Raw genomic sequence first — 42,050 nt, forward strand, 5'->3', positions numbered from 1 at the left:
CCCCACCCCCCCCCCCGCCCCCCCGCGCTTTTTTTCTCCCGGCGGGGGGCCGGGGCGGCCCCCCCGCCCCCCCCCGGGGGGGGGCCGGGGGGGCGGCGAAACCCGGGGGGGGGGGGGGGGGGGGGGGGCCCCCCCCCCCCCCCTCCGGGCGGTTCCGCTACTGCTTGTGGGCCGCCCAGGCGTGCTGGATGACCAGGTCCGCCTTCAGCTCGGTCAGCTGGACCGCGACCGCCGAAGGAGCGGTGCCGCCGCGGCCGTTGCGGGAGGCCAGGGCGCCGGGCACGTTGAGGACGGTGCGGACCTCGGGGGTCAGGTGCTCCGAGATCTTCGCGAACTGCTCGTCCGTGAGCTCGTCCAGCTCGATGCCGAGGCCCTCGCACTCCTTGACGCACTCGCCGGCCACTTCGTGCGCCACCCGGAAGGGCACGCCCTGCTTGACCAGCCACTCCGCGATGTCGGTGGCCAGCGAGAAGCCCGCCGGAGCCAGCTCTTCCATCCGCTCCCGGTTCACCGTGAGGGTGGCCATCATGCCGGTGAAGGCCGGCAGCAGGACCTCGAGGGTGTCGCAGGAGTCGAAGACCGGCTCCTTGTCCTCCTGGAGGTCGCGGTTGTAGGCGAGGGGCAGGGCCTTGAGCGTGGCCATGAGACCCGTCAGGTTGCCGATGAGGCGGCCCGACTTGCCGCGCGCCAGCTCCGCGATGTCCGGGTTCTTCTTCTGCGGCATGATCGACGACCCGGTCGAGAAGGCGTCGTGCAGGGTCACGAAGGAGAACTCCTTCGTGTTCCAGATGATGATCTCCTCCGAGATCCGGGACAGGTTGATCCCGATCATCGCGGTGATGAAGGCGAACTCGGCGACGAAGTCGCGCGAGGCAGTGCCGTCGATCGAGTTGCCGACCGAGCCGCGCTCGAAGCCCAGGTCCGCGGCGACCGCCTCCGGGTCCAGGCCCAGCGAGGAGCCGGCGAGGGCGCCCGAGCCGTACGGGGAGACCGCGGTCCGGGTGTCCCACTGCCGCAGCCGCTCGGCGTCCCGGGACAGGGACTGCACGTGGGCCAGTACGTGGTGGGCGAAGAGCACCGGCTGCGCGTGCTGGAGGTGGGTCCGGCCCGGCATCGCCACGTCCGCGTGGCTCTCGGCGAGGCCGACCAGCGCGTCCTGGAGGTCGGCGATCAGCCCGCCGATGATCCGGGCGTGGTCGCGCAGGTACATCCGGAAGAGGGTGGCGACCTGGTCGTTGCGGGACCGGCCGGCGCGCAGCTTGCCGCCGAGCTCGGCGCCGAGCCGCTCCAGCAGGCCCCGCTCCAGGGCGGTGTGGACGTCCTCGTCGGCGATGGTGCCGGTGAAGGAACCGTCGGCGACATCGGCTTCGAGCCGGTCGAGGCCGGCGATCATGCGCTCCAGCTCGTCGGCCGTGAGCAGACCCGCCTTGTTCAGCACGCGGGCGTGGGCGCGCGAGCCGGCGATGTCGTACGGCGCGAGGCGCCAGTCGAAGTGGACCGACGCGGAGAGCTTCGCGAGGGCCTCGGCGGGGCCGTCGGCGAAGCGGCCGCCCCAGAGCCGGACGTCACCGTTGTTGCTGCTCACAGCTGCTGCTCCTCAAGACTGCATGGCTTCGGGTGTGCAACGGCCTCCCCGCCGCGGAGGTAACGGGGAGGCCGTTTCGGTCCTGCGCGTGACGACTCAGGCGGCACATTCAACGACAGGCATAACTATGCACTGCTCTGTATGTTTCGTCAATCGGCGCCCGGTGGAGTACCCCCGACCAGGCCGCATATTGGGGAGCACCACCCCATGGCCAAAGCCTACGATCGGCGCTCTGCACCGAATGGGGAGGGAACATGGGAGCCGCGCTACGGCAGCAGATCGAGGAGGGCCGGGCCGCGGCGGCGGGGCTGCTGCGCGGAGAGCGCCTGGGCATCGGCGGCGTCCGCCGCCCCGTCCTGCCCCTGTCCTGGCTCGCCTTGGACTCGGAGATCCGGCGCGGACACGCCCCCTGGCAGCCGGGGCCCCGGGCCGCCGACCGCATCGAGGTCCGCCTCTGCCACCCCGACGGCCGGATACGCGAGGCCGCGCTCCACGCCCCGCGCCCGCCGCTCCCGCTCGTCGCGATCCGGTGCGCCGACTGGGTCCCGGCGGTGCGCGAGCGCGCCCGGCAGGTGCTCGCCGAGGCCCTGGCGGCCGACCCCGCGCGCACGCTCGTCGAACTCACCCCGCTGGTCCTGCGGCTGGCCCGGCGCGAACGTGGTGCCTGGGCGCGCGACCTGTTCGCGGCCGCCCTCCACGCCGAGGACCCGGTCGTCGCCCCCTGGTGGCGCCCCGCGCGTCCGAAGTCCTGGTGGCGCCCGGCCCGGCCCGCGATCACGATGACCGGCGAGGAGCCCGACACCGTCCTGGCCTGGCTGCGGGGCAGCGGTGACCTGCCGACCCGGCGGTTCGCCGCCCGCGTCACGCTCGACGCCGGGCTGTTCGGCGTACGGGAACTGGCCCGGCGGGCCGGTGCGGAGCGGGACCCGGCGACGGCCGACCTCTGGACGAAGGCGGCGATGGCGGCGCTGGCCGCCGACGGACCGGACGACGAGGCCGTGGACACCCTGGTACGCGGGCACCTCCCCCTGGTGCGGGCCGCCGGGGTCACCGCCCTGCGCCGGGCCGGACGCGCCGCCGAGGCCGCGGATCATCTGGCCGACCGCTCGGGCCCGGTGCGCGCCTGCGCCCGCTGGCTGGTCCGGCAGGACGGCGGGGACCCGTACGCCGCGTACCGGACGCTGATCGCGGACCCGGACCGCGTCACCCCGTACGCCGTCGCCGGCTTCGCCGAGTGCGCCCGTCGGGAGGACGCCCCGCTGCTGCGCGCGCTCCTGGCGCATCCCGCGGGCGCGGTCCGGGCCGCCGCCGTGGCCGGGTTGCGAGTGCTGGACGCCACCGACGTGGACGTGCTGCGGCCGCTGCTAGAGGACCCGTCGCCCGCGGTCGCCCGGGAGGCCTCGCTGAGCCTGGCCCCGTACGCGGAGCGGCTGCCCGCCGACCGACTGCGGGACCTCATGGCGCCCGGGCGCCCCCCGCACACCCGCCGGGCCGCGTACCGGGTGCTGCACGCGCGTGGTGGCGTCGCCGGACTGCGGGCTTCCGTAGAGCTGCTGACGGACAGTGACCCGGCACTGCGGCGGGTCGCGGCGCAGCGCGTGCAGAGCCTGTGGTCCCCCGCCCGCCCGCCTGCTCTGCCCTTGCGTGACCCTGAGGTCGGCGCCCTCCTGGACCGCTGCACCGGGCTGTTCAGCGACTACGTCATGGCACGGTTGCGTTCGCGGCTCGGAATTCCTCCCTCGAAATCCGGCCAGACCTGATAATGATCCCCATGGGAAAGCTTCACGAACGCATAGACGGCCGGCTGCGCAAGTTCATCGAGGACCAGCCGGTCTTCTTCACGGCCACCGCCCCGCTCACCGGTGACGGCCACATCAACCTGTCCCCCAAGGGCCGCGCCGGCACCCTCGTCGTCATCGACGAGCAGACCCTCGCCTACCTCGACTTCGGCGGCAGCGGCGCCGAGACCATCGCGCACGTCCGTGAGAACGGCCGGATCACCCTGATGTGGTGCGCCTTCAGCGGCCCGCCGAACATCGTGCGCATCCACGGCGAGGGCGAGGCGGTCTTCCGTGACGACCCGCGCTGGGCCGAGCTGGTCGGGCTGTTCGGCGACGCCGACGGGCCCGCCGCCCGGGCCATCATCCTCGTCCACGCCCGGCGGATCGCCGATGTGTGCGGGTACGCCGTCCCCTTCATGGAGTACCAGGGCGAACGCACCCTCCACGCGGAGTACTTCGGCCGCAAGACGGACGAGGAGTTCGGGGAGTACTGCGAGAAGAAGGTCGCGACGAGCCTCGACGGCCTGCCTGCGCTGCCCATGCCCCTTCCGCCCCGTACCGTCTGACATGTGCTGCGTACCGCTCTTGTCACGGGCTCACTGATCGTCACCACCCTGCTCCCGCCGGGTCCCTGGAGCCACCACCCGCTGCCCGCCCGCCTGGCCGATACCGGCGGCGGCAGCCAGCTCATCATCGCCGTCGCCCCCGCGCCGGGCTCCACCACCGGACGCCTGACCTGGTGGGACCGGTGGGCGGGGCTCTGGTTCGAGGCCGGGAGCGCGGAGGCCCGCTTCGGGGCGAACGGCCTCACCGAGGGCGCGACCCGTACGCAGGGCACGAACACGACGCCGACGGGCCTGTACGACCTCCCGTACGCCTTCGGGATCCGGCGCGCGCCGGCCGGGACGGAGTACCCCTACCGGCGGGTGACCGGCGGCTCGTGGTGGTGCCAGGACAACGCGTCCGCCGCCTACAACCGCTGGGTGGAGCCGCTGCCGGCGGACTGCAGGCCGGGCGAGGCGGAGCACCTGGTGGCCTACGAGTCCCAGTACGCGCACGCGCTGGTCATCGGCTTCAACTACGCCGAGCCCGTACGGGGCCGGGGCGCGGGCATCTTCCTGCACGTCAACGGCAGGGGGGCGACGGCCGGTTGCGTGTCCGTCCCGGCGCGGACGATGCGGGAGATCCTGCGCTGGGCGAACCCGCGCCGCCACCCCCACATCGCGATCGGCACCGCCTCCGGGGCCCTGGACGTCACCCGGTACTAGACCGGGCTAGCCCTCCTTCTGGGCCAGCCGCAGCAGGTGGTCGGCCAGGGCCTGGCCGCCCGCCGGATCGCGGCTGATCAGCATCAGCGTGTCGTCGCCCGCGATCGTGCCGAGGATCTCCCGGAGTTCGGCCTGGTCGATCGCCGAGGCGAGGAACTGCGCCGCGCCGGGCGGGGTGCGCAGGACCACGAGGTTCGCGGAGGCCTCCGCCGAGATGAGCAGTTCCCCGGAGAGGCGCCGCATGCGCTCCTCCTTCGCCGACTCCCCGAGCGGGGCCTGCGGGGTGCGGAAGCCGCCCTCGCTGGGCACCGCGTAGATCAGCTCGCCGCCGGTGTTGCGGATCTTCACCGCGCCCAGCTCGTCGAGGTCGCGCGAGAGCGTCGCCTGGGTGACGCTCAGCCCGTCGTCGGCGAGCAGCTTGGCCAGCTGGCTCTGGGAGCGGACCGGCTGCCGGTTGAGGATGTCCACGATCCGGCGGTGGCGGGCGGTGCGGGTCTGCGGTACGGCCGGGCCGCCGTGCTCGTTGTCCTGCGCCTGACTCATCGTCGTCTCATTCTCCGGATCGGTCCCCGTTGGCTGCGTCGAGGACGCCGGGCAGGGCCCGGAGGAACGCGTCCACCTCGGCCTCGGACAGTACGTAGGGTGGCATGAGCCGTACGACGTCGGGGGCGGGCGCGTTGACCAGGAAGCCGGCGGCCTGAGCCGCTTGCTGCACCTGGGGTGCGAGCGGCTCGGTCAGCACGATACCCAGCAGCAGACCGGCCCCCCGAACGTGGGAGACCAGCCCATGCCCGGAAGCCTCGATTCCGGCGCGCAGCCGCTCGCCCCGCGCCTTGACCTGGTCGAGCAGGCCTTCGGCGGCGATGGTCTCGATGACGGCGAGGCCGGCGGCGCAGGCGACCGGGTTCCCGCCGAAGGTGGTGCCGTGCTGGCCCGGCTGGAGCAGGTCGGCGGCCGGTCCGAAGGCGGCCACGGCGCCGATCGGCAGACCGCCGCCGAGCCCCTTGGCGAGGGTGACGAGGTCGGGCTCCACGCCCTCGTGGGCCTGGTGCTCGAACCACTGGCCGCACCGCCCGATGCCGGTCTGCACCTCGTCGAGGACGAGCAGCGCACCCTTGGCCCGGGTGATCTCGCGGGCGGCCGTCAGGTACCCGGCGGGCGGCACGACGACGCCGTTCTCGCCCTGGATCGGCTCGATGATCACGAACGCCGTCTCCTCCGTGACGGCGGCCCGCAGGGCCTCCACGTCGCCGTAGGGGACGTGCGTGACGTCGCCGGGCAGGGGCAGGAAGGGGTCCTGCTTCTTCGGCTGGCCGGTGAGCGCGAGGGCTCCCATGGTCCGGCCGTGGAAACCGCCGCCGGTGGACACCATGTGGCTCCGCCCGGTCAGCCGGCCGATCTTGAAGGCGGCTTCGACGGCCTCGGCGCCGGAGTTGCAGAAGAAGACCTTGCCGGGGCGGCCGAAGAGCTGGAGCAGCCGCTCGCCGAGCGCGACGACCGGCTCGGAGGCGTAGAGGTTGGAGACGTGGCCGAGCGTGGAGATCTGGCCGGTCACGGCCTCGACGATCGCCGGGTGGGCGTGGCCGAGCGCGTTGACCGCGATGCCGCCGACGAAGTCGGTGTACTGCCTGCCGTCCGCGTCCCAGACCTGGGCGCCTTCGCCGCGTACCAGGGCCAGCGCCGGGGTGCCGTAGTTGTTGGTCAGCGCGCCCTGCCAGCGGGCGCGGTACTCCTCGTTGCCGGTCACTGCGCTCCCCCTTGCTGCTCGTCCGGCACGACCATCGTGCCGATTCCCTCGTCCGTGAAGATCTCCAGCAGGATCGAGTGCTGGACCCGCCCGTCGATCACGCGGGCGGTGCTGACGCCGCCGCGCACGGCGTGCAGGCAGCCCTGCATCTTGGGCACCATGCCGCTGGACAGCTCCGGCAGCAGCTTCTCCAGCTCGCTGACGGTGAGCCGGCTGATGACCTCGTCGCTGTTGGGCCAGTCCGCGTAGAGGCCCTCGACGTCGGTGAGGACCATCAGCGTCTCGGCGCCGAGGGCGGCGGCGAGGGCCGCGGCCGCCGTGTCGGCGTTGACGTTGTACACGTGGTGGTCGTCGGCGCTGCGCGCGATGGAGGAGATGACCGGGATGCGGCCGTCCGCCAGCAGCGCCTCGATCGCGCCGGTGTCGATGGCGGTGATCTCGCCGACCCGCCCGATGTCGACCAGCTCGCCCTCGATCTCGGGGGTGTGCCGGGTGGCGGTGATGGTGTGCGCGTCCTCGCCGGTCATGCCGACGGCGAGCGGCCCGTGCTGGTTGAGCAGCCCGACCAGCTCGCGCTGGACCTGGCCCGCCAGGACCATCCGTACGACGTCCATGGCCTCGGGGGTCGTGACGCGCAGGCCCGCCTTGAACTCGCTGACCAGGCCCTCTTTGTCGAGCTGGGCGTTGATCTGGGGGCCGCCGCCGTGCACCACCACGGGCTTGAGGCCGGCCTGGCGCAGGAAGGCCACGTCCTGGGCGAAGGCGGCCTTGAGGTCCTCGTCGATCATGGCGTTGCCGCCGAACTTGATGACGATGATCTTGCCGTTGTGGCGGGTGAGCCAGGGCAGCGCCTCGATCAAGATCTCCGCTTTCGGCAGTGCCGTGTGCTTCCGTGCAGTGCTCATGAGGAGTAGGCCGAGTTCTCGTGGACGTAGTCGGCGGTCAGGTCGTTGGCCCAGATGACAGCCGACTCGCTGCCGGTGGACAGGTCCGCGGTGATGCGGACCTCGCGGTCCTTCATGCTGACCAGGTCGCGGTCCTCGCCGACCGAGCCGTTCTTGCAGACCCAGACGCCGTTGATGGCGACGTTGAGCCGGTCCGGGTCGAAGGCGGCCTTGGTGGTGCCGATCGCGGAGAGCACCCGGCCCCAGTTCGGGTCCTCGCCGTGGATGGCGCACTTGAGCAGGTTGTTGCGGGCGATGGACCGGCCGACCTCGACGGCGTCGTCCTCGCTGGCCGCGCCGATGACCTCGATGCGGATGTCCTTGCTGGCGCCCTCGGCGTCGCCGATCAGCTGGCGGGCCAGGTCGTCGCAGACCGTCCGTACGGCCTCGGCGAACTCCTCGTACGCGGGCACCTGGCCGGAGGCCCCGGAGGCGAGCAGCAGCACCGTGTCGTTGGTGGACATGCAGCCGTCGGAGTCGACCCGGTCGAAGGTGGTGCGGGTGGCCGCGCGCAGCGCCTTGTCGAGGGTGGAGCTGTCCAGGTCGGCGTCGGTGGTGAGGACGACGAGCATGGTGGCCAGGCCCGGTGCGAGCATGCCCGCGCCCTTGGCCATGCCGCCGACGGTCCAGCCGCCCTGCGAGACGGTGGCCGTCTTGTGCACGGTGTCGGTGGTCTTGATGGCGATGGCGGCGGCCTCGCCGCCGTCCGCGGTGAGGGCGGCGGCGGCGGCCTCGATGCCGGGCAGCAGCTTGTCCATGGGGAGCAGGACGCCGATCAGGCCGGTGGAGGCGACCGCGATCTCGCCGGCGTTGAACTCGCCGCCGAGGGTGGCCGCGACCTTCTCGGCGGTGGCGTGGGTGTCCTGGAAGCCCTTGGGGCCGGTGCAGGCGTTGGCGCCGCCGGAGTTCAGGACGACCGCGCTGACGGTGCCGCCGCGCAGGACCTGCTCGGACCAGTGCACGGGCGCGGCCTTGACGCGGTTGGAGGTGAAGACGCCCGCGGCGGCCAGACGCGGCCCGTTGTTGACCACGAGGGCCAGGTCGGGGTTGCCGTTTGCCTTGATTCCGGCGGCGATGCCCGCCGCCGTGAATCCCTGTGCTGCCGTGACGCTCACGGTGCCACTCCGATCGTGGAAAGGCCGAGGCTCTCGTGGAGCCCGAGGGCGATGTTCATGCTCTGTACGGCGCCGCCGGCCGTGCCCTTGGTCAGGTTGTCGATGGCGCTGATGGCGATGATCCGCCGGGCGGACTCGTCGTAGGCGACCTGGACCTGTACGGCGTTGGAACCCTGGACGGACTTGGTGGTCGGCCACCGGCCCTCGGGGAGGAGCTGGACGAAGGGCTCCTCGGCGTAGGCCTTCTCGTAGGCGGCGCGGAGGGATTCCGCGGTGGTGCCGGGGAGGGCCTTGGCGGAGCAGGTGGCGAGGATGCCGCGTGCCATGGGCACGAGGGTGGGGGTGAAGGAGACGGAGACCCGCTCCCCGGCCAGCGGGGTCAGGTTCTGCACCATCTCGGGGGTGTGCCGGTGCCCGCCGCCGACCCCGTACGGGGTGACCGTGCCCATGACCTCGGAGCCGAGCAGGTTGGTCTTGAGCGCCTTGCCCGCGCCGGAGGTGCCGGTGGCGGCGACGATCACGGCCTCGGGCTCGGCGAGCCGCGCCTGGTAGGCGGGGAAGAGCGCGAGCGAGACGGCGGTGGGGAAGCAGCCGGGCACGGCGACGCGCTTGGACCCGGCCAGGGCGGCGCGGGCGCCGGGGAGCTCGGGGAGGCCGTAGGGCCAGGTCCCGGCGTGGGTGCCGCCGTAGAAGGCGTCCCAGTCGGACGGGTCCTTGAGCCGGTGGTCGGCGCCCATGTCGATGACGAGGACGTCCTCGCCGAGCTGGGCGGCGACGGCGGCGGACTGGCCGTGCGGAAGCGCGAGGAACACCACGTCGTGACCGGCGAGGACCTCGGGCGTGGTCGCCTCCAGGGTCCGCCCGGCGAGCGGCCCGAGGTGCGGCTGCAGGTTGCCGAAGAGCTCTCCGGCGTTGGAGTGGCCGGTCAGCGCGCCGATCTCGACCTCGGGGTGGGACAGCAGCAGGCGCAGCACTTCACCGCCCGCGTACCCACTCGCTCCGGCCACCGCTACACGTACCACCATCGGACCCTCCTCCTCGATGGCATGACTATACGTATCGCCGCAGTTTTATGCAAAGCCCTTCCGCGACTCCACGGCCCCCGACCCGACTGCTCCCATCCTCCCTCCCCGGCCCGGAATTGTGCCGAGGCGAGGGGGCGGGCGATGCTGACCGGCATGCGTCACGCGCTCGCCCACCAGGACAGTCCGTTCGTCAACTTCAAGCACTTCGGCTTCCCGGGCGGGCGGGGGCACGGGTACCGGTGGGTGCACGTCAAGCGCTTCCGCCTGCCGGCCGGGCCGGTGGCCGACCGCGACGTGCTGGCGGCCCTGATCGCGCACCCGGAGTTCCGGGACACCTACGACGGGGCCGGCGTCTGGCTCGAACCGCGCCACGGTCAGTGGTGGTCGGACCGGATCACGCCCGACACCTACACCGCCGTCGACGAGGCGACCGCGACCCGGACGATCCGCACATGGGCCACCGACGGTGTCCCGCTGCCCGCGGACCTCGTGGCCCGGCTGGACGAGGAGGCCTACGCCCCCATCCGCCGGGCGACGAGCCGGTACGCGCTCGGCGAGCTGCCCGAGGACGCGCGCCACGACTACGGCCCCATCCACATCGAGTTCCACGAACTCGTCCTCATCGACCGCCGCGCCGGCACGCTCGCCCTCCTCGTCGCCGCCGACGACTGAGGCCGGGCGGGCCCCGGCGGGGCGCTACGTCAGCGGGTGGCGGACCCAGACGTTCGGTTCCACGTAGACCGCGTAGCCCTGGTCCGGGTCGCAGTGGACCGGGGTCAGGGCGCCCGGGACGTGGACCGGGCCCGAGGTGGTGAAGGGGAGGCCGGTCCACTCGCGCCATTCGGCGAGCGAGGCGGTGATCGTCATCGAGAGCGGGGCCACCGAGTCGATCACCGCGCCCGCGCGGACGTGGACGCGCAGCCACGGGTCGTGCGGGAGGCCGTCCTCGCGGGTGCGGTACGCGTACTCGTGGATGGAGGCGTCCGGCTCGGCCGGCTTTCCGCTGGGGCGGACCGGGGCCACGACCTCGGCGAAGCCGCGCGCCCGGGCGTTGTCGCGCATGGCGGCGAGCATCCGCCCGGACAGGCCCTCGCCCTGCCGGCCGGCGGCGACGCTGATCTCGATGGCGCTCACCGTGTCGGGCCGCACCCCGCGCCGCAGGTCGGAGAAGGCCCACATCAGGACCCGGTCCCAGCCCTGCGCGGGCAGCACCCCGTCACGGCCGGCCGCGTGCTGTGCGAAGGGCACGCTGAAGCCCCGGGCGACCACCGTGTCCCCGTCCGTGGCGACGAGGACGTACTCCGGCAGCTCGGCCACCATCCGCGGGTACAGCAGCCAGGCCAGCGCGTCGTGCGCGGCGAAGGCGGGCCAGGAGTCCTCCATGTCCCAAAGCCGGCCGGCCAGTTCGGGCCGCTGTGCGAGTGTGGTGATCAAGATCCCGGTCATGGCCGCAGGCTAGGCGCGGCTCGCGGCGGCCTCAACCGCTTTACACGGGGGCCTGCAGGGAGAGGTGCCAGCGCCCGGACCAGCCCGTCAGGGTCATCGTCGACAGCGGCCGGACGTCCACGTTCCAGTAGGTCAGCGGCGGCGCCTTCAGGGCGTAGACCAGGGCCGCCCGGACCACCGAGGGCTCCGCCACGGCGACGATGGCGCCCCCGTCGTCCGCCGGCCGGGTGTCGAGCCAGCCACCGATGCGGGAGATGAAGGCGAGCAGGGACTCGCCGCCGTGCGGGGCCGCGCGCGGGTCGGTGAGCCAGAGGTCCACCGCCCCCGGCTCGTACGCGGTCACCTCGGCCAGGGTCCGGCCCCGCCAGCGGCCCATGTCGCAGTCGCGCAGCGCGGGCTGGGCGAGGGGCGCGTACCCGAGGGCCTCGCCCGTGGCCCGGCTGCGCGGGGTGGGCGAGCAGTAGCGCAGCTCGGCCGCGCCGAGCGGGACGAGGCCGCGCGCGGCGGACTCCACCGCCCGCCAGCCCGCGCCGTCCAGCGGCCGGTCGTCGTCGAAGCGCTCGGCGAGCAGCGAGGAACCACGGGCTGCGGCGACGAGCGAAACCCGAACATGCATGCGGCGATGGTGAGCCGCCCGCCGCACGGGGTCAAGCGTCTGGACCGACCCCGCCCGCCAGGGCTCCCCGCAGCCGCTGGACCGCCTCCACCAGCTCACCGGGGCCCGACACCCCGGCGAAGCTCATCCGGACGTACGGTCCCGGCGGCTCCGCGCAGAAGTACGGTCGGCCGGGCGCGACCGCGACCCCGGCGCGCAGGGCCGTGGCCGCGAAGGCGGCGTCGTCGCCCGCGCCGTCCGGCCGTACCCACAACTGGTATCCGCCGGACGGCAGATGGGGCAGTTCCAGGGCGGGCAGCTCGCGCCGCAGGGCTCCCGCGAGCACGTCCCGCCGGTGCCTCAGCTCGGCGGCCACGGTCCGCAGGTGGCGCGGCCAGGCGGGCGCGCCGACCAGTTCCAGGGCGGCTTCCTGGAGCGGCCGGGACACGAAGAAGGTGTCGACGACCTGGATGGCCCGCAGCCGGTCCACCACCGGGCCCCGGGCGGCCAGGGCGCCCACCCGCAGGCTGGGCGAGGTGGCCTTGGTCAGCGAGCGGACGTGCACGACCACCCCGTCGGGGTCCTCGGCGGCCAGCGTCGCCGACAGCGGCCCGGCGTCCTCGTGGGCCAGGGACCGGGCGTAGTCGTCCTCGACGACGAAGGCCCCGGCGGCCCGCGCGATCCGCAGCACCTCGGCCCGCCGCCCGGGAGCCAGCACCGCCCCGGTCGGGTTCTGGAACAGCGGCTGGCATACGAAGACCCGCGCCCCGGTCGCTTCGAAGGCGGCGGCCAGCAGCTCCGGCCGGACCCCCTCGGCGTCCACCGGGACCGGCACGGGCCGGCATCCGGAGGCGCGGGCGATGGCCAGCAGCCCGGGGTAGGTCGGCGACTCCACCAGGATCGGCGCCCCGGGCGGGGCGAGGGCCCGCAGGGCGGTGGCCAGCGCGCTCTGCCCGCCCGCGGTGACCAGGACGTCGGCGGCGACCACGGCCCCGCCGATCTCCCGGGCGAACCAGTCGCGCAGCTCCGGCAGCCCCTCGACGGGCGGCCGCCCCCAGGCCCCGGGCCGCCGCCCGGCCCGGGCCAGCGCGGCCGCCATGGCGCGCTCGGGCTGGAGGGAGGGGTGCAGGTAGCCGCCGTTGAGCTCGATCACCCCGGAGGGCGGCACGGTCAGCGAGCCCATGACCCCGGTGGCGTCCACCGAGCGCGGGACCACCTCCCCGACGGTCTCGGCGCTCAGGGCGACCTCCTGCCAGGAGGTGTCCCCGGAGGCGGGCGCCGAGGCACGCGGGCTGGCCCGGAAGACCCCGGCTCCGGGCCGGGTGACGACGAGGCCTTCGGCGGCGAGCTGCGCGAGGGCCCGGGAGACGGTGACGGGACTGACGCGGTAGTGCTCGACCAGGGCCCGACTCGACGGGAGCTTTCCACCTACCGAGTAGCGGTTGAGCTGGGCCCTCAGGGATTCTGCCAGCTCCGCCACACTGCTACGCTCGTACATGACAGCACAGAATAGCGCTACTCTCCGGAACACGATAGCGGTTGGCGGCACTGCGACCTCCGGCACCGCGACCCGCACCCGGGGCACCCTGCTCGCCTCCCTCGGCGTCGTCGCCTTCTCCCTGACCTTCCCCTCCACCGCGTGGGGCCTGGAGAGCTTCGGCCCCTGGTCGCTCGTCGCGCTGCGCAGCGTCCTCGCCGCCCTCATCGCCGGCGGCTTCCTGCTGGCCGTGCGGGTCCCGCTGCCCGGCCGTGAGCACTGGGCGGGCCTGGCTGTCGTCGCCGCCGGCGTGGTCGTCGGCTTCCCGATGCTCACCACCCTCGCGCTGACGACCTCCACCACCTCGCACGCCGCCGTCGTGGTCGGCCTGCTCCCGCTGACCACCGCCGCGCTCTCCGCGCTGCGCACCGGGGCCCGGCCCTCGCGCCGGTTCTGGGCCGCGGCCCTCTCCGGGGCCGCCGTGGTCATCACCTTCACCGTGGCGCAGAGCGGCGGCTCCCTCTCGGCCGGCGACGCCTACCTCTTCGCCGCCCTGCTGGTGTGCGCCGCCGGATACACCGAGGGCGGGCGGCTGGCCCGGATCCTGCCCGGCTGGCAGGTGATCGGCTGGGCACTGGTGCTGTGCCTGCCGATCAGCCTCACGGGATCCGCGCTCGGGCTGGCGTACGAGCCGGTGCACCTGACGGGCCACGGGGTGGCGGGCCTGGTGTGGGCGGCGGCCGGCTCCACCTTCCTCGGCCTGTACGTCTGGTACCGCGGCATGGCCGAGATCGGCGCCCCGCGGGCCAGCCAGCTCCAGCTCGCCCAGCCGCTGCTGACCCTGGTGTGGTCCGTGTTCCTGCTCGGGGAGCACCTGTCCCCCGCCGTGCCGCTCGCCGCCTGCGCGGTCCTCGTCTGCATCGCCGTGACCCAACGGGCCAAATAGCGCAAAAACGACCTAAACTGCAAGCACCGGATCGGACCGCCACCGAGGAGGTCGGACATGCGCGCAACCGAGGGCGACCAGCTGGTGCAGCACGGCAGAGTCGTGGGCCAGCACGACAGGGTGGGCGAGATCGTCGAGGTGCTGGGCGAGAACGGCGCGCCCCCGTACCGGGTGCACTTCCCGGACGGGCACGATGCCGTGATGTCACCCGGCCCCGACTGCGTCGTACGTCATCCGGCCGAACCCGAGGCCAAGCCCCAGACCTGGCGCTGATCAGCGCGGGGGCACCGCCGTCGGGTAGTGGTCGGCGACGACCCTGGCCATCGCACCGTTGGGGTCCGCGGCCACCTGCTTCGCGGAGAAGTAGGAATGGCCGCGGACCTCCGGGTACCGGCGGGCCAGGCTCACGTGCCGCGACAGCTCCGCCGGGTCGCGCCAGGCCGCGGTCGGGCTGTCCGCGTCGCAGCGGTACAGCGCCTCCCCCACGTACAGCTCCACGCCCGTGCCCGCGACCGTCCGCGCCCACCACGGGACGATGTCGGCGTAGTCGGCGGTCGGGTGCCCGATCTGCCAGTAGGCCTGCGGCACGACGTAGTCGATCCAGCCCTGGGTGACCCACTTGCGGGTGTCCGCGTACAGGTCGTCGTAGGTTCCCAGGCCCGCCCGCGTGGGCGAACCGGTCGGGTCCTTGTCGGAGTTGCGCCAGACCGCGAACGGGCTCACCCCGAAGCGGGCCGCGGGCCGGGCCTTGCACAGCCGCTCCGACATCTCGCGGACCAGGGTGTCGGTGTTGTGGCGGCGCCAGTCCCCGCGGCTGTCGAAATCGGCCCCGTACTCCTCGTAGGCCCCGTCGTCGTCGAAGTACTCGCCCTCCACCGGGTACGGGTAGAAGTAGTCGTCCCAGTGCACCCCGTCCACCGCGTAGCGGGTGATGGCGTCGAACATGGCGTCCTGGACGAAGAGCCGGACCTCGGGCAGACCGGGGTTGTAGAAGAGCTTCCCGCCGTACTCGACGGTCCACTCGGGGTTGCGCCGGGCCGGGTGCCCGGGCGCCAGCAGGTCGAGGTCGGTGTGGTTGGCCACCCGGTACGGGTTGAACCAGGCGTGCAGCTCCAGCCCGCGGGCGTGCGCTTCGGTGACGGCCGTGCCCAGCGGGTCCCAGCCGGGATCCACCCCCTGCTCCCCGGTCAGCCACTGCGACCAGGGCTCCAGCTTCGAGGGCCACAGCGCGTCGGCCGCGGGCCTGACCTGGAGGATCACGACGTTGAGCCGGCGCCGTACCGCGCTGTCGAGGAGGCCGAGCAGCTCCGCGCGCTGCTCCTGCGCCGACAGCCCGCTCTCGGACGGCCAGTCGACATTCGACACGGTGGCGATCCACATCCCCCGGAATTCGGCGGCCGCCGCCTTCCGGGAGGGGCCCGGCCGCTGCGTCGCCCTCGCCGTTCCCGCGCCCCCCGCCGTGACCGCGGCCAGCGCTCCCGCGGCCCCCGCCAGCAGCCCACGCCGTCCGATGTACGCCATGTGATCACTCCCTCTCTCTCCGTGACACATCTCCGCAAGTTGACAGCATGCCCGCCCCGGCCGGCCGCGGGGGTCAAGCTCGGGGGTAACGTCGGGGGGCGTGGCGGGCGCCGGAATCGCACGGGGGACCCGCCGACGGATGAGCAGCGAAAGGCACGAAGTGACTGACCTCCCTTCCGACATCACCCGAGTCGGCGTAGTGGGCTGTGGCCAGATGGGTGCGGGCATCGCCGAGGTGTGCGCTCGCAGCGGCCTTGAGGTGAAGGTCGCCGAGACCACGGGCGAGGCCCTGGAGATCGGACGCACCCGGCTGCACAACTCCCTGACGAAGGCCGCCGAACGCGGCAAGATCACGGAGGAGGAGCGGGACGCCACCCTGGCCCGCCTCAGCTTCACCACCGACCTCGGCGAGTTCGCCGACCGCGACCTCGTCATCGAGGCCGTCGTCGAGAACGAGCAGGTCAAGACGGAGATCTTCCAGGTCCTGGACCAGGTGATCACCCGCCCGGACGCGATCCTCGCCTCCAACACCTCCTCGATCCCGCTGGTCAAGCTGGCCGTCGCGACCTCGCGGCCCGACCAGGTCATCGGCATCCACTTCTTCAACCCGGCCCCGGTGCAGAAGCTCGTCGAGCTGATCCCCGCGCTGACGACCGGCGACGAGACGGTCAAGCGCGCGGAGGCCCTGGTGCGGGACGTGCTGGGCAAGCACGCGGTCCGCGCCCAGGACCGTTCCGGCTTCGTCGTCAACGCGCTCCTCGTCCCGTACCTGCTCTCCGCGATCCGGATGTTCGAGTCGGGCATCGCGAGCCGCGAGGACATCGACAACGGCATGGAGCTGGGCTGCGCCCACCCCATGGGCCCGCTGAAGCTGTCGGACCTGATCGGCCTGGACACGATCGTCTCGATCGCCGATTCGATGTACGCCGAGTACAAGGAGCCCCTGTACGCCGCTCCCCCGCTGCTCCAGCGGATGGTCGACGCGGGCCGCCTCGGCCGCAAGACGGGCTCTGGCTTCTACCCGTACGGCTGACCCCTACCCGAGCCGCAGGTGATGCAGCAGGAGCAGCCCGGCCGCCATGTTCGCGGCCGGGATCTCCCCGCGCGCGATCATGTCCGGCACGAGTTTCAGCGGGACCCATTCCCGGCGTGAGGACTCGAAATCGTCCTCCGGGTGACCGATCCAGGTGGCCCCGTCCGCCCAGTAGAGGTGGTGGCGGGCGTCGGTCAGCCCGTTGGAGGGCTCGACGGTCATCAGGTGGTGGAGCGGGCCGGGCCGCCAGCCCGACTCCTCCTCCATCTCCCGCGCGGCGGCCGTCTCGACGGACTCCCCGTCCTCGACGACCCCGGCGGGCAGTTCCCAGCCCCAGCTGCCGGTGATGAAGCGGTGCCGCCACAGCAGCAGCACCTCGTTGGCCTCGTTGACGGCCGTGGCGACGGCGACCGGGCGCAGCCGGATCACGAAGTGGTCCAGGTGCCGGCCGTCGGGGAGTTCCACGTCGGCGAGATTCACATCGAACCAGCGGTTCTTGTACACAGTCTGCTCACTCAGGTTCATCCACTGCACGGCTGTGCCACCTTCCGATCGGGTTGGTGGCAACATGGCAGCAGTTCGAGCCGTCACAGGGGAACGCGCAATGCCCCGTCGATGAGCCGGGCGGTCTCCTCCGCACCCGAACAACCGCTGGTCAGCAGCTGTTCGCGGACCGCCCGCAACCGGTCGCGCAGGCGCAGCGACTCCATCCCCTTGGCCCGCTCGGCCATTTCGGCCGCTGCCGCCACCGCCCGGTCCGCCTCGCCCTGGCGCAGCTGGATCTCGCACAGCATCGCCAGGCGGTGCACCCGGCCGCGGTCGTGCGCGGGCGTGCCGACGGCGGCCGTCGCCTGCTCGTGGGCCGCCGCGAGGTCCCCCAGGCTGAGCAGCGCCTCGGCGACCTGGACGTTGACCAGCCCGGGCTGTACGTAGCCGGTCTCGTCCGGCTCGGTGCCGGGGTGGATCCGCGCGGCCGCCTCCTCCGCATGCCGGATGCAGGTCAACGCGGCCCGGGTGTCTCCGAGTTGGGCGTACGCCTTGGCCTGCATGGCGTAGAGGTCGGCGGCCAGGGCCGGAGTGGTGTGCCGGCCGGCGGCCCGCAGCGCGGCCTCGGCGAAGGCGACGGCCTGGCGGTACTCGCGCAGGTGCAGGGACTGGTTGACGATGAGCGCGATGACGTACGCCCCGAGCCCGCGGTCGCCGCTCGCCTTGGCCAGCCGCAGGGCCTGGTGGAAGTAGCGCTGGGCGAGCCCGTGGGCGTCCGAGTCGTACGCGCAGATCCCCGCCACCGCCACGAGGGACCCGGTGGCCCGGTGCAGCCGGCGGCCGAGTTCGTCGGGGTAGCTCCCGCGCAGCATGGGGGCCGTCTCGCTGCCGAGGAAGCGCACGATCCGGTCCCGGGTGGCCACCCCGCCGGCCCGCCGGTACATCAGCTCGTAGTGGGCGCGGGCGGCCCGCAGGATCTCGATGTGCTCGGGCCCGATCCGGTCCGGGCCGTCCCGGGACACGTCGACGTCCTCGGGCGGGTTCTCCCACTCCCAGACCGGGATGACGGCGGGCGTCCCGGTGACCGCCTGCGCGGTGAGCAGCCGGTGCCGGGCCTGCCCGTCCGAGCGCCACAGGGCGGCGGCCCGGTCCACGAAACCGCTGAGCGGGGAGGCCTGCGGGGACGCCGGCAGGCCGGGCACGCCGAGCCCGATGTCGTCCAGGCCCAGGGGCCGCCGCAACCGGCCGCCGAGCACCTCGCAGATCAGGTCGGGGACCTGGCCACGCGGGCGCTGGCCCTTCAACCACCGGGCGACGGCGGTGTGTTCGTAGCGCAGGGCGAGTCCGCGGGTGCGGCCCGCCTGGTTCACGTACGCGGCGAGTCCGGCGTGTGACATGCCCGCCTCGGCGAGGAGGGCGTCGAGCAGGACATTGGGCTGCATGGGCCGCTCCAAGGGCTCGTCGGTCTCAGGCTAATGGGTGCGCGGTTCACACGGGGTGTGAACCAAGTACGCGCATAAATGCGATACGCACTCTGCCGCCGGGGACCCCGCGAGCGCTTCACTTAAGGGCCTCGCCAAGAGGCAGCTCGGGTCGTCGGCTCCCCCTCGTACAGTGCGACGACCCGTCACCGCGCCGCCCGTTCTGCTGTCTGCCCGACACTCCACGGCAGGCGGGCGGCGTGTTCCGGCTCCGCCGGGGCCCGGTTGGTCGCCGGGCCCCGCGGGGCCGGCCTGTCGGTCAGGACCGGTCGTCGCGCAGCACCAGCAGGGCGACGTCGTCGGCGAGCCGCCCTCCGGTGTGCCGGAGCAGCGCGGCGTGCACGCCCGCCACCAGCCGCGCGGGCGTTCGCGGGGCCTCTGCGAGGACGCTCCGCAGGGGGAAGAACGCACCGGCGGCGTCGCGGGCCTCCTCGGCGCCGTCGGTGTGCAGGAACAGGGTCTCCCCGGGGCGCAGTTCCCCGACGCGGTCGGGCCCGGCGTCCGCCGGTACGGGCAGCACCCCGAGCGGGGGCAGTGTCTCGCCGTCCAGCGCCTGCACGTGCGTGGGCCGCTGCGCGGGGTCGCTTCCCCCACCCCGCCCCTTCCCGAAACCGTGGGCTCCGCCCCCGGACCCCCGCGCCTCAAACGCCGGCGAGGCTGTTCCGTGCGGCGCCGTTGCGGGGGCTCCGCCCCCGAGCCCCCGCGCCTCAAACGCCGGCGAGGCTGAATTTGCCTCCAGCGGGGCTGACACGGCCGCTGCACGGCAATCACGCCCGCCCGGCGGAACTGTTGAGCGCAGCTCAGCCAAATCCAGCCCCGCCGGCGTTTGAGGCGCCGCCGGAGGCAAAACCAGCCCCTCCGGCGTTTGAGGAGCGAGGTCTGGGGCGGGGCCCCAGCTGCGCGGAGCGCAGTCCTCGGCGGGCGCCGAGGGACGCAACAGGTACGGCCAGGGGTGGCCGCAGTTCAGGGCCAGCAGGGTGCCGTCCGGGGCGATCTCAAGGAGGAGGACCGTGACGAACTCCTCCGCCGCGGGCGACTCCGGTTCGGCCGGACAAGCCGACGGGTGCTCGGACCGGGCTCGGTCGCGGACGTGGCGGCCCAGCGCCCGTTCCATCCGCCGCAGCACCTCGCCGAGGCCCGCCTCGTCGTACGCCGCTTCGCGGAACGCCCCGAGGACCGCCGCCGCCGCGCCCAGCGCCGGCAGCCCGTGGCCCCGTACGTCCCCGATGACCACCCGCACCCCGTACACCGTAGGCACGGCCTCGTACAGGTCCCCGCCCACCACCGCACCCCGGCTCGCGGACAGCTGCGCCGCCGCCAGCGTCAGGCCGTCGATACGCCCCGGCAGCGGCCGCAGCAGCGCCCGCTGCGCCGCGCCCGCGATCTCCTGCGAGCGGCGCAGCTCCGCCACGAGCCCCCGCCGGATGTGCAGCGCGCAGCCCGTCGCCAACAGCAGGAACGCCGCGCACGTGGCCAGACTCGGCACCAGCTGCCCGGGGGTGGCCAGCTCCCAGGACACCGCGGCGCCGCCCCACGCGAAGACGCACACCCGGCGCACCTGGGGCATCTCCCCGATCATCGCGGTCTCCCCTCGGCCGCAACGATTGTGCCGACGACCCGGCGCCCCGGACACGGGTCGCCGGCCTTCTCACCCGAATGAGTGAGGGGCGCACCCGGTAGTCCGGACGCGCCCCTCAACTGGCCTTACTCAGGTGCGGCTACGCGCCCCGGAGCACCGCCCCGGTCCGCTCGGCGGCCAGGGCCACCGCCGCGTCGCGCGCGGCCGTGGACTCCTCGGCGGTCAGCGTGCGGTCCGCCGCGCGGAAGCGCAGCGCGTACGCCAGGGACTTCTTGCCCTCGCCGACCTGCTCGCCGGTGAACACGTCGAACAGCCGCAGCGATTCGAGGAGTTCGCCCGCGCCCTTGCGCAGCGCCGCCTCGACGGAAGCCGCCGGGACCGACGCGTCCACGATCAGCGCGACGTCCTGGGTCGCCACCGGGAAGGAGGAGATCCGGGGCGCCTGGAGGGCCTCGCCGCCGGCCGCCGCGAGGCGGTCCAGGTCGAGCTCCATCGCGCTGGTGCGGGCCGGCAGGCCCAGCGCCTTGACCACGCGGGGGTGCAGCTCACCGGCGTGGCCGATGACCTGCTCGACACCGTCGATGGTGACGACCAGCTCGGCACAGCGGCCCGGGTGCCAGGGGCCGTACTGGCCCTGGCGCACCACGAGCTCCGTACCGGCCTCGACGGCCAGCGAGCGGGCCGCCTCGACGGCGTCCGCCCAGTCGGCCGGGCGGCCCTTGCCCCACCAGCCGGCCTGCTCGCGCGCACCGGCCAGCACGACCGCGGCGTACCGCGGCTGCGCGGGCAGGGCCGCGTTCAGGGTGGCGATCTCCTCGTCCGTCGGACGCCGGTCGACGGGCAGCCGTACGGCGACGCCCGGCTGCGCGGCGGCCCGGAAGACCGACCCGGTCTCGAAGAGCGCGAGGTCGTGGCTGCCCCGGCTGTCGTTGCGGCGCAGCGCGCCGAGCAGACCCGGCAGCAGCGTGGTGCGCAGCGCCGGCTCCTCGTCGGAGAGCGGGTTGACGAGCTTGACGACCTGGCGGCTCGCGTCGTGCGCGGGCAGTTGGAGCTGGTCGAAGACGCCCTCGCCGATGAACGGGTAGCTGAGCGCCTCGACGTAGCCGGCGCCGGCCAGGGCGCGGCCGACGCGGCGGTGCAGCTGCTGGCGCGGGGTCAGGCCGCGGCCGGAGGGCACCTGCGGGAGGGTCGACGGGAGGTTCCCGTAGCCCTCCAGCCGGATGACCTCTTCGGCGAGGTCGTTGGGCGCGGCGAGGTCGGGCCGCCACGAGGGGACGGTGACGACGAGCTCGTCCTGCCCGTAGACGTCGCAGCCGATCTCCTGGAGGCGGCGGACGACGGTCTCGCGGCCGTACTCCATGCCCGCGACCCGGTCGGGGTGGTCCGCGGCCATCGCGATGGTGCGCGGGGCGCCCGGGGCGACGACCTCGGTGACGCCGGCCTCGGCGGTGCCGCCCGCGAGGAGCACGAGCAGGTCGACGGTCCGCTGCGCGGCCGCGGCGGCGGCCTGCGGGTCGACGCCCCGCTCGAAGCGCTTGGAGGCCTCGGAGGAGAGCTTCAGGCGGCGGGCGGTGCGCGAGATCGACACGGAGTCGAAGTGCGCGGCCTCGATGACCACGTCGGTGGTCCCGGTGACGACGCCCGTCTCGGGGTCGGTGACGGGGTCGGCGATCTCGGTGTTGGCGCCGCCCATGACACCGGCGAGCCCGATCGGGCCGCTGTCGTCGATGATCACCAGGTCCTCGGCGTCGAGCGTGCGCTTGACCCCGTCGAGGGTGGTGAACTTCTCGCCCTGCTCGGCACGGCGGACACCGATGGCGCCGTCGATGCTGGAGCGGTCGTAGGCGTGCAGCGGCTGGCCCAGTTCGAGCATCACGTAGTTGGTGATGTCGACGGCGAGCGAGATCGGGCGCATGCCGGCCTTCTGGAGGCGGCGGGTGAGCCAGATCGGGGAGCGCGCGTCGGGGTCGAGCCCGGTCACCGTGCGGGCGGTGAAGCGGTCGCAGCCGGCCGGGTCGTCGATCTTGACCGGGTAGCCGTACGAGTTGGGCGCGGGCACGTCGAGCAGCGCCGGGTCGCGCAGCGGCAGGCCGTAGGCGGTCGCGGCCTCGCGGGCGACACCGCGCATGGACATGCAGTAGCCGCGGTCCGGGGTGATGTCGATGTCGAGGACCTCGTCGACGAGCTGGAGCAGCTCGATCGCGTCGGTGCCGACCTCGTGCTCCGGCGGCAGCACGATGATGCCGTGCGTGCCGTCGTCGCCCATGCCCAGCTCTTCGCCGGAGCAGATCATGCCGTGCGAGGTCCTGCCGTACGTCTTGCGCGAGGCGATCGCGAAGTCGCCGGGCAGGACGGCGCCGGGCAGGACCACGACGACCTTGTCGCCGACGGAGAAGTTCCGGGCGCCGCAGACGATCTCCTGCGGCTCGCCGGTGCCGTTGGCCTGGCCGACGTCGACCGTGCAGAAACGGATCGGCTTGCGGAAGCCCTCGAGCTCCTCGATGGTCAGCACCTGGCCGACGACGAGCGGGCCCTTCAGCCCGCCGCCGAGCTGCTCGACGGTCTCGACCTCGAGGCCGGCGTCGACGAGCTTGGCCGCCACGTCGCGACCGGTTTCACCCGCGGGGAGGTCGACGTACTCCCGCAGCCAAGAAAGCGGGACCCGCATCAGATCTCCATCCCGAACGGCCGGGTGAAACGGACGTCACCCTCGACCATGTCTCGCATGTCTTCAACGTTGTGGCGGAACATCAGCATCCGCTCGATGCCGAAACCGAAGGCGAACCCGCTGTACTTCTCGGGGTCCACGCCGCAGGCGACGAGCACCTTGGGGTTGACCATGCCGCAGCCGCCCAGCTCGATCCAGCCCTCGCTGGAACAGGTACGGCACGGGCGGTCGGGGTTGCCCACCGACTCGCCGCGGCACACGTAGCACTGCATGTCCATCTCGGCGGACGGCTCGGTGAAGGGGAAGAAGTGCGGGCGCAGGCGCGTGGTGGTGCCCTCGCCGAACAGCTCCTGGACCATGTGGTCCATGGTGCCCTTGAGGTCCGCCATGGTCAGGCCCTCGTCCACGGCGAGCAGCTCGACCTGGTGGAAGACCGGGGTGTGCGTCGCGTCGAGCTCGTCGGTGCGGTACACGCGGCCGGGGCAGACGATGTAGACGGGCGGCTTGCGCTCCAGCAGCGAGCGCGCCTGCACCGGGGAGGTGTGGGTGCGCAGCACGACGCCGGACTCGTCGCCCTCGGTGCCTTCCGGCCCCCGGACGAAGAAGGTGTCCTGCATCTGGCGCGCCGGGTGGTCGGGCGTGAAGTTGAGGGCGTCGAAGTTGAACCACTCCGCCTCGACCTCGGGGCCCTCCGCGACCTCGTAGCCCATGGCCACGAAGATGTCCGCGATGCGGTCCATCAGCGTGGTCAGCGGGTGCCGGGCGCCGGCGGGGGTGCGGTCGTGGGGCAGCGTGACGTCCACGGCCTCCTCGACCAGCACCCGCTCGTCGCGCTCCGCCTCGAGCTCGACCGTGCGGGCCCCGAAGGCCTTGTTCACGGCGCCGCGGGCCTGGCCCACGCGCTTGCCCGCCTCGGCCTTGGCCTGCGGGGGCAGCGCGCCGATCTCGCGGTTGGCGAGCGCCAGGGGCGAGCGGTCGCCCATGTGCGCGGTCTTCGCCTCACGCAGCGCGTCGAGGTCGCCGGCGGACGCGAAGGCGGCGAGCGCCTCGTCCCGCATGCGCTCGATCTCTTCCGGTTTCAGTGCCTCGACCTCGACAGGGTCGTACGACTTGTTCGGTGCCGACATCTCTTCCCGTACTTCCGATGGCTGGCTGGTGGGTCCCCGTACGACTCGATCGGCACAAGGACACAAAGGTGCCAAAGGACGAGTCTAAAGGTCGCCGGGGGTGAAGGAGCCCGTGGGCCGCCTGGCGAGACGCTCCGCAGTGCTACTGCGTGAGGTAGGCCGGGGCGCTCACGGGCAGGATAAATCGGAACTCGGCGCCGCCGCCGGGGCCGCGGCCGACCGTGATGGTGCCGCCGTGGGCCTCCACGACGCCCTTGACGATGTAAAGGCCCAGGCCGGTGCCGCCGCGCTTGCTCCCCCGCCAGAAGCGGGTGAAGACGCGTGCCATCGACTCCTCGGGGATCCCGGGGCCTTCGTCGGTCACGGTGACGGCGGTTCCCTTCTCATGCGGCGATACGTCGATGGTGACCGTTCCGTCTCCGTGGCGCACCGCATTTTCGAGGAGGTTGCCGAGAATCTGGTCGATCTTGTCCGGATCGGCCCACAGGTCGGGAAGCGGGCGGCTCACTCGTACGAGGAACCGCTCGGGGGCCTGACCGTTCGCGGTGAGCGCCTGGACGTGGCGGCCGACGGCGGTGGCGATGTCGACGGGCTGGCGGCGCACCTCCAGCCGGCCGGAGTCGATGCGGGAGATGTCGAGGAGCTCGGCGATGAGGCGGGTGACGCGGTTGGCGTCGGCGTCGACCGTCTCCAGCATCAGCCGCTTCTGGTCATCGGTGAACCGCTCCCACTTGGCGAGCAGGGTCGCGGTGAAGCCCTTGACGGAGGTGAGCGGTGAGCGGAGCTCGTGCGCGACGGTGGCGATCAGCTCGGCGTGGCTGCGCTCGGTGCGGCGGCGGGCCTCGGTGCCGCGCAGGGTGATGACGAGGCGGCTCAGCGGGCCGGTGGGGTGGGTTCGGACGTAGCGGGCGGAGACCAGCACCTCGCGGCCACCGGGGAGCAGCAGGTTCCGCTCGGGCTGCCCGCGGCGGGTGGCGAGGCCGCCGTAGGGGTCGGTCAGCGTCCACCAGCGACGGCCGTCGAGGTCTTCGAGCGGCAGCGCGCGGTCGATCCGGGTGCCGAGCGCCTGTGCGGGGTCGGTGGCGGTCATCCGGGCCGCGGCCCGGTTGAAGCAGATGACGACCCCGGCGTGATCGGCGACGACGAGCCCGTCGGGCAGCTCGTCGGGATCGATCCCGAACCCCTCGCCTGCCGTGCCGCCTGCGGCGTCGCTCGCGTGTACCGGGCCGGTGCCGGTCACCTGCGGAGCCCTGCCGCCTGCGGCGTTGCCCGCGCGCGCCGGGCCGCGCGCGCCGACCGCACGCGGGGCGTCCCCTGTGTGCGGGCCGGTGGCGGCGTCCTGCGGACGGACGCCCGTACGGACCGGGCCGCTCGGGCTGCCTGCGGGCGGGGGGGCCGCGGCGCGCGGGCCGGTCGCCTGCGGAGCGACTCCGGCGGGGGCGGGGCGGGTTTCGACGCGTGCGGGCGCGGTGGGGGCCTGCCGCGGCGGTGCGGGGTGCCCGGCCGCGCCGTCCGCAGCCCTTGCGGCGGACGCCGACTGCGGCGGTACGGCGCGCAGGGCGGCGGCCTCGCCGGGGCGGCCGGGGCCGAGGGCCGCGCGGGTGTCCGGGAACTGCGCCTCGGCCGCGCCCCCGGCCCCTGGTGAGCTGTTCCTGCCGACGGTCATCTCCCCGTACCCCACATCTCCGGGTAGCGCAGTGGGCCCCCGGGCCGCCACATTACTAGCTGAGGGTCACAGAGCGGCACCCTCCGGGCGCCCGCTGTGCACGCGCGGACGCGTACAGGCACACCGCGGCGGCCGTCGCCAGGTTCAGGCTCTCCGCCTTGCCGTGGATCGGAACCCGTACGACGGCGTCCGCCAGCGCCCGGGTCTCCTCCGGCAGGCCCCAGGCCTCGTTGCCGAAGACCCATGCCGAGGGGCCGCCCATGGTGCCCGCGTCCAGCTCGGCGTCGAGGTCGTCCTCGCCGGCCCCGTCGGCCGCGAGGATCCGTACGCCCGCCGCCCGCAGCCCCTCGACGGCCTGCTCCACGGGGACGCCGACCGCGACCGGGAGGTGGAAGAGGGAGCCCACGGAGGCCCGTACGGACTTGGGGTTGTAGAGGTCCACGGAGGCGTCGGTGAGCACCACCGCGTCCGCGCCGGCGGCGTCCGCGCAGCGGAGCACCGTACCGGCGTTGCCGGGGTCGCGGACGTGCGCGAGGACGGCGACCAGCTTGGGACCGGCGGCGAGGATGTCCTCGAAGGGCGAGTCCAGGAAGTGGCAGACGCCGACGAGCCCCTGCGGGGTGACGGTCTGCGAGACCTCCGCCAGCACCTCGTCGGAGGCGTAGTGCACCCGGGCGCCCGCGGCCAGCGCGGCGTCGATGATCTCGGCGTAGCGCTCGGCGGCCTCGACGGTGGCGAACAGCTCGATCAGGGTCGACGCGCCGCCCGCGCCGCGGTGCTCGACGGCCTCGCGGACCGCCTGGGGGCCCTCGGCGATGAACCGGCGCTCCTTGGTGCGGAAATTGCGCCGCGCCAGTCGCCTGGCGGCGGCCACCCGCGGGGATCGGGGGGAGATCAGCTCGGCGGGGTGACCCATGGTGTCTGCGGTTCTCTCTCGGGGTTCCGGTGCTGGGGAAAGCACACGGACCCGCAGGCGAGAGGCCTGCGGGTCCGTGGGGGCCGACCTGCTGGACAGCGGGCCGGCTGAGCCTTACGCGGCAGCCTTGGGGGCGTTGACGTCGGCCGGGAGGGCCTTCTGCGCGACCTCGACGAGGGCGGCGAACGCGTTGGCGTCGTTGACGGCCAGCTCCGCGAGGATCTTGCGGTCCACCTCGATGTTGGCGGCCTTCAGACCCTGGATCAGGCGGTTGTACGTCATGCCGTTCTGGCGGGCAGCGGCGTTGATGCGCTGGATCCACAGCTGACGGAAGTCGCCCTTGCGCTTCTTGCGGTCGTTGAAGTTGTAGACCAGCGAGTGGGTGACCTGCTCCTTGGCCTTGCGGTACAGGCGCGAACGCTGACCGCGGTAGCCGGAGGCCGCCTCGAGGATCGCCCGGCGCTTCTTGTGGGCGTTTACTGCCCGCTTGACGCGTGCCACTTTTTAACTCCTTGTAGCGGGGCCGTGGTTGTCTTCACACGGCCCGAATTCGATGGGGTCCCGGTCTCGACGCTCATCCGCTCCCTGCGGGGGAGCGGAGAACATCACTTGCCGAGAAGCTTCTTGATCTTCGCGGCGTCGCCGGGGGCCATCTCCGCGTTGCCGGTCAGGCGGCGGGTGATGCGCGACGACTTGTGCTCGAGCAGGTGGCGCTTGCCGGCGCGCTCGCGGAGCACCTTGCCGGAGCCGGTGATCTTGAAGCGCTTCTTGGTACCGCTGTGCGTCTTGTTCTTCGGCATAGCGCCGTTATCTCCTCGTCGGTGGCGCCCCCACCGGTCCGGTTCGGGACCGGATGGCGGGAGCGTCATGTTGTGTCGGTGATTTCGAGACAGGCTGCCTCGGAATCAGGCCTCGGCGTTCGCCTCGTCGGCGGCGGCCTCGGTGACGTCGGCATCCTCGGTGGTCGTCGCCTCGGCGGCGGCGGTCTCCTCGGAAGGAGCCGCCTCGTCGGTGGCGGCGACACCCTGGCGCTCCGCCTTGCGGGCGGCCTGCGCCTCGCGGGCTTCGGCCATCGCCTCGGTCTTCTTCTTGTGCGGACCGAGGACCATGATCATGTTGCGGCCGTCCTGCTTCGGGTTCGACTCGATGAAGCCGAGCTCCTCGACGTCCGAAGCGAGACGCTGCAGCAGTCGGTAGCCGAGTTCCGGCCGGGACTGCTCGCGACCACGGAACATGATCGTGATCTTGACCTTGTCGCCCTGCTTGAGGAACCGAACGACGTGACCCTTCTTGGTGTCATAGTCGTGCGGGTCGATCTTCGGCCGGAGCTTCATTTCCTTGATGACCGTGTGCGCCTGGTTCTTGCGCGCCTCACGGGCCTTCATGGCCGACTCGTACTTGAACTTGCCGTAGTCCATGAGCTTGCAGACCGGCGGGCGTGCGGACGCCGCGACCTCGACCAGGTCGAGGTCGTACTCCTGCGCGAGCTCAAGCGCCTTCGCAAGCGGCACGATGCCGACCTGCTCGCCGCTGGGACCGACGAGTCGTACCTCGGGAACGCGAATCCGGTCGTTGATGCGGGGCTCGGTGCTGATGGATCCTCCTCGGTAGCACCACACGGCTGCCTGGCAGACAGTCGCTGACGTGTATTTCCGTCAGACCGACGGCGGGAGAATCAGAAAAGCCCCGCCGGGCACAGGCAGGGGCTCCAAAACAACCGGAGCACCGCCGCGTGCGAACCGCGGGGCGCAGCATCGGGCAGCTTTCCATCGTCCGTACGGAACGATGGATGCCGCCTGACCGGTGACCCGCCGCCCCGGAGGGTGGTCGGGTGGGAGATCGGAGCCTCCACTTGTGGGCCGGGGACATAGGTCTCCGGCCGGTCGTAGCCCAATATAGCATTCCGCGCCAGGGCCGCTCACCCGGTGCTCGGGTCGGGGGTCTGGCCCGCCCGGCTTATCGTGTTGAGCATGACTGACGCGACCCTCCCCACCGACGCCGCTGCCGACGAGGCCCCCGATTACGACGCCATGACCCGCGACATCGCGGACGTCCCCGCCGTCGAGGTGATCACCACGGTGGCCGTGCACCTGCTGAGCGCCGCGGCGGTCAACCTGGGCCTGGACAAGCCGGACTCCGAGTACAAGGACCTCGACGAGGCCCGCAAGCTGATCACGGCCCTGGCGGGCCTGGTCACCGCGAGCGCCACCGAGATCAGCTCCTTCCACGCCGCCCCGCTGCGCGACGGCCTGAAGTCGCTCCAGTTGGCCTTCCGCGAGGCCTCCGTGGTCCCGGACGAGCCGGGCCAGGGCCCGGGCGAGAAGTTCACCGGTCCCGTCTTCGCCTGATCCCCACCGCTCGCGCGAGAGGCTGCCGGGTACCTTCCCGGCAGCCTCTTCGTCGTTCGGTCGCCCGGCCGCCCGGCCGCTCAGCGGGAGAACAGTGCCTCGCCGGGCGGGGCCGGGGCCTCCGGCGGCAGCAGCGCCAGGTCCAGCCCGCGCACCAGCCGGGCCCGCAGGGTCTCGTCCGCGGCGAGGGCCTCGGCCACCCGGCGGGCCGCGGCCGGGGCCTGCTCGCCCGCGGCCAGCACGATCGCGAGGGTGCCGTCGGCGTCGGCGCTTCCCGGGCCCAGGTGGGCGCGGAGCACGGCCGGCTCCGCGGCCACCGCGGCCCGTACGGCTTCCCGTACGGCGGGATCGGCCAGCGGGCCCGCGTCCGTACGGCCCTCGGCGAGGGCGAGCAGCGCGGAGCCGGTCAGCTGGTAGGTGACGGGCCCTGCCAGGTCCAGGACCACGGTGTCGGCCTTCTCGTGCGCGGCGGCCGCCAGGGCCTGGTGCAGCGGGACCGCCACCGGCCGGGCCGCCGGGTCCCAGAGCGCGAGCGAGGCGATGGAGGTGAAGGCGGGCAGGGCCCGCCGGTCGCCCGCCCGCAGGGTCGGGACGGCCATGTCGCTGGTCTTCTCCCGCTTGAGGCCGGTCTCCGGGTCGGTCTCGACCTCGCCGAGCACGGCGACGACCGGGACCAGCAGGCGGGCGTCCTTGAGGGCGGCCAGCACCTGCGGCTCGTTCGCCCGGTCCTTCGACCACGCGGCCAGGGCCTCGCTCAGCCGCGGATCGGCCGAGCCGTCGTCGTCGGAGAAGCCGGGGTCGGGAATGTTCTTGTTCGCCATGTTCGCCACAGTTACCCGACCCTACTGTGCCGCGACGGGTCGGCCGCCCCGGGCCCGGGTGCCCCGGCGCGGGCGCCGGGCCAGTACGGCGGCCAGTACGAGCAGCACCGCGCCCGCGACCGCGGCCTCCGGGGCGCCCGGCCGGGCGTGGCGCTCGGGCGGGCGCGCCGGGTCGGGGCCGGGGCCGAAGTACGGCCGCTCGGCCGCGGCGGGCGCCGGTACGGCCGCCTCCGGCTGTACGGCCTCGGCCACCTGGAGGGCGGCGACGGGGTCCACCAGGCCGTGGCCGCGGGCGTCGTCGCGGCCGCCGGCGGGGCTGTCGGAGGCGGTGTCCTCCAGCAGCTTCTTGATCTGGGCCGGGGACAGGTCCGGGTGGGCGGCCTTGACGAGGGCCACGGCGCCGGAGACGAAGGCCGCGGCGGCGCTGGTGCCCCAGCCCTCGTAGTACGAGCGGTCGGGGTCGGCGATGACGATGTCGACGCCCGGGGCGCTGACGGTGGCGTACCAGTTCCGGGTGGAGAAGCGCGCCTTCCTGCCCTTGCGGTCGACGGCGGTGACGGCGATGACGCCGGGGTAGGCGGCCGGGTAGGAGACGCGGTCGCCCGCCTCGCCGCCGTTGCCCGCGGAGGCGACCACGACCACGCCCTTGGCGAGGGCGTACTGGACGGCCTCGTCCTCCCCCGCCTCGTGGTGGGCGGAGTCGCTGTCGTCGCCGAGGGACAGGTTGATCACGTCGGCGCCGTGGTCGGCGGCCCAGCGGATGCCCTCGGCGAGGGCGCCGCCCTTGCTGTCGCGGGCCTGGGCGCGGCCCGGGTCGCCCTCCTCCAGGATCACGCGGACCGGCAGGATCCGGGCCTGCGGGGCGACGCCGAGGACGCCCTGGCCGCGGCTGGAGCCGTGGCCGTGCCCGGCGATGATGCCGGCCATGGCGGTGCCGTGGCGGGCCCAGGCGCGGTCGCCGCGGCCGGCGCCCATGCCGACGAGGTCGGTGCCGTCGAGGACCTGGCCGGCGAGGTCGGGGTGGGAGGCGTCCACGCCGGTGTCGAGGACGGCGACGGTGACCCCGTCGCCGCGGGTGGTGCCCCAGGCCTCCTCCGCGCGCAGGGCCAGCAGGCCCCACTGGCGGTCGCGGATGGCATCGGCGGCCGCCGGGGGTGCGGCGGCGACGGCGAGGAGGGCGCCGGCGACCAGGGCGGCGGCGCCCTGCCCGAACGCCGACCGGCGGGGCCTGCGGGGCGTCATCTGGCCTCCGGGGTGGGCGTGGCGGGTGGTGCGGCGAGGAGGGCCAGGGCGGTGCCGATGCGGTCGGCGACCGCCTTGGCCTCGTGGCCGAGGCCCGCCTGGGCGACCGCGCCCGTGGCCTCCTTCTTCATCAGGTCCTCCGCGGGGCGGGGCGCGTCGAGGGGGCGGCCGTCGGCGAACGCGGAGACGGTGTAGACGACGACTGGGGCCTCGGCGCGTACGGAGGCGGTCCAGGCGGCGCGCTGGGCGTCGGCGAATCCGTAGGCGGGCGGGGCGGTGAGCCGGGCGGTGAGGGCGGCAGTCGCGGGGGCGTCGGCGGGGGTGAAGACCATGCCGACGGTGATCAGGGAGCTGCGGGTGGCGTCGGTGTAGGTGGCGCGGAGTACGCGGGTGCAGCCGGTGCCGGTGGATGCCAGGAGGCCCTGCCAGTCGGGCGGGAGGGCGGCGGGGCAGTCGGCGTCGGGGGCGAGCGCGATCCGGGTCCAGACGCGGTTGGAGCCGCCGGGGCCGGTCGCCTGGCCGGCGAGGACGGGCGGGAAGAGGCCGTCGACCGGGGCGGTGTGCCAGAGGGAGGCGGCCTTGCGGTAGACGGCGTCGGCGGGCAACGGGCGGTGGGCGGCACGCTGTTCGAGCCATGTGTCGATGCCGGCTCCGGTGAGGAGGCCGAGGCCGAGGAGCCCGCTGAGGACGGCGGCGACGACCCGCTTCGCCCTGACGGGCGGGGACGGGGACGGGCTCGGGGACGGGGTCGGCGGTGGCGGATCGGGCTCGCCGAGAACCGCGATCCGCGGTGTCGTCGTGGTCATCCGGCGGCTCCGCCCCCCGTTCCGTACGGCTGCCTGCCCGTACTCTACGGGGTCCCCGACCGGGGGCTGGGCCGATCCCCTGGCCGCGAGCCCGGCCGGTCCCCTGGCGGGGGTTCGCGGGCTCGGGGTCGATGCCCTGCCGCGAGCCCGGCCGGTCCCCTGGCGGGGGTTCGCGGGCTCGGGGTCGATGCCCTGCCGGGGGCTCGGCCGGTCCCCTGGCGGGGATTCGCGGACTCGGGGTCGACGCCCTGCCGGGGGCTCGGCCGGTCCCCTGGCGGGGATTCGCGGGCTCGGGGTCGATGCCCTGCCGGGGGCTCGGCCGGTCCCCTGGCGGGGGTTCGCGGGGCCGGGGCCGGGGCCGGGGTGGGGTGTCGTCCGGGACGGGCTTCGATGTTCGGCGCCCTGGGGTGGTTGTCTTGCGGGGCGGCGGCTTGCGCCGAATTCATCTCGTTTTAGTCCCGGCCAACACCCCACCCCGTCCCCGACCCCGACCCCGACCCCGGCCAGCTGCGTCGAGCCCCCGCAGCATCATCCAGCCCACCTGGCACCTTTCACCCCCGGCCGGCAACTCCAGCCCTCCGGCGTTTGAGGAGCGGGGCACGGGGCGGAGCCCCGGTCTTTGACCCGCACAGAGCCCAGCCACACCAGGCAACTTCAGCCCCTCCGGCGTTTGAGGAGCGGGGTACGGGGTGGAGCCCCGAATCCTTGACCCACACCCAACCCAGCGACGCCAGGCACATCCAGCCCCTCCGGCGTTTGAGGAGCGGGGTGCGGGGCGGAGCCCCGGGGTGGGCGGGGCCTACCCATCGGTAGCGCGGTCTGGCAAGCTCCCGCCATGAACTCCCCCGCCGCCGACCGCGCCCGGTACGACCGGGCGACCGCGCACCTCGAAGCGCCGCTGGCCATCGTGGATCTCGAGGCGTTCGACGCCAACGCCGACGACCTCGTGCGCCGGGCCGGCGGGAAGCCCGTGCGCGTCGCCAGCAAGTCCGTCCGGTGCCGTGCGCTCCTCGAACGGGTCCTCGCCCGGCCCGGGTTCGCCGGGATCATGTCGTACACCCTCGCCGAGTCGCTCTGGCTGGCCCGTTCCGGGTTCGAGGACGTGCTGCTCGCCTATCCCTCCGCCGACCGCGGCGGATTCGCCGAGCTGGCGGGAGATCCGAAGCTGGCCGCCGCCGTCACCGTCATGGTGGACGACGTGGCGCAGCTGGAGCTCATCGACCGGTCGCGGGACGGCGGCACCCAGGAGATCCGCGTCTGCCTGGAACTGGACACCGCGCTGCAGCTGTTCGGCGGCCGGGTGCGCATAGGGGCGCGGCGCTCGCCCTTGCGGGAGCCCTCGCAGCTGGCCGAGTTGGCCCGGACGGTCGCGGCCCGGCCGGGGTTCCGGGTGGTGGGGCTGATGGCGTACGAGGGGCACGTCGCCGGGGTCGGGGACGCGCTGGCCGGGCGGCCGGTGCGGTCGCGGATGATCCGGCTGATGCAGGGCGCGGCCCGCAAGGAGCTGGCGGCGCGGCGGGCCGAGGTGGTGCGGGCGGTGCGGGCGGTGGTGCCGGACCTGGAGTTCGTCAACGGCGGCGGGACCGGGAGCGTGGGCGAGACGGCCGCCGAGGAGGCGGTCACGGAGATCGCCGCCGGGTCCGGGCTGTACGTGCCGCGGCTGTTCGACAACTACACCTCGTTCCGGGGGCGTCCGGCCGCGCTGTTCGCGCAGCCCGTGGTCCGGCGGCCCGGCGTGGGCGTGGTCACCGTGCTCGGCGGCGGCTATCCGGCCTCGGGCGCGCCGGGCGCCGACCGGCTTCCGGTGCCGTACCTGCCGCAGGGGCTGCGCTACGACCCCCAGGAGGGCGCCGGCGAGGTGCAGACCCCGCTGCTCGGCAGCCCGGCCGACGATCTGCTGATCGGCGACCGGGTGTGGTTCCGCCACGCCAAGGCGGGTGAACTGTGCGAGCGATTTGATGTTCTGCACCTGGTCGAGGGCGATCGGGTGACGGCCACCGCCCCGACGTACCGGGGCGAGGGCCGCACCTTCCTCTAGAAGACCGTGTCCGTCTGGTCGGAGATGATGCTGGTGTCACCCCGGCGGACGGGGGCGGCGGTGCCGTCGTGGTCGACGTAGCCGGTCGTGGAGCACGGGTAGGGGTTGTTCTTCTGCTTTTTGGGCTCGATGAACATCGGGTTCACGATCCACTTGCCGTCGCTGTTGTCGTAGGCGCGGCACATCAGCTCGTTCTTGTTGCGGTTGACCACGAGGCGCAGGGTGGTGGCGTCGCGCAGGAACGAGATGTCGGTGTCCGAGTCGCCCGCGGCGAACACCTGGCGTCGGGCGGCCGGCTGGACCTTCTCGGCGGCGGCGCCTCGCACGCCGAAGATCTCCTTGTTGATCCAGCAGCGCTTGCCGTCGATGTACGTGATCATCGTGTCGGCGCCGTCCGCGACGGATCCGCAGCCCTGGAGGTGCGCGGTGTACGTGCCGCCCCGGGTCGTGGTGTTGCGGATGCCGATGACGTGGTCCGCCGCGATGTCGACGCCCTGGGCCCAGACCTCGACGACCGGCTGCGGTGAGGCGGAGCTGATCCAGACGTCGAAGCCGGCCTTCCGCAGGGCGTTGATCAGGTCCTGCTGCTGGTCGTAGTAGCGCACCCAGCCGGTGGCGGTGCCGGTGCCCACCTGCTGCTTGGTCCCGATGGGCGCGGCCAGGTTCTCGGTGCGGGCGGCGGCGGCGAAGCCGCGGATCTCGCGGGCGGTCCAGCCCTGCATCAGCTGGGGCAGCCAGGCGTACGCGGGCTCGATCGTGCGGCGGTCCCAGCCGGCGAAGGCAGCGGCTGCGGCCCGGGTGGCGCCGGTGCCGTAGACGGCGGCCAGTTCGTCGGCGCAGGCGGCGCCCTCGGGGGTGCCGGTGGGCAGCGGGCTGCCGGGGCGGGCGAGGGTGCCGCAGGCGTCGGCCAGGGCCCGGGCGGCGGCCGGGGTGAGGTAGCGGCTGGTGGTGGTCCAGTCGCCGCCGGCGGGCTGGCGGATCTTGCCGTTGCGCAGCAGCCAGTACATGGTGGCGTCGCCCACGTCGTTCTTGACGACGGTGTTGTCCCAGTCGAAGACGGCGACGGGCTTGGTGCGGCTCGGCCGGTACGGGTTGCACTTGCCGTACTGGTCGATGAGCTGCTGGAGCCGGGCCTGGTTGTCCCCGTACCAGCCGGCCTTCAGCTGCGGGGCCGTGCAGGGTGCGCCGGGGCGGGCCGCCTCGGCGGTGGGTGCGGTGGCCAGGAGGGCGCCGGCGGTTATCGCGGCGGCCGCGACGGCCTGGAGGCGCCGCGTGGTGCTTCGTGGGGTCACTGAGGTGAACGCTCCTTGCTGATGGAGATCGTCGCGGACGGTAGAGCACGACAGCCGGGCGTCGTGCGACGCCCGGCTGTCGGGAGGGTGGTGCTGGGGTGAACGTTTGGAGGGCCCGCCGGCGGAGCCGGCTACAGGGGCGTCACGTACGCGCCGGAGATGCCGCCGTCGACGAGGAAGTCGGTGGCGTTGATGAAGGAGGAGTCGTCGCTGGCGAGGAAGGCGACGGCGGCGGCGATCTCGGTGGGCTCGGCGAAGCGGCCCAGCGGGATGTGCACGAGCCGGCGGGCGGCGCGCTCGGGGTCCTTGGCGAACAGTTCCTGCAGGAGCGGGGTGTTGACGGGCCCCGGGCACAGGGCGTTGACGCGGATGCCCTCGCGGGCGAACTGGACGCCGAGCTCGCGGGACATGGCGAGGACGCCGCCCTTGGAGGCGGTGTAGGAGATCTGCGAGGTGGCGGCGCCCATGATGGCGACGAAGGAGGCGGTGTTGATGATCGAGCCGCGGCCCTGGCGCTGCATGTAGGGCAGGGCGGCCTTGCAGCAGAGGTAGACGGAGGTGAGGTTGACGTCCTGGACCCGCTTCCAGGCCTCCAGGCCGGTGGTGAGGATCGAGTCGTCGTCCGGGGGCGAGATGCCGGCGTTGTTGAAGGCGATGTCGACGGAGCCGTAGGTGTCGAAGGCGGTCTTGAAGAGGGCCTCGACCTCCTCCGGGCTGGTGACGTCGACCTTCACGAAGGTGCCGCCGACCTCTTCGGCGGCTGCCTTGCCGGCCGTCTCGTCGATGTCGCCGCAGACCACGTTGGCGCCTTCGGAGGCGAGGCGGCGGGCGGTGGCCAGGCCGATGCCGCTGCCGGCTCCGGTGATGACGGCGGTACGGCCGACGAGGCGGCGGCAGACGATCTCTTCGTTGGTCATGCTGTTCAGGCCTCCGTGCTGATGAAGACGTTCTTGGTCTCGGTGAATGCGGTCAGGGCGTCGGGTCCGAGCTCGCGGCCGAGTCCGGACTGCTTGTAGCCGCCGAAGGGGGTCCAGTAGCGGACGCTGCTGTGGGAGTTGACGGAGAGGTTGCCCGCGGCGACGGCGCGCGAGACGCGCAGGGCGCGGCCGATGTCGCGGGTCCACAGGGAGCCGGAGAGGCCGTATTCGGTGGCGTTGGCCAGGCGTACGGCGTCCTCCTCGTCCTCGAAGGGCAGGACGACGGCGACCGGGCCGAAGACCTCGTCGGCGGCGACGGGCGCCGTGGGGGCGACGTCCGTGACGAGGGTCGGCGGGTACCAGAAGCCGGGGCCTTCGGGGGCGGTGCCGCGGATCGCGGTGAGGTCGTCGGTGACGTAGGACCGTACGCGCTCCAGCTGTGTGCGCGAGATCAGCGGGCCCATCTGGGTCTTCTCGTCGGTGGGGTCGCCGACGACGACGCCCTCGATGCCGGGGGCGAGGAGGGAGAGGAACCGGTCGTAGGCGGAGCGCTGGACGAGGATCCGGGTGCGGGCGCAGCAGTCCTGGCCGGTGTTGTCGAGGAAGGCCATCGGGGCGGCAGCTGCGGCGGCCTCCAGGTCCGCGTCCGCGAAGACGATGTTGGGGCTCTTGCCGCCGAGTTCGAGGGTGACGCGCTTCACCCGGTCGGCGCACTTGGCCATGATCTGCTTGCCGACGCGCGTGGAGCCGGTGAAGACGACCTTGGCGACGCCGGGGTGCTCGACGAGGGCGTCGCCGGCGACGTCCCCGCGGCCGGGGAGCACCTGGAAGAGGTGCTCGGGGATCCCGGCTTCGAGGGCGAGTTCGGCGAGGCGCAGCGCGGTGAGGGGGGTGGTCTCGGCGGGCTTGAGGAGGACGGCGTTGCCGGCGGCCAGGGCGGGGGCCAGGCCCCAGGCGGCGATCGGCATGGGGAAGTTCCAGGGGGCGATCACGCCGATGACGCCGAGGGGTTCGAGGAAGGTGACGTCGATGCCGCCGGCGACGGGGATCTGCCGGCCGGAGAGCCGTTCCACTCCCCCGGCGGCGAATTCGAGCAGGTCGCGGACGTTGCCGGCTTCCCAGCGGGCGTTGCCGATGGTGTGGCCGGCCTCGCGGACCTCCAGCTGGGCCAGTTCCTCGATGTGGCCGTCGACGACCGCGGCGAAGCGGCGCAGCAGCCGGGCCCGGTCGGCGGGGGCGGCCGCCGCCCAGGCGCGCTGGGCCGCGGCGGCCCGGGCGACGGCGGCGTCGACATCGTCCCGTGTGGCGGCCGGGACGATGGCGACGAGTTCCTCGGTGGCCGGATTCAACACTTCCAGCACATCGGACACGTGGTGCCTCACAGACGTTCGGTCGGTTCGGTCGGATCAGGGGGTTACAGGCGTTCGAAGGAGCGGCGCAGCTCCCAGTCGGTCACCGCGGAGTCGTACGCGTCCAGCTCGACGCGGGCCATGTTGCGGTAGTGGGCGACCACTTCGGGGCCGAAGGCGGCCTTGGCGATCTCGCTGTTCTCCCAGAGCTCGGCGGCCTCCCGCAGGGTGGCGGGGACGTGCGCGTAGTCGCCGGTGTAGGCGTTGCCGGCGCAGGCCTCGGGCAACTCCAGGCGGTTCTCGATGCCGTAGAGACCGGCCGCGACCAGGCCGGCGACGGCGAGGTGGGGGTTGACGTCTCCGCCGGGGAGGCGGTTCTCGAAGCGCATGGAGCGGCCGTGGCCGACCACTCGGAGCGCACAGGTCCGGTTGTCCACGCCCCAGGCGACGGCGGTCGGGGCGAAGGATCCCGGCCGGAAACGCTTGTACGAGTTGATGTTGGGGGCGTAGAGAAGGGAGAAGTCGCGCAGCGCGGCCAGCTGACCCGCCAGGAAGTGCCGCATCACCGGTGACATTCCGCCTGGCCCGTCGCCGGCCATCGCGTTGCGTCCGTCGGCGTCGGTGAGCGAGAGGTGGATGTGGCAGGAGTTGCCCTCGCGCTCGTCGTACTTGGCCATGAAGGTGAGCGAGACACCCTCCTGGGCGGCGATCTCCTTCGCCCCCGTCTTGTAGACGGCGTGCTGGTCGCAGGTGGTCAGCGCCTCGTCGTAGCGGAAGGCGATCTCGTGCTGGCCGAGGTTGCACTCCCCCTTCGCCGATTCGACGGTCAGGCCCGCGGCCTGCATCTCGTTGCGGATGCGGCGCAGCAGGGGCTCGATGCGGCCGGTCCCGAGGATGGAGTAGTCGATGTTGTACTGGTTGGCGGGGGTCAGGCCGCGGTAGTGGGAGTTCCAGGCCTGCTCGTAGGTGTCCTGGAAGACCATGAACTCCAGCTCGGTGCCGACCATCGCGGTGTACCCGTGCTCGGCGAGGCGCTCCAGCTGGCGGCGCAGGATCTGCCGGGGCGCGGCGACGACGGGCGAGCCGTCGTTCCAGGCGAGGTCGGCGAGGAGGAAGGCGCTGCCGGGGTTCCAGGGGATGCGGCGCAGGGTGGCCGGGTCGGGGTGCATGGCGAAGTCGCCGTAGCCCCGGTCCCAGGAGGACATCTCGTATCCGTCGACGGTGTTCATGTCGGTGTCGACGGCGAGGAGGTAGTTGCAGCCCTCGGTGCCGTGCGCGAGGACCTCGTCCAGGAAGAACTGTGCGGCGAACCGCTTGCCCTGGAGCCGCCCCTGCATGTCGGGGAAGGCCAGGACGACTGTGTCGATCTCACCGCTGGCGACGAGGGAGCGGAGCTCCTCGGGCGCGAGCGGCGGCTTGCGGTCTACCACGGGAATCTCTCCTTCGGTGAGCCGAGGAGGCCTAAGGTATTGAACAGAACCATTGCTTGGGAAGGGGAGGAGCCGAGATGACCGACACGGCGAGCGAGGGCGACGCGATCGCGCGGCTGAATCCCGTGCTGCGGCAGGTGCGGGCGGGCAACGGTTTCGAGGAGGCACTGGAGCAGATCCTCCAGGTGGTCCGGCTGGGCCTGGTGCCGGGTGGCGAACGGCTTCCGCCCGAGCGCGAGTTGGCCGAGCGGATGGGGATCAGCCGGGTCACCCTCCGCGAGGTGCTGAAGGTGCTCCAGGACCAGGGGCTGGTGGAGGCCCGGCGCGGGCGGTACGGCGGAACGTTTGTGCTGCCCCGGCCCGACACCCCGGCGGGCGGCTCCGAGCAGGAGCTGCGCCGGCGGGTCGCGGGGGTGGACATCGAGGACGTGCTGCGGTTCCGCGAGGTCCTCGAGGTGGGGGCGGCCGGACTGTGCGCCTCCCAGGGGCTGACCGACGAGGGCGCCGACCGGCTGCTCGCGGCGCTCGCCGCCACCCACGACGCACCGCTCGCCGACTACCGCCGCCAGGACACCCTCTTCCACCTGACCCTGTGCGAACTGGCCGGGTCCGCCAGCCTGACGGCCCAGTACGCGGCCGTCCGGGCCACGGTCAACGACCTGCTCGACTGCATCCCGCTGCTCGTGCGCAACCTCGAACACTCGCAGCAGCAGCACACCGCGCTGGTGGAGTCCGTCCTGGAGGGGGACGCGGCCGGGGCGCGGGAGACCATGCGCGAGCACTGCTGCGGCACGGCGGCGCTGCTGAGGGGGTTTCTGGCCTGAGCGCAGCGGGGAGGTCTGGGGAGGTTTTCGTAACGCCTGTTTAACGCGGGGGTCTTGCGCACTCCACTCCACTGCGGCAAAGGTACGCCCCACAACCATTGCCCCGAGGCAGGAGCGCACGATGGCCGACGACATCGAGGCACGGCTCAAAGCCGTGCCCGCACCCACCAAGTCCACCAAGGGCGACTACCTGGAACGCCGCACCCTGCGCCGCGGCAGCGCCGGCTGGCTGCTGCTCACCGGTCTGGGTGTCGCGTACGTCGTCTCCGGCGACTTCTCCGGCTGGAACGTCGGCCTCGACAAGGGCGGCTTCGGCGGCCTCGCCATCGCCACCGTCCTGATGGGCGCCATGTACGCCTGCCTGGTCTTCTCCCTGGCCGAGCTGTCCACCATCCTCCCGACCGCGGGCGGCGGTTACGGCTTCGCCCGCCGCGCGCTCGGCCCCTGGGGCGGCTTCCTCACCGGCACCGCCATCCTGATCGAGTACATCCTGGCCCCGGCGGCGATCGTCATCTTCATCGGCGACTACGTCGAGTCCCTCGGCCTCTTCGGCCTCACCTCCAGCTGGCCCGTCTACCTCGGCTGCTTCGTCGTCTTCATCGGCGTCCACCTCTGGGGCGTCGGCGAGGCCCTGCGCTTCAGCCTCATCGTGACCGCCATCGCCGTGGCCGCGCTGCTGATCTTCGCGGTGGGCGCCCTGACCGACTTCGACGCCGGCAGCCTCGACGACATCCCGGTCGACACGACCGCCTTCGGCTCGAACTCCTGGCTGCCGCTGGGCGTCCTGGGCATCTGGGCCGCGTTCCCCTTCGGCATGTGGTTCTTCCTCGGCGTGGAAGGCGTACCGCTGGCGGCGGAGGAAGCCAAGGACCCCGTCCGCTCCATGCCGAAGGCCCTGGCCATCTCCATGGGCATCCTCGCCCTCCTGGCACTGATCACCTTCTTCGCAGCGACCGGCGCCCAGGGCGCCGACGCCGTCAAGGCGGCCGGCAACCCCCTGGTCGTGGCCCTGGAAGGGGACGACGGCCCGACCGCACTGAGCCGCTTCGTGAACTACGCGGGCCTGGCCGGCCTCGTGGCCTCCTTCTTCTCCCTCATCTACGCGGGCTCGCGCCAGCTCTTCGCCCTCTCGCGGGCCGGCTACCTCCCGCGCTTCCTCTCGCTCACCTCCAAGCGCAAGGCCCCGTACCTGGGCCTGGTCATCCCCGGCGCGATCGGTTTCGCCCTCGCGGCGGCCACCGGCAACGGCGCCCGCATGCTCAACATCGCGGTCTTCGGCGCGACCATCTCCTACGCCCTGATGGCCCTCTCCCACATCGTGCTGCGGCGCCGGGAGCCGGGCCTGGAGCGTCCGTACCGCACGCCCGGCGGAATCCTGACCTCCTCGGTGGCCTTCGTACTCGCCCTGTCGGCCCTGGTCGCCACCTTCCTGGTGGACAAGGACGCGGCATTCATCGCACTGGCCGTGTACGCCGTCGCCCTCGCCTACTTCGCGATCTACAGTCGGCACCACCTCGTGGCCTCGGCCCCCGAGGAGGAGTTCGCGGCTCTGGCGGAAGCCGAGGCGGAACTGACCCGCGACTGAAACGCTGTCACCACCTCACCCCTCACCCCTCACCCCTCATCGGAGGTAAGAACGTGCCCAGGCCGCTCATCGGCATCAGCACCTACGTGGAGGAATCCACCCGCTACGGGGTGTGGGACGTGCCCACGTCCCTCGTGCCCACCGGGTACTACGAACTCGTCCAGGCGGCGGGCGGTGCGGCCGTGCTGCTGCCGCCGGACGAACCCGGGGCGGCGGCCGAGGTGTTGAGCCGGGTGGACGGCCTGGTCATCGCGGGCGGCCCGGACGTGGACCCGGTCCACTACGGCGCCGCCCGCGACCCCCGCACGGGCGCCCCGGCCACGATCCGCGACCACTGGGAACTGGCCCTGATCGCGGCAGCCCTCGACTCCTCCCTCCCGCTGCTGGGCATCTGCCGGGGCATGCAGGCGCTGAACGTGGCCCTCGGCGGCACGCTGATCCAGCACATCGACGGCCACGTCGACACCCCCGGCGCCACCTCCTGGCACCCGGTCCGCCCGGTCCCCGGCACGCGCTACGCCTCCCTCGTCCCCGAGGAAGCGGACGTACCGACCTACCACCACCAGGCCGTCGACCGCCTGGGCCGCGGCCTGATCGCCTCGGCCCACGCGCTCGACGGCACGGTGGAGGCCATCGAAGACCCGACCCGCTGGGTCCTGGGCGTCCAGTGGCACCCCGAACGCGACAAGGACACCCGCGTCATGTCCTCCCTCATCGAGGCCGCCACCCTCCCGGTCCCGGTGGCCTGACCCGGGGCTCGATGCACCCGGTCGGGGTCGGGGACGGGGTGGGGTGTCGGCCGGGACCAAAACGAGATGAATTCGGCGCGAGCCACCGCCCGACAAAGCCGACCCGGAACAGGCGCCGAACATCGAAGCCCGTCCCGGACGACACCCCACCCCCGGCCCCGGCCCCCCCCCCCCCCCCCCCCCCCCCCCGGCGCCGCCCGGGGGGGCCCCCCCCCCCCCCCGCCGCGCCCGCCCGGGGCCGGG

39 protein-coding genes are annotated in these 42,050 nt (G+C 73.3%); 12 read left to right on the top strand and 27 right to left on the bottom strand.

Annotated elements, in window-relative coordinates:
• Window positions 1-157: 157 nt before the first annotated feature.
• Complete coding sequence (gene argH, locus ACGFYU_RS34895) at window positions 158-1,585, bottom strand: argininosuccinate lyase (RefSeq protein WP_393831321.1); 1,428 nt, start codon at window positions 1,583-1,585, stop codon at window positions 158-160.
• Between the two features lie 254 nt (window positions 1,586-1,839).
• Between argH and ACGFYU_RS34900 the strand changes: the two genes are divergently transcribed.
• Genes ACGFYU_RS34900 through ACGFYU_RS34910 form a run of 3 tightly spaced genes read left to right on the top strand, consistent with a single transcriptional unit; the run spans window position 1,840 to window position 4,634 of the window.
• Window positions 1,840-3,345 carry a hypothetical protein gene (locus ACGFYU_RS34900; RefSeq protein ID WP_393831322.1) on the top strand — a complete coding sequence of 502 codons (1,506 nt, stop codon included), beginning with the start codon at window positions 1,840-1,842 and terminating at the stop codon, window positions 3,343-3,345.
• Between the two features lie 11 nt (window positions 3,346-3,356).
• On the top strand, window positions 3,357-3,932 hold the full coding sequence (locus ACGFYU_RS34905) for a pyridoxamine 5'-phosphate oxidase family protein (protein WP_393831323.1): 576 nt from the start codon (window positions 3,357-3,359) through the stop codon (window positions 3,930-3,932).
• 6 nt (window positions 3,933-3,938) lie between these two features.
• Window positions 3,939-4,634 (top strand): L,D-transpeptidase, encoded by a 696-nt coding sequence (locus tag ACGFYU_RS34910; RefSeq protein WP_393831370.1) that lies wholly within the window; start codon window positions 3,939-3,941, stop codon window positions 4,632-4,634.
• Window positions 4,635-4,640: 6 nt separating this feature from the next.
• Here the strand turns inward: ACGFYU_RS34910 and ACGFYU_RS34915 are convergent, their stop codons facing one another.
• The 5 genes from ACGFYU_RS34915 to argC are packed head-to-tail and all read right to left on the bottom strand — an operon-like array spanning window position 4,641 to window position 9,465.
• Window positions 4,641-5,177, bottom strand: a complete 537-nt coding sequence (locus ACGFYU_RS34915) for an arginine repressor (RefSeq protein ID WP_393831324.1) — start codon at window positions 5,175-5,177, stop codon at window positions 4,641-4,643.
• A 7-nt stretch (window positions 5,178-5,184) separates the two neighbouring features.
• Window positions 5,185-6,381 (bottom strand): acetylornithine transaminase, encoded by a 1,197-nt coding sequence (locus ACGFYU_RS34920; RefSeq protein WP_393831325.1) that lies wholly within the window; start codon window positions 6,379-6,381, stop codon window positions 5,185-5,187.
• A complete protein-coding gene (gene argB / locus ACGFYU_RS34925) occupies window positions 6,378-7,286 on the bottom strand; it encodes an acetylglutamate kinase (RefSeq protein ID WP_393831326.1) in 909 nt (302 codons plus the stop codon). The genes ACGFYU_RS34920 and argB overlap by 4 nt, the downstream gene beginning before the upstream one ends.
• Window positions 7,283-8,440 carry a bifunctional glutamate N-acetyltransferase/amino-acid acetyltransferase ArgJ gene (argJ, locus tag ACGFYU_RS34930; protein WP_393831327.1) on the bottom strand — a complete coding sequence of 386 codons (1,158 nt, stop codon included), beginning with the start codon at window positions 8,438-8,440 and terminating at the stop codon, window positions 7,283-7,285. The genes argB and argJ overlap by 4 nt, the downstream gene beginning before the upstream one ends.
• A complete protein-coding gene (gene argC / locus ACGFYU_RS34935) occupies window positions 8,437-9,465 on the bottom strand; it encodes an N-acetyl-gamma-glutamyl-phosphate reductase (protein WP_393831328.1) in 1,029 nt (342 codons plus the stop codon). Before argC ends, argJ begins: the two co-directional genes overlap by 4 nt.
• Window positions 9,466-9,618: 153 nt before the next feature.
• Here argC and ACGFYU_RS34940 point away from each other — a divergent pair, with 153 nt between their 5' ends.
• Complete coding sequence (locus ACGFYU_RS34940) at window positions 9,619-10,137, top strand: hypothetical protein (protein ID WP_393831329.1); 519 nt, start codon at window positions 9,619-9,621, stop codon at window positions 10,135-10,137.
• 24 nt (window positions 10,138-10,161) lie between these two features.
• Here ACGFYU_RS34940 and ACGFYU_RS34945 read toward each other — a convergent pair whose 3' ends face one another.
• Genes ACGFYU_RS34945 through ACGFYU_RS34955 form a run of 3 tightly spaced genes read right to left on the bottom strand, consistent with a single transcriptional unit; the run spans window position 10,162 to window position 13,004 of the window.
• Window positions 10,162-10,911: an N-acetyltransferase gene (locus ACGFYU_RS34945; protein WP_393831330.1), complete on the bottom strand. Its 750-nt coding sequence runs from the start codon at window positions 10,909-10,911 to the stop codon at window positions 10,162-10,164.
• Window positions 10,912-10,951: 40 nt separating this feature from the next.
• The gene (locus ACGFYU_RS34950; protein WP_393831331.1) at window positions 10,952-11,527 is read right to left on the bottom strand and encodes a histidine phosphatase family protein; all 576 of its coding nucleotides are present in this window, start codon (window positions 11,525-11,527) and stop codon (window positions 10,952-10,954) included.
• 31 nt (window positions 11,528-11,558) lie between these two features.
• Window positions 11,559-13,004 (bottom strand): PLP-dependent aminotransferase family protein, encoded by a 1,446-nt coding sequence (locus ACGFYU_RS34955; RefSeq protein WP_393831332.1) that lies wholly within the window; start codon window positions 13,002-13,004, stop codon window positions 11,559-11,561.
• Between ACGFYU_RS34955 and ACGFYU_RS34960 the strand changes: the two genes are divergently transcribed.
• The gene (locus tag ACGFYU_RS34960) at window positions 13,003-13,929 is read left to right on the top strand and encodes a DMT family transporter (RefSeq protein ID WP_393831333.1); all 927 of its coding nucleotides are present in this window, start codon (window positions 13,003-13,005) and stop codon (window positions 13,927-13,929) included. The genes ACGFYU_RS34955 and ACGFYU_RS34960 overlap by 2 nt on opposite strands.
• A gap of 57 nt (window positions 13,930-13,986) precedes the next feature.
• Window positions 13,987-14,202, top strand: a complete 216-nt coding sequence (locus tag ACGFYU_RS34965; protein WP_393831334.1) for a DUF1918 domain-containing protein — start codon at window positions 13,987-13,989, stop codon at window positions 14,200-14,202.
• On the opposite strand, the gene ACGFYU_RS34970 is transcribed toward ACGFYU_RS34965, so the two are convergent.
• On the bottom strand, window positions 14,203-15,450 hold the full coding sequence (locus tag ACGFYU_RS34970) for a glycoside hydrolase family 10 protein (protein ID WP_393831335.1): 1,248 nt from the start codon (window positions 15,448-15,450) through the stop codon (window positions 14,203-14,205).
• A gap of 139 nt (window positions 15,451-15,589) precedes the next feature.
• Between ACGFYU_RS34970 and ACGFYU_RS34975 the strand changes: the two genes are divergently transcribed.
• Window positions 15,590-16,483 carry a 3-hydroxybutyryl-CoA dehydrogenase gene (locus tag ACGFYU_RS34975; RefSeq protein WP_393831336.1) on the top strand — a complete coding sequence of 298 codons (894 nt, stop codon included), beginning with the start codon at window positions 15,590-15,592 and terminating at the stop codon, window positions 16,481-16,483.
• A gap of 3 nt (window positions 16,484-16,486) precedes the next feature.
• Here ACGFYU_RS34975 and ACGFYU_RS34980 read toward each other — a convergent pair whose 3' ends face one another.
• From ACGFYU_RS34980 to infC, 10 genes are all read right to left on the bottom strand, one after another.
• Complete coding sequence (locus ACGFYU_RS34980) at window positions 16,487-17,008, bottom strand: NUDIX hydrolase (protein WP_393831371.1); 522 nt, start codon at window positions 17,006-17,008, stop codon at window positions 16,487-16,489.
• Window positions 17,009-17,070: 62 nt separating this feature from the next.
• On the bottom strand, window positions 17,071-18,411 hold the full coding sequence (locus ACGFYU_RS34985; protein WP_393831337.1) for a transcriptional regulator: 1,341 nt from the start codon (window positions 18,409-18,411) through the stop codon (window positions 17,071-17,073).
• A 298-nt stretch (window positions 18,412-18,709) separates the two neighbouring features.
• Entirely contained in the window at window positions 18,710-20,029 is a 1,320-nt protein-coding gene (locus tag ACGFYU_RS34990) for a SpoIIE family protein phosphatase (RefSeq protein WP_393831338.1), read from the bottom strand.
• 139 nt (window positions 20,030-20,168) lie between these two features.
• Window positions 20,169-22,697: a phenylalanine--tRNA ligase subunit beta gene (gene pheT / locus ACGFYU_RS34995; protein WP_393831339.1), complete on the bottom strand. Its 2,529-nt coding sequence runs from the start codon at window positions 22,695-22,697 to the stop codon at window positions 20,169-20,171.
• Entirely contained in the window at window positions 22,697-23,824 is a 1,128-nt protein-coding gene (gene pheS / locus ACGFYU_RS35000; protein ID WP_393831340.1) for a phenylalanine--tRNA ligase subunit alpha, read from the bottom strand. The genes pheT and pheS overlap by 1 nt, the downstream gene beginning before the upstream one ends.
• Window positions 23,825-23,966: 142 nt before the next feature.
• Window positions 23,967-25,064 (bottom strand): ATP-binding protein, encoded by a 1,098-nt coding sequence (locus tag ACGFYU_RS35005; RefSeq protein ID WP_393831372.1) that lies wholly within the window; start codon window positions 25,062-25,064, stop codon window positions 23,967-23,969.
• A gap of 481 nt (window positions 25,065-25,545) precedes the next feature.
• Window positions 25,546-26,406, bottom strand: a complete 861-nt coding sequence (locus tag ACGFYU_RS35010; RefSeq protein ID WP_393831341.1) for a TrmH family RNA methyltransferase — start codon at window positions 26,404-26,406, stop codon at window positions 25,546-25,548.
• A 114-nt stretch (window positions 26,407-26,520) separates the two neighbouring features.
• Window positions 26,521-26,907, bottom strand: a complete 387-nt coding sequence (gene rplT, locus ACGFYU_RS35015; protein ID WP_007263143.1) for a 50S ribosomal protein L20 — start codon at window positions 26,905-26,907, stop codon at window positions 26,521-26,523.
• Window positions 26,908-27,011: 104 nt separating this feature from the next.
• Complete coding sequence (gene rpmI / locus ACGFYU_RS35020; RefSeq protein ID WP_069919538.1) at window positions 27,012-27,206, bottom strand: 50S ribosomal protein L35; 195 nt, start codon at window positions 27,204-27,206, stop codon at window positions 27,012-27,014.
• 105 nt (window positions 27,207-27,311) lie between these two features.
• The gene (infC, locus tag ACGFYU_RS35025; RefSeq protein ID WP_393831342.1) at window positions 27,312-28,025 is read right to left on the bottom strand and encodes a translation initiation factor IF-3; all 714 of its coding nucleotides are present in this window, start codon (window positions 28,023-28,025) and stop codon (window positions 27,312-27,314) included.
• Window positions 28,026-28,376: 351 nt separating this feature from the next.
• On the opposite strand from infC, the gene ACGFYU_RS35030 reads away from it, so the two are divergent.
• Window positions 28,377-28,754 carry a DUF1844 domain-containing protein gene (locus tag ACGFYU_RS35030; protein WP_393831343.1) on the top strand — a complete coding sequence of 126 codons (378 nt, stop codon included), beginning with the start codon at window positions 28,377-28,379 and terminating at the stop codon, window positions 28,752-28,754.
• An 80-nt stretch (window positions 28,755-28,834) separates the two neighbouring features.
• Here the strand turns inward: ACGFYU_RS35030 and ACGFYU_RS35035 are convergent, their stop codons facing one another.
• The 3 genes from ACGFYU_RS35035 to ACGFYU_RS35045 are packed head-to-tail and all read right to left on the bottom strand — an operon-like array spanning window position 28,835 to window position 31,623.
• A complete protein-coding gene (locus tag ACGFYU_RS35035; RefSeq protein ID WP_393831344.1) occupies window positions 28,835-29,575 on the bottom strand; it encodes an SseB family protein in 741 nt (246 codons plus the stop codon).
• Window positions 29,576-29,596: 21 nt separating this feature from the next.
• Entirely contained in the window at window positions 29,597-30,817 is a 1,221-nt protein-coding gene (mycP, locus tag ACGFYU_RS35040; protein ID WP_393831345.1) for a type VII secretion-associated serine protease mycosin, read from the bottom strand.
• Window positions 30,814-31,623: a hypothetical protein gene (locus ACGFYU_RS35045; protein ID WP_393831346.1), complete on the bottom strand. Its 810-nt coding sequence runs from the start codon at window positions 31,621-31,623 to the stop codon at window positions 30,814-30,816. Before ACGFYU_RS35045 ends, mycP begins: the two co-directional genes overlap by 4 nt.
• A gap of 835 nt (window positions 31,624-32,458) precedes the next feature.
• On the opposite strand from ACGFYU_RS35045, the gene ACGFYU_RS35050 reads away from it, so the two are divergent.
• Window positions 32,459-33,661 (top strand): amino acid deaminase/aldolase, encoded by a 1,203-nt coding sequence (locus ACGFYU_RS35050; protein WP_393831347.1) that lies wholly within the window; start codon window positions 32,459-32,461, stop codon window positions 33,659-33,661.
• Here the strand turns inward: ACGFYU_RS35050 and ACGFYU_RS35055 are convergent.
• From ACGFYU_RS35055 to ACGFYU_RS35070, 4 genes are all read right to left on the bottom strand, one after another.
• Window positions 33,658-34,953 carry a haloacid dehalogenase-like hydrolase gene (locus ACGFYU_RS35055; protein ID WP_393831348.1) on the bottom strand — a complete coding sequence of 432 codons (1,296 nt, stop codon included), beginning with the start codon at window positions 34,951-34,953 and terminating at the stop codon, window positions 33,658-33,660. The genes ACGFYU_RS35050 and ACGFYU_RS35055 overlap by 4 nt on opposite strands.
• A 131-nt stretch (window positions 34,954-35,084) precedes the next feature.
• Window positions 35,085-35,870 carry a 3-oxoacyl-ACP reductase gene (locus ACGFYU_RS35060; protein WP_393831349.1) on the bottom strand — a complete coding sequence of 262 codons (786 nt, stop codon included), beginning with the start codon at window positions 35,868-35,870 and terminating at the stop codon, window positions 35,085-35,087.
• A gap of 5 nt (window positions 35,871-35,875) precedes the next feature.
• Window positions 35,876-37,240, bottom strand: coding sequence for an aldehyde dehydrogenase family protein (locus ACGFYU_RS35065; protein ID WP_393831350.1), 1,365 nt, complete (start codon window positions 37,238-37,240; stop codon window positions 35,876-35,878).
• 44 nt (window positions 37,241-37,284) lie between these two features.
• Entirely contained in the window at window positions 37,285-38,649 is a 1,365-nt protein-coding gene (locus ACGFYU_RS35070) for a glutamine synthetase family protein (RefSeq protein WP_393831351.1), read from the bottom strand.
• Between the two features lie 77 nt (window positions 38,650-38,726).
• Between ACGFYU_RS35070 and ACGFYU_RS35075 the strand changes: the two genes are divergently transcribed.
• The 3 genes from ACGFYU_RS35075 (at window position 38,727) to ACGFYU_RS35085 (ending at window position 41,807) form a co-directional block, all read left to right on the top strand.
• Window positions 38,727-39,473, top strand: a complete 747-nt coding sequence (locus ACGFYU_RS35075; protein WP_393831352.1) for a FadR/GntR family transcriptional regulator — start codon at window positions 38,727-38,729, stop codon at window positions 39,471-39,473.
• Between the two features lie 121 nt (window positions 39,474-39,594).
• On the top strand, window positions 39,595-41,058 hold the full coding sequence (gene eat / locus ACGFYU_RS35080; protein ID WP_393831353.1) for an ethanolamine permease: 1,464 nt from the start codon (window positions 39,595-39,597) through the stop codon (window positions 41,056-41,058).
• A gap of 53 nt (window positions 41,059-41,111) precedes the next feature.
• Window positions 41,112-41,807 (top strand): gamma-glutamyl-gamma-aminobutyrate hydrolase family protein, encoded by a 696-nt coding sequence (locus ACGFYU_RS35085; protein WP_393831354.1) that lies wholly within the window; start codon window positions 41,112-41,114, stop codon window positions 41,805-41,807.
• The last annotated feature ends 243 nt before the right edge of the window (window positions 41,808-42,050 follow it).

It is taken from the genome of Streptomyces sp. NPDC048337 (assembly GCF_043201175.1).
GTDB lineage: Bacteria > Actinomycetota > Actinomycetes > Streptomycetales > Streptomycetaceae > Streptomyces.

Excerpts from the sequence above, each read along its gene's own strand:
- ACGFYU_RS34900 (WP_393831322.1), top strand. The coding sequence starts at position 1,840 with ATGGGAGCCGCGCTACGGCAGCAGATCGAGGAGGGCCGGGCCGCGGCG.
- ACGFYU_RS34905 (WP_393831323.1), top strand. The coding sequence starts at position 3,357 with ATGGGAAAGCTTCACGAACGCATAGACGGCCGGCTGCGCAAGTTCATC.
- ACGFYU_RS34915 (WP_393831324.1), bottom strand. The coding sequence starts at position 5,177 with ATGAGTCAGGCGCAGGACAACGAGCACGGCGGCCCGGCCGTACCGCAG.
- argB (WP_393831326.1), bottom strand. The coding sequence starts at position 7,286 with ATGAGCACTGCACGGAAGCACACGGCACTGCCGAAAGCGGAGATCTTG.
- argC (WP_393831328.1), bottom strand. The coding sequence starts at position 9,465 with ATGGTGGTACGTGTAGCGGTGGCCGGAGCGAGTGGGTACGCGGGCGGT.
- ACGFYU_RS34940 (WP_393831329.1), top strand. The coding sequence starts at position 9,619 with ATGCGTCACGCGCTCGCCCACCAGGACAGTCCGTTCGTCAACTTCAAG.
- ACGFYU_RS34945 (WP_393831330.1), bottom strand. The coding sequence starts at position 10,911 with ATGACCGGGATCTTGATCACCACACTCGCACAGCGGCCCGAACTGGCC.
- ACGFYU_RS34950 (WP_393831331.1), bottom strand. The coding sequence starts at position 11,527 with ATGCATGTTCGGGTTTCGCTCGTCGCCGCAGCCCGTGGTTCCTCGCTG.
- ACGFYU_RS34960 (WP_393831333.1), top strand. The coding sequence starts at position 13,003 with ATGACAGCACAGAATAGCGCTACTCTCCGGAACACGATAGCGGTTGGC.
- ACGFYU_RS34955 (WP_393831332.1), bottom strand. The coding sequence starts at position 13,004 with ATGTACGAGCGTAGCAGTGTGGCGGAGCTGGCAGAATCCCTGAGGGCC.
- ACGFYU_RS34965 (WP_393831334.1), top strand. The coding sequence starts at position 13,987 with ATGCGCGCAACCGAGGGCGACCAGCTGGTGCAGCACGGCAGAGTCGTG.
- ACGFYU_RS34970 (WP_393831335.1), bottom strand. The coding sequence starts at position 15,450 with ATGGCGTACATCGGACGGCGTGGGCTGCTGGCGGGGGCCGCGGGAGCG.
- ACGFYU_RS34975 (WP_393831336.1), top strand. The coding sequence starts at position 15,590 with ATGAGCAGCGAAAGGCACGAAGTGACTGACCTCCCTTCCGACATCACC.
- ACGFYU_RS34980 (WP_393831371.1), bottom strand. The coding sequence starts at position 17,008 with ATGAACCTGAGTGAGCAGACTGTGTACAAGAACCGCTGGTTCGATGTG.
- ACGFYU_RS34985 (WP_393831337.1), bottom strand. The coding sequence starts at position 18,411 with ATGCAGCCCAATGTCCTGCTCGACGCCCTCCTCGCCGAGGCGGGCATG.
- ACGFYU_RS34990 (WP_393831338.1), bottom strand. The coding sequence starts at position 20,029 with ATGATCGGGGAGATGCCCCAGGTGCGCCGGGTGTGCGTCTTCGCGTGG.
- pheT (WP_393831339.1), bottom strand. The coding sequence starts at position 22,697 with ATGCGGGTCCCGCTTTCTTGGCTGCGGGAGTACGTCGACCTCCCCGCG.
- pheS (WP_393831340.1), bottom strand. The coding sequence starts at position 23,824 with ATGTCGGCACCGAACAAGTCGTACGACCCTGTCGAGGTCGAGGCACTG.
- ACGFYU_RS35010 (WP_393831341.1), bottom strand. The coding sequence starts at position 26,406 with ATGGGTCACCCCGCCGAGCTGATCTCCCCCCGATCCCCGCGGGTGGCC.
- rpmI (WP_069919538.1), bottom strand. The coding sequence starts at position 27,206 with ATGCCGAAGAACAAGACGCACAGCGGTACCAAGAAGCGCTTCAAGATC.
- ACGFYU_RS35030 (WP_393831343.1), top strand. The coding sequence starts at position 28,377 with ATGACTGACGCGACCCTCCCCACCGACGCCGCTGCCGACGAGGCCCCC.
- ACGFYU_RS35035 (WP_393831344.1), bottom strand. The coding sequence starts at position 29,575 with ATGGCGAACAAGAACATTCCCGACCCCGGCTTCTCCGACGACGACGGC.
- mycP (WP_393831345.1), bottom strand. The coding sequence starts at position 30,817 with ATGACGCCCCGCAGGCCCCGCCGGTCGGCGTTCGGGCAGGGCGCCGCC.
- ACGFYU_RS35045 (WP_393831346.1), bottom strand. The coding sequence starts at position 31,623 with ATGACCACGACGACACCGCGGATCGCGGTTCTCGGCGAGCCCGATCCG.
- ACGFYU_RS35050 (WP_393831347.1), top strand. The coding sequence starts at position 32,459 with ATGAACTCCCCCGCCGCCGACCGCGCCCGGTACGACCGGGCGACCGCG.
- ACGFYU_RS35060 (WP_393831349.1), bottom strand. The coding sequence starts at position 35,870 with ATGACCAACGAAGAGATCGTCTGCCGCCGCCTCGTCGGCCGTACCGCC.
- ACGFYU_RS35075 (WP_393831352.1), top strand. The coding sequence starts at position 38,727 with ATGACCGACACGGCGAGCGAGGGCGACGCGATCGCGCGGCTGAATCCC.
- eat (WP_393831353.1), top strand. The coding sequence starts at position 39,595 with ATGGCCGACGACATCGAGGCACGGCTCAAAGCCGTGCCCGCACCCACC.